Here is a 57,671-nt window from a genome sequence, read left to right on the forward strand (position 1 = left end):
TCGCCCCGCCGGCCGAAGCTCAGCCCGGCGGGGGAACCCAGCATGGCCGGCGGCACCGGACGATCGCGGACTTGCCCGAGCTGGAGCCGCCGTTGAGCACGATGACCTGCGTCGCCACCTGATCGGTTTCCCTTCGGGCAATTCCCGTCTCGCGCGAGCGGGTGATGATCGGAATCAGCCTGACCAATCCGCGGGTCGGTCGGCGGGAAAAGACGCGCGAAGCGACCCGGAGCCATCGGCGTACGACAATTGCTTGTGCCGCATCCGATTCCTTGAGCCATTGGCGTCACTCGATGTCGAGCGGGGTGGGAGTGGCCGGGAGCCCGGCGTTGACCGGCGGCGGTCGGGTGTGGCAGCATTCGCGGCCTGACGGCAGTGAAGGAAGCCGGTGCGATTCCGGCGCGGTCCCGCCACTGTCACCGGGGAGCGATCCCCCCTCGTGAGTCACGGCCGTGTGTCTGCGGTTGGAAGGCCGGGGGAGAGCGTCGATCCGGGAGCCAGGATACTTCGGCCGTCGGAGCGACCCCAGGGCGTGGACACCCGAGGAGGACCCGATGACGCACGGCGTCTCGCACATCGACGACCATCGTCGCCGCCTGCTGGCGCGCGGCAGCCTGCCCGCGCCCCGTCGCCGCACCTGAGCCCGCGCACCGCGTACCGCGCCATGCTGCGCGCCCGGCGCCCCGGCCGTCGCCGGTGAACCGGCCGCAGGCCTGCCGTACCCGCTGAACCCGCGCCCCTGCCTGCCCGCCGGCGGCCCACCCGCCGCCCGGTGTGTCACTCTCCGGAGCCTTCCGTGCGCATCCTGCTGCTCTCCACCGCCGACACCGACCTGCTCGCCGCCCGGGCCAGTGGCGCCGGCTACCGGCTGGCCAACCCCGCCCGGGTCGCCGCCGACGCCGTGCCGGCGCTGCTCGACGGCGTCGACCTCGCCGTCGTACGGCTGCTCGGCGGCCGGCAGGCGTGGCCGGACGGCCTCGCGGCCGTGCTCGGCTCCGGGGTGCCGACGGTCGTCCTCGGCGGCGAGGCGGTCCCCGACGCCGAGCTGATGGCCGCGTCCACCGTGGCCTCCGGGGTGGCCACCGGGGCCCTGGCGTACCTGGTCGAGGGCGGGCCGGGCAACCTCGCCGAGCTGGCCCGGTTCCTCTCCGACACGGTGCTGCTCACCGGCGAGGGCTTCGCCCCGCCCGCGCCCACTCCCGGGCACGGCGTCCATGGCGAGCGCCCCCACAAGCCCGAGCGGCCGACCGTCGGGATCGTCTTCTACCGGGCGCACGCCCTGGCGGGGAACACCGCCTTCGTCGATTCCCTCGCCGACGCGGTCGACGCCGCCGGGGCGAACCCCCTGCCGATCTTCTGCGGCTCGCTGCGCGGGCTCGCCCCCGGCGACGGGCCGCTGGAGCTGTTCGCCCGCTGCGACGCCCTCGTCGTCACCGTGCTCGCCGCCGGCGGGACCGTGGCCGCCGACGCCTCCGGCGGGGGCGACGACGACGCCTGGGACGTCGGCGCGCTCGCCGCCCTCGACGTGCCGATCGTGCAGGCGCTCTGCCTCACCAGCACCCGCGAGCAGTGGGCCGGCAGCGACGCCGGCCTGTCCCCACTGGACGCCGCCATGCAGGTGGCCATCCCCGAGTTCGACGGCCGGATCGTCACCGTGCCGTTCTCGTTCAAGCGGATCGACGCCGACGGGCTGTCGGTCTACGAGCCCGACCCCGAGCGCGCCGCCCGGGTCGCCGGGATCGCCGCGCGCCAGGCCCGGCTGCGGCACGTGCCCAACGCCGACAAGCGGCTGGCGATCGTGCTCAGCTCCTACCCGACGAAGCACTCCCGGGTCGGCAACGCCGTCGGGCTGGACACCCCCGCCTCGGCGGTGCGGCTGCTCGCCGCGCTGGCCGCCGCCGGCTACCACCTCGGGGACCGGCCGGTGCCCGACGACGGGGACGCGCTCATCCACGCCCTGATCGCCGCCGGCGGCCACGACGTGGAGTGGCTCACCCCCGAGCAGCTCGCCGCCGCCGACGCCCGGGTGCCGCAGGCAAGCTACCGGCGCTGGTTCGACGCGGTCCCGGCCGGGCTGCGCGACCGGATCCGCGAGCACTGGGACGAGCCGCCCGGCGAGCTGTACGTCGACGACGGCCACGTCGTGCTCGCCGGCCTGCGTTTGGGCAACGTGCTGCTGGCGATCCAGCCCCCGCGCGGCTTCGGCGAGAACCCGATCGCCATCTACCACGATCCCGACCTGCCGCCCAGCCACCACTACCTCGCCGCGTACCGCTGGCTGGCCGCGCCGGAGGCCGACGGCGGGTTCGGCGCGGACGCCGTGGTGCACCTCGGCAAGCACGGCACGCTGGAGTGGCTGCCCGGCAAGGGCCTCGGCCTGGCCGCCGACTGCGCCCCCGACGCCGTCCTCGGCGACCTGCCGCTGGTGTACCCGTTCATCGTCAACGACCCCGGCGAGGGCACCCAGGCCAAGCGCCGCGCCCACGCCGTCGTCGTCGACCACCTCGTGCCGCCGATGGCCCGCGCCGAGACGTACGGCGACCTGGCGAAGCTCGAACAGCTCCTCGACGAGTACGCCACCGTGCAGGCCCTCGACCCGGCGAAGGTGCCGACGGTGCGGGCGCAGATCTGGGACCTGGTGCGCGCCGCCGAGCTGCACCACGACCTGCACACCGCCGACATGCCCGCCGCCGACGACTTCGACGACTTCGTGCTGCACCTCGACGGGTACCTGTGCGAGGTCAAGGACGTGCAGATCCGCGACGGCCTGCACGTCCTCGGCGGCGCGCCCACCGGCGATGCCCGGGTCAACCTGGTCCTCGCCGTGCTGCGCGCCCCCCAGGTGTGGGGCGGGGTGCGCGCCCTGCCCGGCCTGCGCCAGGCGCTCGCCGCCGCGTACGGCCTCGACGAGGCCGCCCTGCTCGCCGAGCCGGGACGGCGCATCGCCGTGCCGAAGGAGCTGACCGCCGTGGCCGACGGCCCCGCCGGCACCGCCGCCGACGCCGTCGACCTGATCGAGGGCCTGGCCCGCCGCCTCGTCGTCGCCATGGAGACCCTCGGCTGGGCCGCCGCCGAGGCCAGCACCACCACCGACGCCGTCGCCAGCACCACCACCGACGCCATCGCCGACCGTGTCGATGCCGTCGTCGCGGAGGTCGCCGGCCGGGCGATCCCCGACGCCGCCGACGTGCTGCGCTTCGCCGCCCGCGAGGTGGTGCCCCGGCTGGCGCGGACCACCGACGAGGTCGACCGGGTGCTCGGCGCGCTCGACGGCCGGTTCGTGCCGCCCGGCCCGTCCGGCTCGCCCACCCGGGGCCTGGTCAACGTGCTGCCCACCGGCCGCAACTTCTACTCCGTCGACCCGAAGGCCATCCCCAGCCGCAACGCCTGGGACGTCGGCGTGGCCCTCGCGGACTCGCTGCTGGCCCGCCACCTCGCCGACACCGGCGCCTACCCCCGGTCGGTCGGGCTCACCGTCTGGGGCACCAGCGCCATGCGCACCCAGGGCGACGACGTCGCCGAGGTGCTCGCCCTGCTCGGCTGCCGCCCCACCTGGGACGACCGGTCCCGCCGGGTCACCGGCGTCGAGGTGGTGCCGCTCGCCGAGCTGGGCCGGCCCCGCGTCGACGTCACCGTCCGCATCTCCGGGTTCTTCCGCGACGCGTTCCCGCACGTCGTCGCGCTGATCGACGACGCGGTGCGCCGGGTCGCCGCCCTCGCCGAGCCGGCCGAGCAGAACTACGTCGCCGCGCACGTCGCCGCCGACCTCGCCGAGCACGGCGACGAGCGCCGGGCCACCGCCCGCGTCTTCGGCTCCAAACCGGGGGCGTACGGGGCGGGGCTGCTGCCGCTGATCGACGCCCGCAACTGGCGCAGCGACGCCGACCTCGCCGAGGTGTACGCCGTCTGGGGCGGCTACGCGTACGGCCCCGGCCTGGACGGGCGGGAGGCCCGCGCCGACATGGAACGCTCCTTCGCCCGCATCGCCGTGGCGGTGAAGAACCAGGACACCCGCGAGCACGACATCGTCGACTCCGACGACTACTTCCAGTACCACGGCGGGATGGTGGCGATGGTGCGCCACCTCACCGGCGTCGCCCCCGCCGCGTACGTGGGGGACTCGGCGATGCCGCACGACGTGCGCACCCGCACCCTCGGCGAGGAGACCCGGCGGGTGTTCCGGGCCCGGGTGGTGAACCCGAAGTGGATCGCCGCGATGCGCCGGCACGGCTACAAGGGCGCGTTCGAGCTGGCCGCCACCGTGGACTACCTGTTCGGCTACGACGCCACCGCCGGCGTCGTGGACGACTGGATGTACGAGCGTCTCGCCGCCGAGTACGTCTTCGACGACACCACCCGGGCGTTCCTGGAGCAGTCCAACCCGTGGGCGCTGCGCGGCATCACCGAGCGGCTCCTGGAGGCCGCCGACCGGGGGATGTGGGCCGCCCCGGAGCCGGCCACCCTCGACCGGCTCCGCGAGACGTACCTGGCCAGCGAGGGCGACCTGGAGGACCGGCAATGAGTGTGTTCCCCTTCTCCGCCGTGCTCGGCATGGCCGACATGCGCCTCGCGCTGCTGCTCAACGCCGTCAGCCCGGCCATCGGCGGGGTCCTCGTGCGGGGCGAGAAGGGCACCGCGAAGTCCACCGCCGTGCGGGCCCTGGCCGCCCTGCTGCCGCCCGTCGATCAGGTCGCCGGTTGCCGGTTCGCCTGCGACCCGGCGGCACCGGACCCGTCCTGCCCCGACGGCCCGCACCCGGCCGCCGTGGCGGGCCGGCACCCGGCCGCCCCCGATGGCCCATCCCCGGTGGAGGCGGCGGGCCCGGACCGCGCGGCCGCGTTCGTCGAGCGTCGCCCGGCCCGCCTGGTCGAGCTGCCCGTCGGCGCCGCCGAGGACCGGGTGGTCGGCTCGCTGGACCTGGAGCGGGCCCTCGCCGAGGGGGTACGCGCCTTCGAGCCCGGCCTGCTCGCCGCCGCCCACCGGGGCGTGCTCTATGTCGACGAGGTCAACCTGCTGCACGACCACCTCGTCGACCTGCTCCTCGACGCCGCCGCGATGGGCCGCAACCACGTCGAGCGGGAGGGCGTGTCGGTCAGCCACGCGTCCCGGTTCCTGCTGGTGGGCACGATGAACCCGGAGGAGGGCGAGCTGCGCCCGCAGCTGCTGGACCGGTTCGGCCTGACCGTGGAGGTGGCCGCCAGCCGCGACCCGGCCGTGCGGGTGGAGGTGGTGCGCCGCCGGCTCGCCGCCGACGCCGACCCGGCCGGGTTCGCCGCCCGCTGGGCCGACGCCGACGCCCAGGTGGCCCGGCGGGTCGCCACCGCCCGGGACCGGCTCGGCCGGGTGCGGCTGCCCGACGCCGCGCTGCGCCAGATCGCCGAGGTGTGCGCCGCGTTCGACGTGGACGGGATGCGCGCCGACATCGTCACCGCCCGCGCCGCGGTGGCGCACGCCGCCTGGCAGGACCGGACGGTGGTGACCGCCGAGGACGTCCGGGTCGCCGCCCGGCTTGCCCTGCCGCACCGCCGCCGCCGCGACCCGTTCGACGCCCCGGGGCTGGACGAGGACCGCCTCGACGAGGCGTTGCGGCGGGCCGCCGACGCGCACCCCGACGACGACCCGCCCGCCCCCGACGGTGACGGCCCGGGCGACGGCGGCGGCCCCGGGGGCGGCCCGGATGGCGGCGGTGGCCCCGGGTGCGGCGGCGGTCCCGACGGGAGTGGCCCGGACGGCGGTGGCCCGGCGGGCGGCGGCGGCCCCGGGAACGGTACGGCGGGTGGCGGCCCGGCGAGCGGCCGGCACGACGGCGACGGCTCCGGCTCCGGCGACGGCACTGCCGGGTCGACCGCCGACACCAGGGATCCGGGAGAGCCCGGGGACCAGCCCGCAGCCCGGCGCGGGGACCAGCCCGGCGGTCGGCCCGACGACCGGCCCGCCGATCAGCCGGTCGACCGGCCCGGGGAGCAGGGGGGCGGCGGGCGGCAGCGGGTGGCCGTGCCCCAGCGGGGGTTGACGGCCCGGCTGCTCACCGCGCCCGGCGTCGGCGACGGGGTGCCCGGCCGGCGGTCGCGGGCCCGCACCGGCCGGGGCCGCACCACCGGGGCGCGGACCCCGCGCGCCGGCCGGCCCGGCCCGCTGCACCTGCCGGCGACGATCCGCGCCGCCGCCTGGCGTCAGGCGGCCCGGGGCCGGGCGGGCGGGCCGCTGCGGTTGCGCCCGGCCGACCTGCGCGAGGCGGTCCGCGAGGGGCGCGAGGGCAACCTCGTGCTGTTCGTCGTCGACGCCAGCGGCTCGATGGGCGCGCGCGAGCGGATGTCCGCCGTGAAGGGCGCCGTGCTGGCCCTGCTCACCGACGCCTACCAGCGGCGGGACAAGGTGGCCGTGGTCGCGTTCCGGGGCGTCGGCGCGCGGACCCTGCTGCCGGCGACGTCGTCGGTGCTGGCCGCGTCCGCCCGCCTCGCCGACCTGCCCACCTGCGGGCGCACCCCGCTCGCGGAGGGCCTCGCCGCCGCCGCCGAGCTGCTGCGGGTGGAGCGGCTGCGCGACCCGAAGCGGCGTCCCCTGGTGCTGGTGCTCACCGACGGCCGGGCCACCGCCGGGCCCCGCCCGCTGGAGCGGGCCGACCGCGCGGCGGCGCTGCTCGCCGCCACCGGCGCTCCGTGCGTGGTCGTCGACTGCGAGTCCGGCCCGGTCCGCCTGCACCTGGCCCGCCGCCTGGCCACCCACCTCAACGCCCCACACCACCCCCTCACGGCCCTCACGCACAGCGATCTTGCACTTCGGGCCCGGACGAAGGGGGCGAAAGCGGTGCAAGCGGGGGCCGCAACTGCACGATCGCGGAGAGCCGGCGGGACGAGCCAGCAGGACAGGAGTGTGCGCTGATGCCGCAGGGTAGGCCGGAACGGGTGCCCGCCGACGGGCTGACCACGCGGCAGCGGCGGCACCGGCCGCTGCTGATCGTCCACACCGGGCAGATGAAGGGAAAGTCGACCGCCGCGTTCGGGCTGGCCCTGCGCGCCTGGACCGCCGGGCTGCCGATCGGGGTGTTCCAGTTCGTCAAGAGCGCCAAGTGGCGGGTCGGCGAGGAGAACGCCTTCCGCGCCCTCGGCGAGGCGCACGAGCGCACCGGCCAGGGCGCGCCGGTCGCCTGGCACAAGATGGGCGAGGGCTGGTCGTGGATCCAGCGCGGCGGCGAGGCCGATCACGCCGCCGACGCCCTGGAGGGCTGGCGGCAGATCCAGCGCGACCTGGCCGCGCAGCGCTACGGCCTGTACGTGCTCGACGAGTTCACGTACCCGATGAAGTGGGGCTGGGTCGACGTCGACGAGGTCGTGGCGACCCTGGCGGACCGGCCCGGCTTCCAGCACGTCGTGATCACCGGCCGCGACGCCGACCCGCGCCTGGTCGCCGCCGCCGACCTGGTCGCCGAGCTGACCAAGGTCAAGCACCCGATGGACGCCGGCCAGAAGGGCCAGAAGGGCATCGAATGGTGAGCACCGGGTGGGCGCTGCCCCGGGTGGTGGTCGCCGCCCCGGCCAGCGGCCACGGCAAGACGACCGTGGCGACCGGCCTGCTCGGCGCGCTGCGCCGCCGCGGCCTGACCGTCAGCCCGCACAAGGTGGGCCCCGACTACATCGACCCCGGCTACCACGGTCTCGCCGCCGGCCGGCCGGGCCGCAACCTCGACCCGTGGCTGGTCGGGCCGGAGCGCGTCGCGCCGCTGCTGCGCCACGGCGCGAGCGTCCCCACGCCCGCCGACGTCGCCGTGATCGAGGGGGTGATGGGCCTGCACGACGGCGCGGTCGGCCGCCGGGGGTACGCCTCCACGGCCCACGTCGCCACCCTCGTCGACGCCCCCGTGCTGCTGGTGCTCGACACCACCGCCCAGGGCCGCTCCGCCGCCGCCCTGGTGCTGGGCATGCGCGCGTTCGACGAGCGGGTGCGCGTCGGCGGGGTCATCCTCAACCGGGTCGGCTCGCCCCGGCACGAGACGCTGCTGCGCGACGCCCTCGCCGAGGTGGGGGTGCCGGTGCTCGGGGCGGTCAGCCGGTCCGTGGAGGTCGCCGCCCCGTCGCGCCACCTGGGTCTCGTGCCGGTCGCCGAGCGGGCGCCGGAGTCCCTGGCGGTCGTGGCCGCCCTCGCCGACCTGGTCGCCGCCACCGTCGACCTCGACGCGGTGCTCGACCTGGCCCGCAGCGCCCCGCCGCTGACCGCCCCCGCCTGGGACCCGGTCGCCGCCGTCGGTGGCCCGGCGAGCACCGCCGCCGTCGGCGGTCCGCCCGGCACCGTGGCCGTGGGTGGCCCGGCGAGCACCGGCGGACCGACGGTCGCGGTCGCCGCCGGGGCGGCCTTCACCTTCTCGTACGCCGAGACCGCCGAGCTCCTCGCGGCGGCCGGGGCGACCGTGGCCCCGTTCGACCCGCTGCGCGACCCCGGCCTGCCGGCCGGCACCCGCGCGGTGGTGATCGGCGGCGGCTTCCCGGAGGCGCACGCCGACGCGCTCGCCGGCAACGCCGCGCTGCGCGCCGAGCTGGCCGCGTTCGACGGGCCCGTCGTCGCCGAGTGCGCCGGCCTGCTCTACCTGGGCCGCTCCCTCGACGGCGCGCCGATGTGCGGGCGGCTGGACCTGACCGCCCGGATGACCGGCCGGCTCACCCTCGGCTACCGGGAGGCGGTGGCCGCCGCCGACTCCCCGGTGACCCGGGCCGGCGAGCGGGTACGCGGCCACGAGTTCCACCGCACCGTCACCGACCCCGGCCACGGAGACACCCCGGCGTGGCGCTTCGACGGCGCGGCGCACGGCTTCGTCGACGGTCGGGTGCACGCCTCCTACCTGCACGTCCACTGGGCCGGCCGGCCGCACGCCGCCCGCCGCCTCGTGCAGGCGTGCCGGTGACCGCCCCGGCGGCGCGCCCCGCCCCGGCGGCGCTCCCCGACGGGCCCGTGCTGACCGGCGTCGGGGTCGGGCCGGGCGACCCGGAGCTGCTGACCGTGAAGGCGGTGCGGGTGCTGCGCGAGGCCGACGTGGTGTTCGTCCCGGTGATGGCCGAGCGCCCCGACGACGCGCCCGGTCCCGACCCTGACGCCCCGGCCGGTCCCGACGGGACCGGGACCGACCCGGGGACGGCGGACGGCGGCGGGCGGGCCGAGGCGACCGTCCGGTCGTACGTGGACGGTGGCCGGGTGCGACGGCTGCCGTTCGCCCTCGACGACCGGGGCGGCGTCACCGCCCGCCGCCGGGCCGCCTGGGACGCCGCCGCCCGCGCCGTCACCGCCGCGTTCGACGCCGGTGCCGCCCGGGTCGCGTTCGCCACCATCGGCGACCCGAACGTCTACTCCACCTTCGGTTACCTGGCCCACGGCGTGCGCGCGCTGCGGCCGGCGGTGCGGGTCGACACGGTGCCCGGGATCACCGCCATGCAGGACCTCGCCGCCCGCAGCGGCACCGTGCTCTGCGAGGGGCGCGAGCCGCTGACCCTGCTGCCCGCCACCGCCGGGCCGGAGCTGTTCGCCGCCGCCCTGGCCGGGCCGGGGACGGTCGTCGCGTACAAGGGCTGGCGGCGGCACCCCGAGCTGGTGGCCGAGCTGCGCCGGCAGGGCCGCCTCGGCGACGCGGTGCTGGGCCGGGGGCTCGGCCTGCCCGGGGAACGGATCGGCCCGGCGGACCCCGACGACGGCGACCTGCCGTACCTGTCGACGCTGCTCGTCCCGGCCCGCCGGGACACCCGGGGAGGCAAGCTGTGACCACCGCAGGAGACACCGACGGCACGCCGGCGACCACGGGGAAGGTGTGGTTCGTCGGCGCCGGGCCGGGCGCGGCCGACCTGCTCACCCTGCGCGCCGCCCGGGTGATCGGCGCGGCCGACGTGGTGGTCTGGGCGGCGAGCCTGGTGCACGCCGACGTGCTCACCCACGCCCGCGCCGACGCCGAGATCGTCGACTCCTCGCAACTGCCGATGGAGGGCGTGCTGCCGCTCTACGAGCGGGCCGCCGCCCGGGGGCTGACGGTGGCGCGGATCCACTCGGGCGACCCGGCGCTGTGGGGGGCGGTGCAGGAGCAGCTCGACCTGTGCCGGGCCCTCGGGCTGGCCGTCGAGGTGGTGCCCGGCGTGTCCGCGTTCACCGCCGTCGCCGCGCTCGTCGGCCGGGAGCTGACCATTCCCGAGGTCGCCCAGTCGGTGATCCTCACCCGCCTCGAAGGCGGCAGGACGCCGATGCCGCCCGGCGAGCGGGTCCGCGACTTCGCCCGGCACGGCACCACCATGGCGCTGTTCCTCTCCGCCGCCCGCTCCGGGCAGGTGCAGGCCGAGCTGCTGGCCGGCGGCTACCCGGCGGACACCCCGGCCGTGGTGGCCTACCAGGCGACGTGGCCGGACGAGCTGGTGGTGCGCTGCACCGTCGGCACCCTGGAGGCCACCGTCAAGCGGCACCGGCTGTGGAAACACACCCTGTTCCTGGTCGGGCCGGCGCTGGCCGCCGCCGGCACCCGCTCGCACCTCTATCACCCCGGGCACTTCCACACCTTCCGCCGGGCCGAGCCGGCCGCCCGCGCGCAGCTGCGCCGCCGCCGCGAGGCGACCCCCGGCGACGACGGCGGGGCCGCCGGGACAGGGCGGGCCGGATGACGTACCCCGAGCCGGAGCTGCGTGAGCCGGACCTGCCGCGTACCGCGAAGGTCCGGCCCACCGCGCTGCGCACCGGCTGGACGACCGGCGCGTGCGCCACCGCGGCGGCGAAGGCGGCGGTGACCGCGCTGGTCACCGGCGTGCCGCAGCGGCAGGTGGAGATCGGCCTGCCCGCCGGCAGCCGGGTGGCCTTCCCCGTGGCCCGCTGCGACCTCGCCGACCCGCCCGGCGCGGGCGCGGAGGCCGTGGTCGTCAAGGACGCCGGGGACGACCCGGACGTCACGCACGGCGCGCACCTCACCGCCACCGTCGGCTGGCGCGACGCCCCCGGCCTCGACCTGGCCGGCGGGCCGGGCGTCGGCACCGTCACCAAGCCGGGCCTCGGGCTCGCCGTCGGCGGCCCGGCGATCAACGAGACCCCGCGCCGCATGATCGGCCAGGCCGTCGCCGAGGTGGTCGACCTCACCGAGGTCGGGGTACGGGTGGTCATCAGCGTCCCCGGCGGGGAGGTGATGGCCCGCAAGACCACCAACCGGCGGCTCGGCATCCTCGGCGGCATCTCCATCCTCGGCACCACCGGGATCGTGCGGCCCTTCTCGACGGCGTCCTGGCGGGCCAGCGTGGTGCAGGCCGTGCACGTCATGGCCGCCCAGGGGGAGCGGACGGTGGTGCTGTGCACCGGCGGGCGCACCGAACGGGCCGCCCGCGCCCTGCTGCCCGACCTGCCCGAGGTGTGCTTCGTCGAGGTCGGCGACTTCACCGGCGCGGCCGTCACCGCCGCCGTCGGCGACGGCCTGACCCGGGTGGCGTTCGTCGGGATGGCCGGCAAGCTGGCCAAGCTCGCCGCCGGGGTGCTGATGACCCACTACACGCGCTCCAAGGTGGACCTGTCGCTGCTCGGCGCGGTCACCGCCGACGCCGGCGGGGGGCCGGCCCTGGTGGCCGAGGTGGTGGTGGCGAACACCGGACGGCACGCGTACGAGCTGTGGGAGGCCGCCGGGCTGCTGCGCCCCGCCGGGGACCTGCTCTGCGCCCGGGTCCGCCAGGTGCTGCTGCGCTTCGCCGGGCACGCCGTCGACGTCGACGTGGCGATGGTCGACTTCGCCGGGGAGCGCCTCGTTGCCTCCTCGGGCCGGTGGGCGCCGTGATCCCGCGGAGGGGCCGGTGGGCGGCGTGACCGGCAGCGGGTCCCCCGGGGCCCGTCTCGCCGAGGCTCTCGTGACCGTCGTCGGCATCGACACGGGCGGCGCGTCGCCGCACCCCGCCGCCGCCGGGGCCCTCGCCGGGGCGCGGCTGGCCGTCGGCGCGGCCCGGCACCTCGCCGCCGTCGCGCTGCCCGCCGGCTGCGCCACGGTCACCCTCGGCCCGCTCGCCCCCGCGCTGGCCCGGGTGGCTGCCGCCGTCGCCGCCGGCACGCCCACGGTGGTGCTGGCCAGCGGCGACCCGGGGCTGTTCGGCATCGTCCGCCGGCTGCGCGCCCAGGGGCTGCCCCTGCGGGTGCTGCCCGCCGTGTCCAGCGTGGCCGCCGCGTTCGCCCGCGCCGGCCTGCCCTGGGACGGCGCGGCCGTGGTCAGCGCGCACGGCCGCGACCTGCGGCCCGCGCTCAACGCCGCCCGGGCGCTGCCGGCGGTCGCCGTGCTCACCGCCCCCGGCGCGGGGGCCGCCGAGATCGGCGCGGGCCTGGTCGGCTGGCCGCGCCGGCTCGTCGTCGCCGAGCACCTCGGCACCCCGGCCGAGCGGATCGTCGAGACCACCCCGCAGGCCGCCGCCGTCACCACCTGGGCCGACCCGCACGTGCTGCTCAGCCTCGCCGACCCGGCACCGGCCGACCGGCCCGGCCCCGCCGCCGATCTCGGCACCGGCCCGGCGGCGGCCGGCGCGGCGGCGATCGGGGCGGTCGCCGGGGCGCGCGCCGACAACCAGCCGGCCGCCGCGCCCGCCGGGGGCTGGGCGCTGCCCGAGGACGCCTACGTCCACCGCGACTCGATGATCACCAAGGCGGAGGTGCGGGCCCTCGCCGTGGCCCGGCTGCGGCCCCGCCTCGGCCGGCTCGTCTGGGACGTCGGCGCGGGCAGCGGCTCCGTCGGCATCGAGTGCGCCCTGCTCGGCGCGGCCGTGATCGCCGTCGAACGCGACCCGGACGCCGTCGACCTCGTCCGGCGCAACGCCGCCGCGCACCGGGTCGACGTGCGGGTCGTCACCGGGGCCGCCCCGGCGGCGCTGGCCGGGCTGCCCGACCCGGACGCCGCCTTCGTCGGCGGCGGCGGCCTGGCCGCGCTCGCCGCCGTGGCCGCCCGCCGGCCCGCCCGCGTGGTCGCCGCCCTCGCCGCCCTGGACCGGGTCGCCCCCGCCCTCGACCTGCTGCGCGGGCACGGCTACCGCGCCGAGGGCGTGCAGCTGTCCGCCGCCCGGCTGGCCGACCTGCCCGGCGGGTCGGTGCGGCTCGCCGCCACCAACCCGGTGTTCGTCCTCACGGCCGACCGCCCACCCCTCACCGCCGACCGCCCACCTTCCCCCGGGGAGCGCAGATGACCCGCATCGGACTCGTCGCGGCCACCGCCGCCGGCCGCCGGCACGCCCGCACCCTCGCCGCCGCCTGGCCGCACGCCCGGCTCGTCGAGGCCGACACCGCCGCCGACGCGCTGCGCGCCGCGTTCACCGGCCACGACGCCGTGGTCGCGTTCCTCGCCACCGGGGCGGTGGTGCGGATCCTCGCCCCGCTGCTCGGCGACAAGCGCACCGACCCGGCCGTCGTGGTCGTCGACGAGGCCGCCCGGCACGCCGTGGCGCTGCTCGGCGGGCACGCCGGGGGCGCGAACGCCCTCGCCGCCGACGTCGGCGCGCTGCTCGACGCCCGGCCGGTGGTCACCACCGCCACCGACGCGGTCGACCTCCCCGGCCTGGACACCCTCGGCTGGCCCGTCGAGGGGGCGGTCGCCGCCGTGACCCGGGCCCTGCTCGACGGCGAGCCGGTGCGGCTGGTCGCCGACGCGGCCTGGCCGCTGCCGGCCCTGCCGCCGCACGTGCGCCCCGACGCCCCCGCCGACGCGCACCGGCTGCTCGTCACCGACCGGGTGGTGCCGCCCGACGGGCGCACCGCCGTGCTCCGGCCGCCGTCGCTGGTCGTCGGCGTGGGCGGCAGCCGGGGCGTGCCCGCCGGGCAGGTGCGCGACCTGCTCGACCGGGTGCTCGCCGCCGCCGGCCTGAGCCCGGCCAGCGTCCGCTGCCTGGCCAGCGCCGACATCAAGGCCGACGAGGCGGGCATCCGGGCGACCGCCGACGCGCTCGGCGTACCCCTGGTGACGCATCCCGCGGCGGACCTGGCGGCCGTTGACGTGCCGCACCCCAGCGAGGTGGTCCGCGCGGCCGTCGGCACGCCCAGCGTCGCGGAGGCCGCCGCGCTGCTCGGCGAGCCCGGCCGGCGCGCCGACGCGGCGCTCGTCGCGCCGAAGACCGCGTCGGCGATGGCCACCGTCGCGGTGGCCCGGCACGCCCCGCGCGGCCGGCTCGCGATCGTCGGCCTCGGCCCCGGCGCGGCCGACCTGCGCACCCCCCGCGCCCTCGCCGAGCTGCGCCGCGCCGCCGTGGTCGTCGGCCTCGACCAGTACGTCGACCAGGTGCGCGACGTGCTGCGCCCCGGCACCCGGATCCTCGCCAGCGGCCTCGGCGCGGAGGAGGAACGCGCCCGCGTCGCCGTCGCCGAGGCGACCGCCGGGCACGCCGTGGCGCTGGTCGGCTCCGGCGACGCCGGGGTGTACGCGATGGCCAGCCCCGCCCTGGAGCACGCCGACGACCGCATCGACGTCGTCGGCGTCCCTGGGGTGACCGCCGCGCTCGCCGCGTCGGCGCTGCTCGGCGCGCCGCTGGGCCACGACCACGCCTACCTGAGCCTGTCCGACCTGCACACCCCGTGGGAGGTCATCGAGCGGCGCGTCGCCGCCGCCGCGGAGGGCGACTTCGTGGCGCTGCTGTACAACCCGCGCAGCCGCGCCCGGGACTGGCAGCTCGCCGCCGCGCTGAAGACGTTCGCCGCGCACCGGCCGCCGAACACCCCGGTCGGGGTGGTGCGCAACGCCAGCCGGCCCGGCGAACGGGTGCACCTGGCCACCCTCGCCACCCTCGACGCGGCCGTGGTCGACATGTACAGCGTGGTGGTGGTCGGCAGCAGCCGCACCCGGCTCGTCGCCGGCCGGATGGTCACCCCGCGCGGCTACCGGTGGCGCGCGTGACCGCCCCCGTGACCATCGACGGCTGCCAGGGATGCGGCGCGTGCCTGCTGACCTGCCCCACCCACGCGATCCGACCCACCCCCGGCGGGCTGCTGGTCCGCGCGCAGGCGTGCACCGGCTGCCTGGAGTGCCTGGAGATCTGCCCGGTCGACGCCATCCGCGTCACCGGCACCGACCCCTGTGGAGGAACCCGATGAGTTCGACCGTGGTCAGCGCCGCACCCCCGGCGGGCCGGTGGAGCCGCGCCGAGCGGGTACGCCTCGGTGGCATCGTGCTCGCCGTCGCCGTGCTGCACGTCGCCGGCTGGAGCCTCTACCTCTACTGGAACGGCCAGCCCGCGGCGGCCGGCGGGCTGGCCGGCGCCGGCACCCTCGCGTACGCCCTCGGGGTGCGGCACGCCTTCGACGCCGACCACATCGCCGCCATCGACGACACCACCCGGCTGATGCTGCTGCGCGGCCGGCGTCCCGTCGGGGTCGGCTTCTTCTTCGCCCTCGGCCACAGCGCCGTGGTGCTGCTGCTCGCCCTGATCGTCGGGCTCGCCTCGACCAGCCTCGCCGGCCCGGGCCTGGCCCAGGCCCGCGAGGTGGGCGCCACCGTCGCGATCGTCACCGCCACCCTGTTCCTGAGCCTCGTCGCCGGCCTCAACGCCGTGGTGCTCGGCGGCCTGGCCCGGCTGTGGCGGCGGCTGCGCCACGGCGACCTCGACGAGCGGGAGCTGGACCTGCACCTGCTCAACCGGGGCCTGGTGCAGCGGGTGCTGGGCTCCCGGGCACGTTCGCTGGTGCGCTCGTCGTGGCACATGGCGCCCGTCGGGTTCCTGTTCGGCCTCGGCCTGGAGACGGCCAGCGAGGTGACCCTGCTCGCCCTGTCGGCGAGCACCGCCGCCGCCGGTGGGCTGCCCGTGCTGGCCCTGCTCACCCTGCCGCTGCTCTTCGCCGCCGGGATGTCCGCCATGGACACCGCCGACAGCCTGCTGATGAGCCGGGCGTACTCGTGGGCGTACCGGCAGCCGGCCCGCCGGCTCTACTACAACCTCGCCACCACCGGCATGACCGTGCTCGTCGGTGCGCTCGTGGCCAGCGTCTACCTCGCCGGGCTGCTCGTCGACCACCTCGGGGTGTCCGCCCTGGCCGGGTACGCCACCCTCGCCGAGCACTTCGAGCAGCTCGGCTACGCCGTCGTGGCGCTGTTCGCCCTGGCGTGGGTCGCCGCCGCCGCGCTGTGGAAGCTGCGCCGTTACGACGAGCGCTACGGGGCCCCGGCCGCCGACCTTCCCGCCGAGCGGGGCGAGCGCGCCGAGCTGGGGGAGGCGGGCCGGGTCGACCGCGCCGTGCCCGGGACGGCGGACCGGTGAGCCGCGTCGTGCACCCGATCGAACGGCAGTCGTACGCGATCCTGCGCTCCCGGGTGGACCTGACCGGCCTGCCGCCGCTGACCCGGGCCGTCACCGAGCGGGTGGTGCACGCCAGCGCCGACCTGGACTACGTCACCGACCTGGTGTGCGACGAGGACGCCCTGGCCGGCGGGCTGGCCGCCCTGCGCGGTGGCGCCGCGGTCGTGACCGACGTGGCGATGGTCGCCGCCGGGATCACCCGCCCCGGCCCCGGGCCGGTCTGCCCGATCGCCGAGCCGGCCACGGCCGCCCTGGCCCGCGCGGCGGGCATCACCCGCTCGGCGGCGGCCGTGCGGGTGGCGTACGACCGGGTGGGCCCCGGCGCGGTGTGGGTGGTCGGCTGCGCGCCCACCGCGCTGTTCGAACTGCTCGACCTCGGCGCGCGGCCGGCGCTGGTGGTCGGCCTGCCGGTCGGGTTCGTCGGCGCCGCCGAGAGCAAGGCGGCGCTGCGCGCCAGCGGCCTGCCCGCCGTGTCCAACGTCGGCGAGAAGGGCGGCTCGGCGGTCGCCGCCGCCGCCCTCAACGCCCTGCTGTACCTGGAGGAGACGTGACGAACCGACCCGAAGAAGCGCGGGGGCAGGACCGCACCCCGCTGCTGATCGTCGGCCACGGCACCCGCAGCGCCGCCGGGGTTGCCCAGTTCGCTGCCCTGGTCGACCGGATCCGCCGCCGCCGCGCCGTCGACGACGTCGAGGGCGGCTTCATCGAGCTGTCCCGCCCGCCGCTGACCGACGCGGTCGGCGCCCTCGCGGGCCGGGGGCACCGCCGGCTCGTGGCGCTGCCGCTGGTCCTCGCCGCCGCCGGGCACGGCAAGGGCGACATCCCGGCCGCGCTGGCCCGGGAGAAGCAGCGCTTCCCCGGCCTGCGCTACGCCTACGGCCGCCCGTTGGGCCCGCACCCGCTGCTGCACGACACCCTCGCCGACCGGATCGACGCCGCGCTGGCCGGCGTCGACCGGGCCGGCACGTGGGTGGCCCTGATCGGCCGCGGCTCCACCGACCCGGACGCCAACGCCGAGGTCGCCAAGGTGGCCCGGCTGCTGTGGGAGGGGCGCGGCTACGCGGGCGTCGAGCCGGGCTTCGTGTCGCTGGCCGAGCCGTCGGTGCCGGCCGTGCTGGAGCGGCTGCGCCGCCTCGGCGCGCGCCGGATCGTCGTCGCCCCGTACTTCCTGTTCGCCGGGGTGCTGCCGGACCGGATCGTGGCCCGGTCGGCGGAGTTCGCCGCCGCCCACCCGGACCTCGACGTGCGGGTGGCCGAGGTGCTCGGCGACTGCGACGCCCTCGCCGACCTGGTCCTGCAACGGCACGCCGAGGCGCTGCGCGGGGACATCCGGATGAACTGCGACACCTGCGCGTACCGGGTGGCGCTGCCCGGCTTCGCCGACAAGGTTGGCCGGCCGCAGACCCCGCACGACCACCCCGACGACCCGGTCGGCGGCCACCACCACCACCATCACCACCACGTGTAAGGAAGGGCCCCTTGTTAACGCATTCGGTAGAGAGGGGTCCCCTTCTCACCCGCCGGCCTGCGTGGTGGGCCGGCGCAGCACGAACACGAACGGCCGGTCGGTGCCGCGCAGGTCCATGACGCCGAGCAGGGTGCGCTCGTCGACCCGCCGGAACACGTCGTGGATGGGGAGGCGGTCGTAGCACATCGTCGCCGACACGACCCCCCGGTATTCGGTCATCCGCAGCCGCGCCGCCGGGCGGGTCGTGGTCAGCAGCGGCAGGGCCAGCGCGAAGGCCCTCGCGGCCAGGGGCGTGCGTGCCGCGCCGGGCGGGCGGAGCAGCAGCCCCGTCGGCACCAGCGCCGGGTTGACGCTGACCAGCCTCCCGCCGGCGGCGAAGACCAGCGGGTGCACGTCCTCGGGGCCGTCGAACCGCTTGCCGTGCCATCCGTAGCGCTCCAGCAGGCCGTCGAGCGGGTGGCCCGTGGCGAAGCCGCTGCCCCGCCAGGAGCCGAGCATCTCCCCGACGGTGACCGGCGGGAGGCCGTCGAAGCAGGCCAGGGCCGTGGCCAGGTCGCCCGGGGCCGGCAGGGCGGCCGGGTGTTCCGGGGCCGGCAGGGCGGCTGCGGGAGCGGGGTCCGCCGCGCTCGACATGGTCGCATCTCCTTCGTCGCGTGGCCGGGTGGCCGAATTGCGTGGCCGGGTGGCCGACGTGGTGCCGTCGACGGTACGCCCGGATCGTGCCGGCTGCGGGCGTACCGGGCCGCCGGCCGAGCCCCGGCGGTCACGAACGCCCTTCATATTCGCCCCGATCGGGCCTACGCTCGGTGCAGTTCCGCAGTGATCACAATGGAGGTTCACATGAGGAAGATGACCGTGCGTCGCACGAGCACCCTGCGCCTGCTGTCCGGTGCCCGCCGGCTCTGGATCGAGTGGTGCTGGTAGAACCCGGCGCGGCGGGCGCCCCCGGGCGCCCGCCCCTGCGGGGCCCGGCCGCCGACCTGGGCCTCTACGACTGCCACCGCGACCACGGCCCGTACGCCGGAGTCGCCGAGTTCCTCGGCCGGATCGCCGTCGCCCACCCCCGCCTGGCGTCCCGGCACGCCGTCGAGTTGCACGCCATCGCGCCCGGCCTCGACAACGCCGCCCGACCCGCCGCCGACGAGGAGCCGATCCGGTTCCACCCCGCCCGCCGCACGGCCTGCCTCGCCTACGGCGCGACCGAGTTCGTGATCGCCTGGGCGGGCACCCTCCGCCGCCCGGTCACGGTGCGCTTCGACCACGTCGACGCCGCCGACGAGACCACCGGAGAGCTGCTGGACGCCCTGTCGCGCCGGGTCGGGCCGTACCCGCTGCGCCTGGACCTGCGCGACGGCGGCGACGCCCGGCGCGACGTCGCGGACCCGACGCCTGCGGCGCTGCGCGCGGCCGTGGGGGAGTCCCTGGCCCGCGGCTTCTACCACCACGCCGCCCGCACCGCCCGGCGCGGGCGCGCCGCCGTCACCGCGACGGGCGACCTGCGGCACTGGTGGGCGTTCACCACCTGCCTGGCCACCGCCCTGGCGGCGCTCGACCGCGCCACCGAGGCGCTCGACCTCTACGACGAGGCCCGCGCCGCCACCGACGACCCGAAGATCACCATGTCGGCCGCGTACGCCACCGCCATGCTGTACGCCCGGCACCTGCCGCCGGCCGACCAGGACCCGGAGCGGGCGCGGCACTGGCTGCACGAGGCGCTGCGCCTCGCCGCCGGCCTGGCCGACCCACGCCAGCGGGTGCTGTCCACCGTCTTCTACGAGCAGGGCGTGGCCCTGCTGGACAGCAGGGCGGGCGAGCCCGCCCGCGCGCTGCGGCTGATCGACGACGGGCTGGCCCGCCTGGCGTCGGTGCTCGCCCCCGGCGAACGCCCGCAGGACCTGGCCCGGCTGCGGCACAACCGCGCGCAGGTGCACCTGGCGCTGGGGGACGCCGACCGGGCCCTGACCGAGCTCGACACCGTGATCGCCCACGACCCCGACAACTGCGAGTACTACGTCGACCGGGCCGCCCTGCACCGGGCGGCGGGCCGCACCCGCGCCGCGATCCGGGACTACGACGCGGCGATCCGCCTCGGGCCGCACCTGCCCGAGGCCTACTACAACCGGGCGGTGCTCCAGCAGCAGCGGGGCCGCCCCGGGCGGGCGCGCGCCGACCTCGACCGGGTGCTCGCCATCGAGCCGGGACACCTCGACGCCCGCATCGCCCTGGTCAACCTGCACCTGGAGCGCGGCGCGCACGACGCGGCCGAGGCGGGCGCGCGGGCGGGGCTGGCCCTGGCCCCGCAGGAACCCGCGCTGCTGTGCACCCTCGGGCTCGTGCGCTCCGAGCGCGGCGGATCCGCCGAGGCCGACGAGCTGTTCACCCGGGCCCTGGCCGGCGACCCGGGGCTGGTCGAGGCGTGGACCAACCGGGCCGCCGTCCGGTTCGAACGCGGCGACGTCGCCGCCGCCGTGGCGGACCTGGACCGGGCGGTGGCGCTGGCCGCGTCGGCGCCGGTGCCCCACTACAACCGGGGCACGGCACTGATGCGACTCGGCCGCTGGGACGACGCCGCCCGCGACTTCGCCCACGCGCTCGCCCAGCCGGGCCTGGACCGGGCGTTGCGCCGCGACCTGCGGGCGGAACTGGCCCGCTGCCGCCGCGCCGGGGCCGGCTGAGCGGAGGACGAGGGGGCGCCGCCGCCGGGTCGACCCCGGCGACTGTCGGCTTTCGGACAGCGGCCGTCGGGGGCAGGCGGCACCGCGTCCCGGTGCCCCGGTGACCAGCGCGGTCACGGCGATCCGGCCACGGACACACCCCTATTCCACGGGCCGAGCCGGGGCCGGTCCACTATGTACCTTGACGGTTCACTCCCGCTCGCCGGTGGCAACGCGGGGGGCGGTCCGTGCCCCGTGCCGGTCCGCCGCCGCACGAAGGCCCGGCCGGCGGGGCAGCCGGACCTCATTCGAAGGACTACGAATCATGTACGACGCGATAGTCGTCGGTGGGCGCTGCGCGGGCGCCTCCACCGCCCTGCTACTCGCCCGGCAGGGCCACCGGGTGCTGGTGGTGGACCGGTCGTCCTTCCCCAGCGACGTCATCTCGACGCACTTCCTGTGGCCGCACGGCATGTCCTACCTCAACCGGTGGGGCCTGCTGGACCAGGTCACCGCCGTGACCCCCACGCACACGGTCATCGACATCGTCAACGACGGCATCCCGCTGAGCGGCTCGGTGCCCACGTCGCTGCTGCGCGAGCACTTCCGGGACCTGCACGGCGACGACTCGGGCGTCGTGCAGAGCTACGCCTCGGTGCGCCGCCGCGTGCTGGACCAGATCCTCGTCGAGGCGGCGGCCAAGGCCGGCGCCGAGGTCCGCACGCACTGCACCGTACGGGAGCTGATCACCGAAGACGGCCGGGTCGTCGGCGTGCGGGGGCGCGCCGCCGACGGGCAGGAGTTCGAGGAGCGGGCCCGCATCGTCGTCGGCGCCGACGGCCGCAACTCGTTCGTCGCGCGCACCCTCGACCTGCCCCGCTTCGACGAGCGGCCCCGCTGCACGTTCGCCTACTGGAGCTACTGGTCCGGCTTCGACCCCGGCCGGGGGCAGATCCACCGGCGCGGCCGGCTCGGCTGCGCGGTGGTGCCGACCAACTTCGGGCAGAACATGGTCCTCGTCTGGGGGCCCAGCGAGTGGGCCCGGGAGTTCCGCGCCGACGTGCCCGGCAACGTCCAGCGGGCGCTGGACTTCGTCAGCCCCGAGCTGGGCGAGCTGGTCCGCACCCAGGGCACCCGGGAGGAGCGGATCTACGGCACCCTGGACCAGTCGGGGTTCCTCCGGCCGCTGCACGGGCCCGGCTGGGTGCTCGTCGGCGACGCCGAGTCGGCCAAGGACCAGTGCACGGCGATCGGCATGACCCACGCGTTCCGCGACGCGGAGCTGGCCAGCGCCGCCCTGCACCGGTGGCTGACCGGCGAGTCGTCGCTCGACGAGGCGATGGCCGCGTACGAGGGCCGCCGGCGCAGCCAGAACTCCGCCGCCTACTACGACTACGTGTGCACCCTGAGCGAGATGCGGCCGTACCGGCACGACGAGCTGCAACTGTTCGTCGCGTTGCGCGGCAACCAGGAGGAGACCGACCGGTTCATCGCCACGCACGCCGACATCGCGCCGGTCTCCGAGTTCTTCCAGGCGTCCAACCTCTTCCTGCTCAACGACGCCGCCAAGGAGTCCTCCGCCGGCTACTCCGTCTTCGACGACTTCGCCGCGACGTCGCGCACGTACCAGCAGAACCTCTTCGCCTGATGCCGCACCAGGGAGCCGAGACCGTGACCAGCACCGACCTGCACCAGCGCGACGACGGCGAGCTGATCGAGGCCATCCTCGACGCCGCCGGGCGCGGCGACGTCGAGACCATGGCCCGCGAGGCGGCCGAGGTCTCCGAGATGACCCGCAACTGGGCCACCCACATCCCCTGGGACGACCTCGCTACCCTCGACGCCTCCGGGGCCGACGGCGAGCTGGCCCGGGTCGTGGCGGACCTGACGGAGATGTGGGAGCCGGCGCACCTGCGCAACCCCGTCGACCCCGACGAGGAGTACGCGCTGGACAAGAACGCCTACGACTTCTACCGCCCCGCCGGCCGCGACCTGCTCGCCCGCACCGAGGACTTCTACGACTGGGTGCAGGCCCGCCGCCGCACGGAGACCTGGCAGTACTCCCGGGTGCTGGAGGCGGCCCCGGACAGCGTCGCCGAGATCACCAACGACCTGGGCAAGCGGACCCGGGGCATCAACTTCAACTCGCAGGACTACCTGTCGTTCAACACCCACCCGGCCATCCGGGAGGCGGCGGTCCGGGCGATGCGCGACTACGGCCCGCACAGCGCCGGCTCGCCGATGGTGCTGGGCAACACCCGCATCTCCGACGAGCTGGAGGTGGCGCTCGGCGAGCTGGTGGGGCTGGAGCACGTCACGCTCTTCCCGACCGGCTGGTCGGCGGGCTTCGGCGCGATCGTCGGCCTGGTCCGCCAGTCCGACCACGTGGTCATCGACCGGCTCGCGCACTCCTGCCTCCAGCAGGGCGCGCGGGCGGCGACCCGCAACGTGGTCCGCTACGAGCACCTCAACGTCGAGGCCGTGCGCCAGCACCTGGCCGACATCCGGTCGCACGACAGCCGCAACGGCATCCTCGTCGTCACCGACGGCCTCTTCTCCGTCGACGCCGACTGGCCGGACCTGGTGACCCTGCAGCGGGTCTGCCGGGAACACGACGCGACCCTGCTGGTCGACGTCGCGCACGACCTCGGCTCGATGGGGCCGGGCGGCACGGGCGTGCTGGGCATGCAGAACCTGCTCGGCGAGATCGACATCGTCATGGGGGCGTTCTCGAAGACGTTCTGCTCCAACGGCGGCTTCGTGGCGTCGCGCTCCCCGGCCCTGAAGCAGTACGTGAAGATGTTCAGCAACTCGCACTTCTTCTCCAACGCGCTGTCGCCGGTGCAGACCGCCGTGGTCCGGGAGGCCGCCCGGATCATCCGGTCCCCCGAGGGCGACGAGCTGCGCGCCCGGCTGTTCACCGCCATCCACGCGCTGCGCGACGAGCTGACCGGCCGGGGGCTGACCTGCATGGGCGAGCCCTCGCCGATCGTGCCGCTGCTGATCGGCAACGAGAAGCTCGCCCGGACGGCCAACCGGCTGCTGTTCGACCGGGGGGTGCTCGCGTTCATGGTGGAGTTCCCGGTCACCCCGACCGGGTCGTCGCGGTTCCGGCTCCAGGTGCAGGCCGGCCACCGGCCCGAGGAGGCCCGGGAGGCGGCCCGCATCATCGAGGGGGCCATCGCCGACTCGCGGGCGTACCTGTCCAGCGCGTTCGGCAGCGCCGCCCGGTAGCCGCGGCGGGGCGGCGGGCCGGCACCGGCCCGCCGCCCCACCCCTGCCGGTCAGCCGCCGGCGGGGGCGGGCGAGACCGGCGCGGCCCGGCGGCGGCGTCGGGCCAGCGCCCCGAGGACGACGTCGACGACGACGAACGCGAGCAGCGGCCCGCCGAACCAGGGCAGCGCCCACCCGACGGCCACGGTGAGCGCGAGGCCGGGCAGCAACGCCCACCACGGCAGGCCCCGCAGTCCGCCCCGCGCGGGCGGGGCACCGACGGCGGCGCGCCGGTCGGCCCGGGTGGGGCGGCGCTGCCACCACATCCGGTAACCCCAGACGACGACGCAGAGCAGGCCGAGGGCGAGCGCGGCGAGCAGGACCTGGTTGACGAGGCCGAACAGCACGCCCATGTGCGCCTGGACGCCGAGGGCGCTGAGCTGGGCCAGCAGCGGCCAGTCGGCGAAGTCGCTGCGGTCGGTCACCGTGCCGGAGACCGGGTCGACGGCGATCCGGTCCCGGGCCACGGGCCAGGTGTTGTCGGTCTGGGCGACCGTCCACGCGTCGCCGGGCTCCTCGGCGGGGGAGATCCGCATCGGGCCGGCCAGCCCGGCGCCGGTGGCGGCGGCCAGCACCCGGTCGAACGTCGCGGGGTCCGCCGGCCCGGCGGTGGCGCCGCCGTGCTGGTGCTCCCCGCCACCGGAGGGCGGCGCGCCGGTGAGGCTGGTGGAGATCTCCGGGGTGCCGGCGCGCAGCGCGTCGAGCGCGCTGCCGAAGTGCCCACCGGCGTACCGCGACCAGGTCAGGCCGGTCGCGGAGAGGAAGAGCAGGCCGACGGCGAGCCAGACCCCGGTGGTCGCGTGCCAGGCCCGGGTGCGCCGCACCCCCCTGCGGGCGGACAGGTCGGGCACGAGCAGGTGCCGGACGCGGGTACGGGCGGCGCCGCGCCGACGCCACCACAGGACGACGCCGCCGCCGACGAGGAGCCACAGCCAGCTCGCGGCGATCTCGGAGTAGTGGCGGCCGAGGTCGCCGAGGTGCAGGTTGCGGTGCAGGTCGTCCAGCCAGGTGGTGACGGGCGTGGAGTCGAACCAGGTGGTCAGCTGCCCCTCGACGGTTGCGGTGTGCGGGTCGACGTAGACGGTGTGCTCCCGGTCGCCGAGGTCGGGCTGGGCGAACACGACCCGGGTGGTGGCGCCGTCCGTGCCCGGCAGCACGGCGGCGACGGTGCCCTCGGGGTGGGCGGCGCGGGCGGCGGCGACCTGCTCGGCGAGGGACTTCGGCGGCCCACCCGGTGCGGCGGTCAGCACGTCGCCGTAGACGACCCGGTCCAGTTGCGGGGTGACGGTGTACGCCAGGCCGGTCAGGGCGGCGACGAACAGGAACGGTGCCACGAGGACACCGGCGTAGAAGTGCAGGCGGAGCAGAAACGCCGCCCACGCCGGGGTACGGCGCGCCGCCGGGGCGGGCGCGTCGGCCGGGGTGAGCGGCTCCGGCGTCGAGCCGCCGTGCAGTTCGGTGATGGACATATGCTTTCGATCGGAATAGCCGGGATCGTTCCCGGTGGGACTGCCCCCGTACGACAGGGGTGGGTCCCGTCGTGCCGGTGTCGCGGGGCCCACCGGTGAGGTGGTCGGGCGCGGAGCCGGGGAAGTTCCCGGCCCCGTTGGCGTGACCGCCGTGGGCTACCGGGCGCGCCGCCGGCGCAGCACGCGCCCGGCGGCGAGCGCGCCGCCGACCAGGGCACAGGCGAGCAGGGCGACGCCGGCCGCCACGGTGAGCGGCCCGGGCCCGCCGTCCCGGCCGGCGCGTCCGGCCGCCCCGCTGGCTGGCGCGGCGGTGGGCGGGGGGCTCACCGGGGCCGCCGCGGTGGCGGCCGGGTCGGCGACGGTGAACCGGTAGGAGCCCTGCACGGGGTGCCCGTCGGTGGACACGACCCGGTAGGCCACCGTGTAGGTGCCGTCGGGCAGCGGCTCGGCGACGGTGACGGTCGCCCGCGTGCCGGCGACGACCGGCACGCCGGTGGGCACCACCCGCCGGGCGGCGTCGCTGAGCACGACGGTGGTGAGATCCGGGTTCAGCTTCTGCAGGAACCGCACCGTGATCTCGGACGGCGGCGTGGCCAGCCGGGCGTCCGCGGCGGGGGTGGCCGAGGCCAGGCTGTTGTGGGCGGCGGCCGGCGCGGCGGGCGCGACCAGGACCGCCAGGGCGGCCAGCGCGGCGGCGGCTCCCGCGACGCGGGGGTGGCGGACGGGTCTGCGCATGCTGCTCCCTTTCCTGGTGGTGCCGCTCGGGCAGCCGGTGCGCCGGTTGGCGGTCGGCAGCCGGTGCGGTGGTGCCGCTCGGGCGTTCGGTGGTGCCGGTCAGGCGAGCAGCTGCTGGCCGATCCAGCCGCCGTCCGGGCACCCGGGCGGCACGGCGAACACGGCGGAGCCGATCGGGGTGGTCCACTCGTTGAGCAGGTCCCGCTCGGCGAGGCGGCGCTGGATGGGCAGGAACTGCGTCGTGACGTCCGCCTGGTACGAGGCGAAGATCAGTCCGCTGTCGGCGGTGCCGTCGGCGGCCGGTACCCCGTCGTAGTTGTACGGGCGGCGCAGGATGCGCAGCCGGTCGTCGGTGACCCGGGCGCGGGTCAGGTGGGAGAAGTCGGGGATGACGGTGAGCCCGGCGGCGTCGACGGCGGCGAAGTCGGGCTCGTCGTGTTCTGCCGTGCCGGTCAGCGGGGCGCCGGTGTCGAGCCGACGGCCGACGGCCAGCTCCCGGTCGGCGCGGCCGAGCAGGTCTCAGGTCTCCAGGTTCATGCTGATCCGCCGCACGACCAGGGTGCTGCTGTCCCGCAGCCACGCCGGGCCGTCGGGCACCCACACGGCGGTCTCCAGCGGCCCGCCGGGACGGGGGTTGGCGGTGCCGTCGAGCTGGCCGAACAGGTTGCGCTGGGTGCGCCCCGGTTCCGCGCCGGCCGCCCGGCGGAAGCCCTGCTGCACCCACGCCACGGTCGCGAACGGCCGGCTGTCCTTGACCAGGACCCGCTGGGCGTGGGCCACCGTGACCGGATCGTCGGCGCAGATCTGCAGCAGCAGGTCCCCGCCGGACCAGCGGGGCTGGAGGCGGTCGACGCGGAAGGCCGGCAGCGCCGCCACCGACGCCGGCCGGCGCTCGTCGAGGCCGGCGGCCCGGTAGAGGCCGGGGCCGAAGCCGAACGTGACGGTCAGCCGCGCGGGCAGCAGGCCGAGCTCGGGTTCGGTGTCGGCGAGGGCCGGCCGGCCCTGGGTGAGGCGGGCGGCGTCGTCGGTGAGCAGCCGCAGCAGCCGGCCCAGGGCGGCCCGGTCGGTGGCCGGGGCGAGGTTCAGCGCGACGAACGACGCGTGCGCCTGTGGCTCGGTGTCCACCCCCGCCTGGCGCGCGCCGTGGAACGGCACCACCGCGCCGCCGACGTCGGCCACCGGGACCGCCCCGCCGGGGCGTACGTCGGCGTCGTCGGAGCGGGCGGCGGCGATCGCGGCGGCGGCGGCGAGCGTGCCCCCGGCGGCCAAAGCCCCGCCGGTGAGCAGGGCGCGCCTGCGCACCGGACGGCCGGTGGCGGTGCCGGTCATGCGGCGGGGCTCGTGGTCGCCTGCGGCGTGCCGCTCATGCCCGGCATCGGGGTCGCGCCGTGGCCGGGGGCGTAGCTCTCCTGCGCGCCGGTGAACGGCTTGGCCACGGCGGTGAAGGTCTGCGTGCGGCCGTCGGCGAAGGTGAGCGTGAAGGAGAGTTCGTCGCCGGCCCGCACCGGCTGCCGGAGGTTCATCAGCATCAGGTGCTCGCCGCCGGGCTCCAGGACGTGGCTGCTCTTCGCCCTGACCACGATGCCGCCCTGTTTGGCCTGCATGACCATCTTGCCGTCCTTCATGGTCATCTCGTGCAGCTCCATCGGGGACACGTCGGTGGCCGCGCCGGTGATGGTCACGTCCGTGTCCCCGTCGTTGACCAGGGTGCCGAAGGCCGCGGTCATGCCCTTGTCGGCGGCCTTCACCCACGGGTCGCGCACGGTCAGCACCCCGGCGGCGGCGCTCGCCGACACCGACGGTGACGGTGACGGGTTCGGCGCGGCGGTGGACGTGTCGTCCGGCGAGCCGCAGCCGGCGGCGACCGCCGCCGTGAGGGCGGCGGTGAGCAGGGCTGCCGTGCGCCGGGTGCGGCGGGGTGCGGTGAGGCTGGGCATGGGTTCCCCTTCGATGATCGATTGCAGGTGGATGGTCGGCGTCACGGGGGGTTAAGTTCCGCGGCTGTCCGTGACCCACGCCACTCGGGGATCCGGTCGGGGCGGACGCCGCGACGGGCCGCCCGGTGGACCTGCGCGCGGGCGGGGAAACTTTTGCCATCTGCGGAAAAAGTTCGCAGAGGCTTGACGGAAGTCCGGGTGCGGCGAGGATGATCCAATGCGTCGTCCCCCTCCGGTCCCCGGCCGCTGCGTCTCGGGCCTGCTCGCTGTCGTCCTCGCCGCGGCGGTCGCCGTCCTCGGGGCCGCCCCGCCCGCCGCGGCGCACGGCACCCTGGCCATGTCCACGCCGGCGACCGGCGCCACGGTCGCCGAGCCGTTGGCGACCGTGCAGCTCTACTTCACCGAGCGGGTCGCCGACAACGCGTACTTCGCGGTCACCGCGCCGGACGGCGGCCGGGTCGACGACGGCTGGACGCACGGGTCGCCCGCGCCCCTGGACAAGCCGGTGCGGGAATACCTGCTCGTCGACGGGAAGTTCGAGCCGCGCGAATACGCCACCGGCTTCCCGGCGGTGGTGAAACTGGCGCACCTGCCGGCGGCCGGGCAGTACACGGTCAGTTACCTGTCGGTGGCCTCCGACGGCGAGCCGGTGCGGGGCACGATGAGCTTCCGGTACACCGGCCGGGCCACGGCCGCCCCGCAGGGCTGGCGCCCGCCGACCACGGGACCCGACCCGTCGCTCGTCGCCGCCGCCGAACAGCACGAGACGTCCGGACACGGCTCACCCCGGTCCGCGGGCGCGTCGGCCGCGCCGGCCGTGTCCCCGGCCGCCCCCGGCGCGGCGGCCTCTCCCGCAGCGGCCCCCGCCGACGCCGGGGACGCCGGCGGGCCCGGCTGGCTCGGCTGGCTCGGCGTCGTCGTGGCGGTCGCGGCGGTGGCCGGCGTCGTCGGATGGCGGCACCGCGCCGCGCGGGCAGGTGGCCCGTCAGCCCGCTGGCCGTGGACCCGCCGCCCCGCCGCCGGTCGGGCGGTGCGCCGCGCTTCGGCTGCCCGGGCGGCGGGACGGGCGAAGTCGCCCGGGGAGAAGCCGCGCCCGGCGACCAGGGGCGGCGGCCCCCGACGCGGCCCGGCCGGGCCGGGCGAGGCACCCGAGCCCGCGCCGTCGGGCGGGCCCCGGCTCGGCGACCGGGGCCTCGCCGTGGTCGTCGGCGGGCTGGTGGTCGCCCTGCTGGCCGGGTTCGGGCTCGGCCGCGTCGGTGCCGGCGACGGGCGGGCCGCCACGGCGGCCGTCGGCGGGTCGCCCGCCGCCGGAAGCCCGGTCGCGGCGGGGGACGGCCACCAGCACGCGGCGGGGGCCGGGGCGCACACGCATCCCGGCGACGGCGACCCGGCGCAGGCGCAGGTGACCGGCACCACGGTCAGCGCCGGCGGCTACACGCTCAAGCCGGTGACGCGGTCCCAGCCGGCCGGCGTGAACGCGGACTACCGGTTCCGGATCGTGGGCGCCGACGGGCGGCCGGAGACGCGCTTCGCGGTCGTGCACGACAAGCCGCTGCACCTGGTCGTGGTGGGCCGGGACCTGGGCGGCTACCAGCACCTGCACCCGACGATGGCCGCCGACGGCACCTGGAGCGTGCCCCTGACGCTCAAGCGGGCCGGGGGCTACCGCGTCTACGCCGACTTCGCCACGACCGCCGCCGACGGCACCGCGCGGCCGCTGGTCCTCGGCGTCGACCACCAGGTTCCCGGCGCGCACACCCCGGCCACCCTCCCGGCCGCCCAGCCGAGGGCGACGGCCGGGCCGTTCGAGGTGGAGATGGTCGGCACCCCGACGATCGGGGCGACGGTGCCGCTGTCGTTCCGGGTGGGCCGGGCCGGCGCGCCCGCGCGCCTGGAACGCTACCTGGGCGCGTACGGGCACCTGGTGGTCGTCCGCGAGGGCGACCTGGGCTACGTGCACGTCCACCCGGATCAGGAACTGGTCGACGGGGCGCCCAGGTTCTGGCTGACCGCGCCGGGCCCGAGCCGCTACCGGGCGTACTTCGACTTCCAGGTCGACGGGAAGGTCCACACCGCCGAGTTCACCCTCGACCTGGGGTGAGACCCGGGGGCCGGCCCGCACCGCTGCCGATGTGGGCCGCCCCCGACGAGCCGGGCCGCGCTAGCCCTCGATCCGGACGATGTTGCGGATCTTGTTGGACGCGTCCAGCGCCGCCACCTTGTACGCCTCGGCGAGGGTCGGGTAGTTGAACACCGCGTCGATGAGGTAGTCGACGGTGCCGCCGCAACCCATGACGGTCTGCCCGATGTGCACGATCTCGGTGGCGCCGGTGCCGAACACGTGCACGCCGAGCAGCCGGCCGTCGGCCGGTGACACCAGCAGCTTCAGCATGCCGTACGAGTCGCCGACGATCTGGCCGCGGGCCAGCTCCCGGTAGCGGGCGATGCCGACCTCGAACGGCGTGGAGCTCTCCGTCAGCTGCTCCTCGGTCTTCCCGACGAAGCTGATCTCCGGAATGGTGTAGATGCCGATCGGCTGCAGCTCGTTGAGCGCGCGGACCGGTTCCCCGCAGGCGTGCTGCGCCGCGATGCGGCCCTGCTCCATCGAGGTGGACGCCAGCGCCGGGAACCCGATCACGTCGCCGACGGCGTAGATGTTCTCCACCGCCGTGCGGTAGTTCGCGTCGACCGTGATCCGGCCGCGCCGGTCGGCCTGCAACCCGGCCGCCTCCAGCGCCAGCTTGTCGGTCTGGCCCTGGCGGCCGGCCGAGTACATGACGGTGTCCGCGACGATCTTCTTCCCGCTCTTCAGGACGCACAGGGCGGCGCTCTCGTGCTTCTCGACCGCCGCCACCTCCTCGCCGAAGCGGAACGTGACCGACAGGTCGCGCAGGTGGTACTTGAGCGACTCGACGACCTCCTCGTCGCAGAAGTCGAGCATCCGGTCGCGGCGCTCCACCACGGTCACCTTGGTGCCGAGCGCGGCGAACATCGAGGCGTACTCCATGCCGATCACGCCCGCGCCGACCACCACCATGCTGCGGGGGATGGCTTCCAGGTTGATGACCCCGTCGGAGTCCACGATCGTCCGCTCGTCGAACTCGACGCTGTCCGGGCGGGCCGGCCGGGTGCCGGCGGCGATGATGGCCTTGTCGAAGGTGACCCGCGACTCCTGCCCGGACTCGCCGTCGACCCAGATCGTGTGCGGGTCGGCGAACCGCCCGGTGCCGGTGATCAGCGCGACCCGGTTGCGGGCCAGCTGATTGCGGATGACGTCGGTCTGCCGACTGATCACGTGCTGGGTGCGGGCGGCCAGGTCGCCGACCGTGATCTCCTCCTTGAGCCGGTAGCTGCTGCCGTACAGGTCCCGCTGGCTCATGCCGCTGAGATAGAGCACGGCCTCGCGTAACGTCTTGGAAGGGACGGTGCCGGTGTTGATGCACACCCCACCGATCATGTCGCGGCGGTCGACGACGCCGACCCGCCTACCGAGCTTGGCGGCGGCGATCGCGGCCTTCTGACCGCTGGGCCCGGAGCCCAGCACCAACAGGTCGTAGTCATACACGCCGTAAGCCTCGCAAGATCCCGCAACCCGCGCCACCGCACGTTCGGCGGCGGCCCCCGGCCCGTCGGCGCCGACAGGCGTACGCTCCGGCACGCCGACCGGTGGGCCGACGTGCCGGGGCGCGGGTGCGAGCCGGGTCAGGGGGTGGTGATGTTGAAGCTCCTGACGGTGGCGCTGCCGCCGAGGGCCTGGGTGGCGTAGTTGAAGACGCCGAACCGGTAGCCCATGAAGAACGGCCAGTTGTTGTCGAGGGTGAGCGCGTTGCCGAGAGAGACGAAGTTGGTGCCGTCGGTGCTGTAGGAGAAGCGGGCCTGCCGACCCGCGCCCGGTCTGATGTCGGCGTTGACGCGCAACCAGATGCGTCCGCCGCTGATCGCCGCGCCGGCTATCTCGGTGCCGGTGTTGGTGGTGTTCCAGTTGCTGTCCATGGTGATGTTGTTGGTCATGACCACCCGGTTGGCCCCGTTGTCGCGTCTGACGCCGATCCAGGCGGACGAGTTGCGCAGCATGGACAGGCCGCTGCGGTCACCGTCGCGCATCGTGGAGTAGTCGAGCTCGATGGTGGCGGTGCTGGTCGGCCCCTGGATGCGGTGCGTCAGGGTGTTGCGGGCCTTGTAGAGGTCGTTGGTGACCGTGGCGGTCTGCAACCGCAGCCCGTTGTTGACGGACCACTTGGTGTCGTCGGGGTTGTGGTTCCACTCGTACTGCGGGCCGAGCGTGGTGCCGGGGAACGTGTCGTTGCCGATCATGGGCTTGACCGGGCGGGTGGGCAGGGGGTTGGGGTAGGAGGCGCCCCAGGCGCCGTTGACGGTCTGGATCTGGGGCCAGCCGTCGGAGGTCCAGTTGATCGGGGCGAGGGCGGGCACCCGGCCGCCGGGGTACGCGTCGATGAAGCTCATGTAGTACCACTGGCCGTTCTGGGTCTGCACGAGCCCACCCTGGTGGGGGACGCCGCCGCCGGAGATCGGGCCGGGCATGTTGAGCAGGACCTGGCGCATCTCGTACGGGCCGAACGGGGAGCTGGACTTGAGCACGTACTGGCCGTTGGCGGGGCGGGTCAGCCAGATGTAGTAGCTGCCGTTGCGCTTGTAGAAGCGGGCGCCCTCGAGGGTGCCGACGCTGGACGGCGTGGAGAAGACCTGCTGCGAGCGGACCTGGGTCTTCCCGTCGGCGGAGAGCTGGGCGACGCTGATCTGGCTGTTGCCGTACGCGACGTACATGGTGTCGTTGTCGTCGACGAGCAGGCCGGCGTCGTAGTAGCAGTTGTTGATGGTGGAGATGCGGTTCCAGCCGCTCTCGACGCTCGTGGAGCTGTAGACGTGCGTCTTGGAGAAGTCGACGCAGCCGAGCCAGTAGAACGTGTTGTTGCTCTTGCGGTAGTTCATGGCCGAGGCCCAGATGCCGTCGACGTAGGCGTTCGACCCGTTGAGGTCGTACTTGGTGCCGAAGTCGAGGCGGGGCACCGAGTGGCCGGCGAACTCCCAGTTGACGAGGTCGTACGAGCGCAGGATCGGCGCGCCGGGGGAGTAGTGCATGGTGGAGGCGGAGTAGTAGTAGGCGTCACCGACGCGGAAGATGTCGATGTCGGCGAAGTCCTGCCACAACACCGGGTTCGTGAACGACCCCGAGGGCGGCGGCGTGGTCGGCGGCGGCGTGGTGGGCGGGGGCGTGGTCGTCGGCGGCGGCGTGGTCGGGTTGCCCGTGGGGGCCGAGCCGGTGCAGGTGACGCCGTTGAGGGCGAAGCTGGTCGGCGCCGGGTTGCTCGACGTCCAGGTGCCGTTGAAGCCGAAGCTGACGTTGCCCCCGGTGGGGATGGAGCCGTTGAACGAGGCGTTGGTCACCGTGACCTGGGCACCCGACTGGCTGACCGTGCCGTTCCACAGCTGGCTGATCGTCTGCCCCGCGGCGAAGGACCAGGTCAGGCGCCAGCCGTTGACCGGGTCGCCGAGGTTGTCCACCGTGACGTTGGCGCCGAAGCCGCCCTGCCACTGGCTGGACACCGCGTAGGTGACCTTGCAGCCGGCGGCGGCCTGGGCGGAGACGGCCATGGTGGCCCCGGCGGCGCTGACGGCGATGGCCGTCGTCGCGGCGAGCCAGAGCCGAAGACGCGAGCGTTTCACTGCCTTTCCTCTCCTCTGTGCGATCCTGGATCTGCTGGTCGTGGCACGTCGGGCGGGGTGCGTCGGCCTGGCGTGCGGGGCGCGACGCCGGGGAGGCGGAGAACCCCGACCGCCGCGACGCCGCACCCGCCGGCACGCGCCGGCGGACGGAGTTCGGTCGGATGGCAGCCCGGCACGGTCGCGGCTGGTGAGACTGGACGATCGTGGCTGCGGAACGTCACGGGTCTGTCGACATCAGCCCGAGGCCCGGCCGACAGAGGCTCCCGTCCCCGACCGGCACCTGGCATGGTGCAGCGCTCGGCGGACGGCCCCGGACAGCTGTCGTCGGTGCCGCTCGTGCTTGCGGCTCCGGTCCCGGATCGGAGGCCGTACTGCCGGTCGGAGCGCGCCCTTCGCTCCTGCAGCGGACACTAGCGTGTTACCGTTCACATCGGCAAGTCATCGACCTGAAACGATGTTCGGGGATCTCGCCGTCGGCGGGACCGGGCTCGTCGGCGCCCCGGGTCGGGTGCGGCGTGGGAACTCAGAAAGCGAGGCCGATCGCCAGGGCGGCGATGCCGAGCAGTGGCGGCACGAGCTGCTTGAGGGCCGCGCCGGCCTTCGACGGGGCCGAGACGAGCAGGACCACACCGGCGGCGACCATGCATCCGGCGCCGACGAAGACCAGCGTCGCCCCGACGGTCCGCGAGCCGGACGCGAAGAGGACGATGCCGAGCGCGACGGCGATCGCCAGGAACAGGTTGTAGAACCCCTGGTTGAAGGCGAGCGCCTTCGTCGTCTCCGCGTCCGCCCTGCTGGCGATGCCGAAGATCGCGCGCGCCCGGGGGCCCGTCCAGGCGATCGACTCCAGGTAGAAGATGTAGACGTGGACGAGGCCGGCGAGGCCGGCCAGCACGAGTCCGGCGATGATCATGATGCCGCTTCCTCCGATCGCGCCCCGCCGGCCGGGTGGGCCACCGGTGGGACCATTCTCCCCCCGTCCTTCGGCGGCACGGGCCCGGCCCCACCAGCCGAGGGGTCAGGACGACCGAGGCGATCACGCTGATTCCGGCCACCACGGAGCCCCAGCCGCGCGCGGCTGACGCTCCGTGGTGCCACCCGACGACGATGCGCCCGCCAGCGCCCCGCCAAATTGGGCCTTTCCGCCCGCCTCGGACTGCGGACCTGGCATCCTCGGCAACGGGGCGGCCCGCCCTGCCGGCGGCAGGGCGACGGGGACCCGCCACGGCCGCGCCACCGGGCGCGCCCGGGACGCACCACGGTGGGGCAGCATGCGAGGGCAGCAGTCGAATCCGAACGGACCCGCTCCGCGCCGGGTCGGGCCCCCGGCCGGCGGGGCCGGGTCGGCCGACGCCCGGCGCAGCCGCCGGCTCGTCGCCGGGCTGCTACTCGGCGTGGCCGGCGCCATCGACGCGTCGGTCGGCGCGGGCGCCGTCCGGGTGGACCCGTACGTGGTGATCGACGAGGGGTTCCGGCGTCTCGACGTCACGGGATGGGCGTGGCTCCAACTGGCGACGGGGCTGGCGGTGATCGCGGCGGCGCTGGCGTTGACCGTCGACCGGCGGGCCACCGCCTGCGCGGCGATCGGTGCCGGCGCGTTCGGCGTCCTGCTCACCGTGGCCCTGTTCGCGTACCAGCCGGTGGAGCGGGTGATGTCGGGGCTGCTGGCCGCCGTGGCGGTCTGGCTGCTCGCCGGGCACCTGCGGGCGACGCCCGGCCGGCGGCCCGGCCCGCCGGCCGGGCGGGAGGTCAGCTGACCGGCGCGCAGAGCTGCGACTGCAGGAACGGCTTCGTGCCCGGCGGGACCTGGCCCCGCCACGCCGGGTTGAGCGTGACCGTCAGGGGCGGCGCCTGCCAGGCCGCCCCGAGGCGCTGGAGCACGCCGTACTCGGTGCGCGGCTTGTCGAGGTTCTGGCCGGAGAGGAAGCCGATCATCTCGTCGGCGATCATCCGGCGGCCGAGGAACCCCGCGTGGAGGGCGGGGACCTCGACGACCGGGATCCTGGTGAACGGTCCCGGCGGTGCCTCCACGGAGCTGACGGTGGGCAGGAAGGCGATCATCCGCACCCCGGGGACCGGGCACATCGTCTGGTAGCGGTAGAAGGGCGCGTTGTCGATGAGGGAGCGGACGAACGGCTCGTCGGGATTGCTGGTGCCGTTGCCGAGGCGGTTGGCGAACCCGAACATGGCGCGCAGCACCCACCCCGCGCCGATCCCCCATCCGCTGCTGGCCTCCGCCGGCGGGTAGTAGGCCCGCCCGGAGCGGACCAGCGGGCTGAACATCAGCAGCGCGCGCACCGGTGAGCCCGGCCGGCCGCGCAGGTAGGTCCGCGCCACCATGGCCCCCTCGCTCTCGCCGAGCAGCGCGATCGGCCGCCCGGTGAGCCGGTGCAGCGCGTCGACCTGTGCGGCCAGGCGCTCCGAACTGGTCGCCAGCGACTGGTGGGTGTCCAACGCCTGGTAGGGCAGCGGCCGGCCACCTGCGTCCACCCCGGCGTAGGAGTAGCGCCGCACCCGGGGGTCCGCGGCCGGCCGACCGTCGTAGGTGCTGTCGTGCCCGGCGAGCAGGAGCACCGCGTACGGGACGGACGCCGCCAGGGGTTGCGAGAAGACGGGTGGGCCGAACGTGTCCCGCATGCCGCTGCGCGGCACCGCGAGGATCTGGATGACGAGGGGCACGGCCAGCGCCAGGGCCACCACCACCGGCGCCACCGGCACCCGCGGCAGCCGCACGTGGGCGGGCCGCAGCGCCGCGCGTACCGTCTGGTGCCACAGCAGCCCGTTGCACAACCCCGCCGCCAGCGCGACCAGCGGCGTCCAGCCCGGGGCGGCGCTCCACACCAGGCCGCCGGCCACCGAGAGCACCACCAGGTCCAGCAGCGACCAGCCGAACAGCTCCGCCGACGGCAGCCCCCGCCACCCGCGGGGGACGACGGCCATCCGTTGCAGGAAGGGGGCGAGCAGGATCATCGGACCGAGCGAGACGAACAGGTACCAGGACAGGGCCACCGCCGACGCGGCGACCGACAGCGCGGCGAAGGGCGTGACGATGACGGCGGTGAGCGCGGCCACCCCCAGGTTGCGCCGCACCAGCACGCCCGTGGCCGGCCGGGGCGCCCGCGCCGGCCAGGAGAGCAGGACCAGCAGCGCGGACAGGGCGCCCCGGAGCGCGACCGCCGCGACCAGACCGAGGGCGAAGGTCAGCCAGGAGTTGTGGTAGACGAAGAGCCACCGCAGGTCGTGGTAGGTGTCGTACGGCCAGACCGCGGTGACCTGCGGCGCGAGCGCCTGCGGCGAGACGAAGCCGATTCGCGTCAGGATCGTGGCCTCGACCAGCGGGACGCCCCCGGCGACGGCGAGCAGCGCCGGCAGGCGACGGGATCGTGGCACGGTCCTGCTCCTTCACCGGGTGGGGTCGGCGCCGACTGTCTCGGCATCGACTCTCTCGCGAGCGACGCCGCCCCGGGGCGATACCGCCGAATCGGGACCGGTCGGTCGGACGGCGGTCGCGGTGTCCGGTATCCGGCCGACCGGCGGGCGGATGGCGGCTCGCCGTGCCTGCCGGCGGTGGCTCACAATGGAGGGCCGGTCACGTGGCCGTGCGGCGGGGGAGGATGCAGTTGACTCAGGCAAGCGAGCCGAGCCCGGCCCGGCCGGCCACGGCGGAGACCACACCGCCGCGCGTCACGCGGGCCCGGCAGGTCCGGCTGGTGGGGCTGACGGTCACGCTGGCCGTCCTCGCGGCGGCCCTGATCCCGATCGTGCTCGCGATCGGCCCGCCGACCCGCGACGAGCTGCTGGAGCAGGCCGGGCTGAAGGGCAGGCAGCAGCTCCTGATCGGGGTGAAGGACGACCAGCCCGGCATCTCCCAGCGGTTTCCGAACAACGTCTGGAAGGGCTTCGACGTCGACATCGCCTACATGATCGCCGGCTATCTCGGGTTCGACCGGTCCCAGGTGCGGTTCCTGCCGATCGAGAGCGAGGACCGGGCCCGCCGCCAGGCCCGCGACGGGGACGGGTTCGTCACCGTCGACCTGGTGATCGCCTCCTACAGCATCACCAAGCAACGGGAGGAGGAGGGCGCGGTCTTCTCCGCCCCCTACCTCTACACCGAGCAGTCGGTGATCACGCTGGACAGCGTCGGCGAGGCGGAGCAGGTGAGCAGCCTGGAGGACCTGAGTGGGAGGACGGTCTGCACGCTGACCACCTCGACCTCCGCCCAGCGCCTGCGGGAGGCCGGCGCCAAGCCGATCGGCCGCAACCGGATCAGCGACTGCGTCCAGATGCTCTACGACGGCAAGGTGTACGCGGTCACCACCGACGCCGCGATCCTCGCCGGCTTCGTCACCGGCGACCGGCCCGACGACGACGGTCAGCGCTTCCCGGTCGAGCTGCGGGGCGTCAAGCCGCTGCGGCACTGGGACATCGGCTCCTCGGCGCAGGAGAGGTGGGGCGTCAACACCGGCTCCAACGAGGCGTTGCGGGACCTGGTCGACCTCGCCCTCTACGCCTCGGCCGAGGACGACGAGAACTCGACCTGGGAGAACGCGTACGACGCGAACCTGCGCTGGCAGCAGCGGTACAACCTCCCGCAGTCCGTCGCGGAACAGCGACAGCCGGAGCCGAGGAAGGTGGAGGTACGGCAGTGGCCGTGGGAGAGGATCGCGCTACCGGCCCCGGCGCACCCCGGATCGCCGCCGGCCCCGGCAAGACGGGCCGACCGCGCCGCATGGCGGGGGCGCGGCAGGCGCAGCAGTGGCTGCTGACGCTCCTGCCGGCGTTCCCCGTCCTGCTGCTGGTGCTGCGGCTGTGGCAGCTCAGCCGGCAGGACATGTCGACCATGCTGCTGCTGGTGCAGTACGTCAGCCCGCTCGGCCTGCTCAGCGCGCTGCTGATCGCGTTGGTCTGGGCGTTCCCCCTGGTCGTGCTCACGTTCGGCGTGCTCGGTCGGCTGCTGCGGCTCAGCGCCCCTGACCGCTTCGACCCGGAACGGTCGCTGTTGGCCTCCGGGACGGCGCGCACCCCGGGCTGGGTGCTCACCGGCGCCGTCGCGCTGGGGGCGCTGACGTGGCAGCTGCGCTTCCTGCCGACGCTGTTGATGCTGGGGCTCTGGCTGCTCGCGCTGCGCACCCGCTACCTGCACCCGGACCAGCCGACCCGGATCCTGCTGGTGAGCGTGGCGCTGCCGCTGGCGGCGGCCGTGCTGGCGTACACCGCGTTGGGCCCGGCGATCTGGGCGGCCCTGCGGCAGGACGAACTGGCCACGGCCGCGCTGCTGGCGGTGCCGCCCGCCGCCGCGGTGCTGCTCACCGGCCCGATCCCCGGCTGGAGCGCCCCGGTGCTGACGCACGGCCTGGCGTACGCGGTCGCCGCCGTGCTCCCGCTGGTGATGGGGGCGGTCTTCCTCCGGGTCCCGGTGCTGCCGACCGCCGCGGTCGAGCTGGCCCCGCCGGGGGCGGGCGCCGCCGCCGCGGACACCGACCCGGGCACGGACCCGGGCGGGGATCCGACGCCGGCCGACCGGGCGGGGCCGGAGGTGGTGCTCGGCGCGCTCATCACGGTCACCGACACGTCGACGATCGTGCTGGACCGGGCCGAGGGGGTGCGGTTCCTGCCGAACGGCCGGGTCCGGTCGCAGGTGCTGTGCCCGGAGGCGGCGCGGGTGCCGTACAGCGTGGTGACGGTGCACGGCTGGCCGGTGGAGGAGACGGTCCTGGACTGGATGATGCCCCGGCGGCCCGTCGCCGACCCGGACGTCCGCTGCGACGGCCGGCTCCCCGCCGCGCGGTGACTGCCGGCTCGACCGATTGACGGGACGGGCAGGCGTCACTAGCCTGGGCAAGCGCTTTCCTGTGACGCGTCCCGCCTGCACACCGGCCGGGCACCGGTGGCGGCATCCCCGTGCGCGGGGTCCTGCACACCTGTGAAGGAGCACCACCATGCACAGCAGAGAGCGCCGCAGGGCGCTGTGGGTCGCCACGGTCGCGGCGGCGACGCTCACCGCCACCGCCGGCGTCGTGGTCACCGCCGGAACGGCCCAGGCCGCGGTCGGCTGCCGGGTCGCGTACTCGGTCGCCTCGCAGTGGGGCGGCGGCTTCAGCGCGAACGTCAACCTCACCAACGCCGGCGACCCGCTGACCTCCTGGACGGTCACCTGGTCGTTCACCGCCGGGCAGACCGTCACCCAGGGCTGGAGCGCCAACTTCAGCCAGAGCGGCAGCACCGTGCAGGCGTCGAACGTGAGCTACAACGGCAACCTGGCGACCAACGCCACCACGTCGTTCGGGTTCAACGGCACCTGGAACGACAGCAGCAACCCCGTGCCGACGAGCTTCGCGGTCAACGGCGTGACCTGCACCGGCGGCGTCACCCCGACCACGCCGCCGGCCACCACCGCCCCGCCGACGACCCCGCCGCCCACCACCCCGCCCCCGACCACCCCACCGCCGACGACCCCGCCGCCGACGACCCCGCCCGCCAGCGGCGCGGTGTACGCCTCGCCGCAGGGCACCGACGGCGCGGCCGGCACCCAGTCCAACCCGACCACGATCACCTCGGCGATCACCCGGGTCGCGGCCGGCGGGACGATCTACCTGCGCGGCGGCACCTACAGCCTCGCCAGGACGGTCACCATCGCGCCGGGCAACAACGGCACCTCCAGCGCCCGCAAGAAGCTGATCGCCTACCCGGGTGAGACGCCGGTGCTGAACTTCTCGGCCATGAGCGAGGACCCGGCGAACCGGGGCCTGGCGCTGAACGGGTCCTACTGGCACGTCCAGGGCCTGGTCGTCGAGCGCGCCGGTGACAACGGCATCTTCGTCGGCGGCAGCAACAACATCATCGAGCGGACGATCACCCGCTTCAACCGCGACAGCGGCCTGCAGATCTCGCGGATCGCCTCCGACACGCCCCGCGACCAGTGGCCGGCCAACAACCTCGTCCTGAGCGCCGAGTCGCACGACAACCGCGACTCCGACGGCGAGGACGCCGACGGGTTCGCGGCCAAGCTGACCGTCGGAGGCGGCAACGTCTTCCGCTACGCCGTGTCCCACAACAACATCGACGACGGCTGGGACCTCTACACCAAGAGCGACACGGGGGCGATCGGCCCGGTGACCATCGAGGACTCCCTCGCCTACAACAACGGCACCCTCAGCGACGGCAGCCAGGCGGGCAACGGCGACCGCAACGGCTTCAAGCTCGGCGGCGAGGACATCGCCGTCAACCACACCGTGCGCCGCACCATCGCGTTCCGCAACGGCAAGCACGGCTTCACGTACAACCGCAACCCGGGCTCGATGTCGATCTCGAACAACATCAGCATCGACAACACCGAGCGCAACTTCTCGTTCGACGCGGGCACCTCGGTGTTCCGGAGCAACACCTCGTGCCGCAGCGGCAGCGGGTCCAACGACAAGACCGTCGGCAACGTCGACACCTCGAACCAGTTCTGGACCGGCTCGAACGGCTCGCGGTGCGCCAACTACTCCGGCGCCCTGAAGTGGTCGTTCGCCTCCGACGGCCGGCTCGTCGTGACCCTCGGCGGCCGTACCGTCACCTTCTGACCGGTCCCGTCGCCCGGTGGGCCGGGTCGGCGCGTCGCCGCACCGACCCGGCCCGCCGCGGCTCGGCCACCCGTGCCCCGGCGCGGTCCGGTCACGGGCGGCGCGGCCGCGCGGGCGAGCGCGCCCAGCGGATCGGTTAGCAGCCGCGCGAAGCCGAGTTCGGCGGCGCCGACGAGGGTGGCGTCGTCGCCGAGGGCCGACGTGCGCAGCCGTACGCGTTCCCGGGCCACCGGCAGCACGTTGCGGGCGATGCGGCCGCGGACCGGCTCCGCCGCGCCCGGATACACGTCGCGCAGCATCCCGCCGAAGATGACCACCCCGGGGTTGAACAGGTTGATCAGGTTCGCCACCCCGATGCCGAGCCAGTCGCCGACGCGGCGCAGCGCCTGCCGGGCCACGGGGTCGCCGCCGTCGGCGTCGGCCACCACGTCGCGTAGGGCGGCGCGGCCGAACAGCCCGGCGGGCCGCCCGGCGGCGTCGAGCAGGGCACGCTCGCCGACCTCCGCCTCCAGGCACCCACGGGAGCCGCACCCGCACGGCCGCCCGTCGTACGGGTTCACCACCATGTGCCCCAGCTCGCAGCCGTAGCCGCCCTCGCCGTCGAGCAGCTTCCCGCCGACGATGATCCCGCCGCCCACGCCGACGTCGCCGTGCAGGTAGACCAGGTTCCGGAAGCCGACGCCCGCCCCGCGCTGCTGCTCGGCCAGCGCCCCGAGGTGCGCCTCGTTGCCCACCGACACGGGCGGACCGAACCCGAGCCGGCGGCCGAGCTCGGCACCGAACGCCTGGTCCACCCAGCCCAGGTCCGGCCCGAACCGGACCATGCCGTCGCCCGGCCGGATCATCCCGCAGTACGACGCGCCGACGCCGACGCACGTCGAGCCCGGCGGCGCCGCCTCCCGCAGTTGCCGACCGAACCGGGCGAGCACCTCGACCACCCGGTCGAGGTCCGGGCCGGCCCGGGGCCGCGCCGCCCGCCGCCGGTCCAGGATGACCCCGCCCAGCCCGATCCGGGCGGCGAACAGCCAGTCCACGGCGACGTCGAACGCCAGCACGTACGCCCGGCTGGGCTCGGGCCGCACCAGCAGCGACGGCCGGCCTGCGCGCCCGGTCTCCGTCGGCGTCTCCTCGCGGACCAGGCCCGCGGCGACGAGTTCGGCCGTCAACGCCCCGATCGTGCTGCGGTTGAGGCCCATCCGTTCGCCCAGCGTCGCCCGGGACACGGGGCCGTCCAGGTGGACGTGGCGCAGCAGGGTGCCGAGGTTGTGTCGGCGGATGTCCTCCTGGCCCACCTTGACCTCCGGGTTCGCGGCGTCGCGGCACCCATTATCCCGGCGGGCGAGCGCGGGGCCGCCCCGCGGTCAGCCGGGGCGGACCTGCGACCAGTCGAGCGCGTCGAGGTTGACGACGATCGCCTCCTGGGTCGTCCGCGCGATCACGACCACCGCCTCGACCTCCGGGTCCGGGTTCTCCTCCCGGTGCGGCACGTACGGCGGGACGAAGATGTAGTCGCCCGGTCCGGCCTGGACGTGCCTCTCCACCGGCTCCTCGCCCTCCAGGTCGAGGAAGACGAAGGCCGGCGTCCCGGAGACCACGAAGATCGCCGTCTCGGAGGCGCCGTGGTGGTGGTTGGCCGACGCCGTCGCCCCCGGGACGTGGGTCTGCCCCATCCACAGGTTGCGGGCGCCGACGGTCTTGCCGCTGACCGCCTCCAGACGCCTCATCCCCGGCGTCTGCGTGGTCTGCCCGACCAGCCCGTCCGGCGCGATCCGGTGCAGCCGCCGGTGGAACGGGTCGATGTCGGCCGGCAGCAGGACGCCGCTCGGCGTGCGGACGAGGTCGCCGCCGGCGGAGCCGGCGGGAACGTGCACGATGCTCATCGGGCTCCTTGCGGGGCGAGGACGGGCGCGCCCGGAAGCGGACGCCCCGGGGGTGCGGACAGCAGGCGGCGCAGCGCGTCGGCGGCGCCGTCGGGCACGTCGGAGCGCAGCCCCCGGCGCGCCCACACGGACAGCTCCAGCGGTTGCGGGGTCGGCAGGTCGTCGCGGGCGACGAGGCCCTGGGGGGTCTGCCCGAGCGTGGCCATCAGGCCGACGCCCAGCCCGGCCTGCACCGCCGCCTGCACGCCGGCCAGGTACGCCGCCTCGGAGCCGACCTCGGCGGGCAGGCCGTGCGCGGCGAGGGTGTCCAACGCCCGGGTGCGCAGCGCGCAGGGGGCGTCGAAGGCCACCAGCGGGATCGGCTCGTCCCGGGGCGGCCACCGCCAGTCGGGGGACGAATACCAGGTCAGGTCCAGCTCGCCGACGATCTGCGCCGCGGGCTGCTCCACGCGGCCGAGCAGCAGCGCGAGGTCGATGCGGCCGTCGGCGAGCGCGGTGCGCAGCGGTGCGCCCCGGTCGATGCGGAAGCGCACGCGCCAGTCGGGGAACGTCTGCGACAGCGCTGCGGTCAGCTCCGGCAGCAACTGCGCGGCGGCGTGCTCGGTGGAGCCGATGACCAGGGTCTGCTCGGGCTCGACGCCGAAACCGCGCAGCGTCTCGTCGTGGGCGGCGAGGATCAGCCGCGCCTGGCGCAGCAGGACCTCCCCGTCGGGGGTGAACCGCGATCCGCGCCCCTGCCGCTGCACGAGCGGCCGCCCGATCGCGGCCTCCAGCCGCCGCACGTGCTGGCTCACCGCCCCCTGGCTCAGGTAGAGCGCGGTCGCCGCGCGCTGGAAGCCGCCACAGTCCGCGACAGCGACGAAGCTGCGCAGCGGGGCGATGTCCAGGATGCGGCTCATGGCTGGCCAGTCTAGGAGCGGGGGAGCCGCAGATTATGAACAGTGTTTCACAGAACGTGAACAACGATCAGGAATCGTGATGGGTCCCCATCACGATCCGTTGTTGGACATCCGCCCTGCTCAGGGGCCAGGCTTGAGCCCATGAGTCGGAGAGCCGTCGTGAAGCTGACACGTCGCCGCTGGCTCGACAACGCACGCAGCCGCGCAACGCTCTGTTGCTGAACCTGGCGACGTCGCTGATCGAGCGAGTCGCACCGCCGCGCCCGTCGTACGAGGCGCCCGCACCGCCTGCGCGTTGATTCTCCGGGGTGCCCCGCACCGTCGCGACCGCCCCGTTCACCCGTACCGCCCGCCGGCCCCGGCGGGCCGACGGCTCGCATCCCCACGACCGTTCCGCCCCGACGCCGGGTCCCACCCGGCGGGCGGCGGCGTGCTCCCCGCTGCACCCTCCCGACCGAGAAGGCAACCTCATGACCGACAAGACCCTCAAGCTGGGCGCCGTACTGCTCGGCGTCGGCGGCCCCGGCCAGCACCACACCTGGCTCGACCCGGAGATCCCCGGCGACGCCAGCGTCGACATCCACTGGTACATCGCCCGCGCCCGGCAGGCCGAGGCGGCCGGGTTCGACCTGGTCTTCATCGTCGACAGCCAGTTCATCACTCCGGACTCGCCGCACCACTACCTCAACCGGCTGGAGCCGCTGACCCTGCTGTCCGCCGTGGCCGTGCACACCACCCACATCGGCCTGGTCGGCACGCTCACCACCTCCTACAACGCCCCGTTCAACGTCGCCCGCCGACTGGCCTCACTGGACCTGATCAGCGGCGGCCGGGCCGGCTGGAACGTCGTGGCCACCGGCGACGGCGGCACCGCCGGCAACTACGGCCGCGCCGAACACTACGACTACGCCACCCGCTACGGCCGCGCGCTGGAGCACGTGCGCGTCGTGCAGGGCCTCTGGGACTCCTACGAGGACGACGCCTTCCCCCGCGACAAGGAGCGGGGCGTCTTCTTCGACCGGGCCCGCCAGCACGCCCTGCACCACGTGGGCGAGCACTTCTCCGTCGCCGGGCCGCTCAACATCGAACGGTCCCCGCAGGGCCAGCCGGTCATCTTCCAGGCCGGCGACTCCGACGAGGGGCGCGACCTGGGCGCCACCGTCGGCGAGGCGATCTTCACCCACGCCCAGACCGTCGAGCAGGGGCAGGCGTTCGCCCGCGACATCCGTGCCCGGGCGGCGGCGAAGGGCCGCGACCCCGAGCACGTCCTCATCTTCCCCGGCATCAGCCCTGTCGTCGCCGACACCGACGCCGAGGCCAGAGAGAAGGAACGCGCGACCCGCGACGGCAAGAGCTTCGACCGGGCGCTCGCCGAGCTGGGCCGTCCCTTCGGCTGGCACGACTTCTCCCGCTACGACCTCGACGCGCCCTTCCCCGAGGTCGGCGACGCCGGGGACCGCAGCTTCAAGACCCAGGCCGAGCGGATCAAAAAGCTCGCCCGGGACAACGGGTTCACCCTCCGGCAGACCGTGCAGCACCTGCTCGACGCCCAGCGCTCACCGTTCGTCGGGTCGCCGCTGACCGTGGCGAACGAGATCGAGCGGTGGTTCCGCGCCGGCGCCCTCGACGGGATCAACATCAGCGTCACCGTGCCCAGCGAGTTCGCCCGGTTCACCGATGCCGTCCTGCCCATCCTGCGCGAACGCGGCGTCGTGCGCAGCGGCTACGCGGCCACCACCCTGCGCGGCAACCTCGGCCTGCCGATCCCCGAGAACAGGCACACCGCCGCCCGCGGGGCCGCCGCCCAGCCCGCCCCCGCCGACCTCAGCCTCGTCCCGTGACCATCCCCGAAACCATCCGGAAAGGCACCACCATGACCATCGCACGACGTACGAGATGGGCCGCCGCGCTCGGGGCGGCGCTCGCCCTGGTGCTGGCCGGCTGCGCCACCGACGCCGGCAGCTCCGGCGGCGCGCCCACCCTGCGGTGGGCGGTGGCCCTGCCGGCCCACTGGGACCCCGTCGTCAGCGGCAGCGGCGCCCAGTTCCGCATTCTCTCCCTGGCCTACGCGTCGCTGACCGAGATCGACGAGGCGGGCAAGGCGGTGCCCGGCCTCGCTCAGGGCTGGGACTACAACGCCGCCGGCGACGAGGTGACATTCCACCTGCGACCCAACCTGACGTTCACCGACGGTGAGCCGCTCGACGCCGAGGCGGTCAAGCGCTACCTCGAACGCGCCAAGACGCAGCAGAACTCGGCCCTGTTCGGCGACCTCACCTCCATCAAGGAGGTCACCACCCGCGGCGAGCTCGACGTCGTCGTCCGGCTCACCCAGGTGGACTACCAGATCCCGCTGCTGCTGGGCCAGCGCGTCGCGCAGATCACCAGCCCCAAGGCGGCCCAGGATCCGGCCAAGCTGGACCAGTCCCCGGTCGGTGCGGGTCCGTTCGTCGTCACCGAGAACGTCCCCGGCTCGCACGTCTACCTCGCGAAGAACCCGGACTACTGGAACGCCGCCAACGTCCACATCGACCGGGTGGAGCTGCACGCCGCGCCCGACGCCGCCACCGTCGTCTCCAGTGTGCAGACCGGCGTCTACGACCTGGCGTACCTCGAGCCCACCCAGGTCAAGCCCGCCAAGGCCGCCGGGCTCGACGTGGTCTTCCAGCCCGGCTTCAACGCGTCGAACATCAGCATCAACGTCAACAAGAAGCCGTTCGACAACCCGAAGATCGTCGACGCCGTGCGGTACGCCGTCAACCGCCAGGAGTTCGTCGACAAGGTCACCTTCGGCTACGGCAAGGCCACCGACCAGCCGTTCCCCCCGGGCTACATCGCCTACGACGAGCAGTCGGCCAACCGCTACCCCTACGACCCGGAGCGGGCCCGCGCGCTGCTCGCCGAGGCCGGCTACGCCCCCGGACAGATCAAGCTCGACCTGGTCGTCCCGGCCCAGTCGACGGCGGCGGAGATCGTCGAGTCCCAGCTCGGCGCGGTCGGCATCGGGGTCGCCATCAAGGTCGACCCGAACTGGTCCACGCCGTTCTTCGCCAAGGACCTCACCCTGTCGCTGTACGGCACCACCGGCCGCGAGTCGCCGGTGCAGACCCTGACCGCCCACTTCGGCCCGAACGGACCGCTCAACCTCAGCACCCCGTACGAGCCCGACGGTTTCGCCGAGGCCGTCTCCCTGGCCCGCCGCACGCCCCTGGAGTCGCCCGACTACGCCCGTAACCTCCAGGCGGCCACCCGGGCCGGGCTGGCCAGCCGGGCGCTGGTCTTCACCTACTCGCAGCCGAACATCCTCGTCAAGAGCACCAAGCTGTCCGCACTGCCGGCCATCCCCGGGCAACTGCACTGGGCCGGCGTCAAGGTCACGCCGTGACCGCGATCCGCCTGCGCCGGGTCCTGGGCCGCACCGCGGCCGTGACCGCCCGCTCGGTCGCGATCTTCGTCCCCGTCTTCGGAGTGGCGACGTTCGTGACGTTCGCGCTGCGCGCCCTCAGCGGCCTCAGCCCGGCGCAACTGCAACTCGGCGAATCGGCCACCCCCGAGTCGATCGCCCGCATCGAGCACCAGTGGGGCCTCGACCGGCCCTTCCTCACCCAGTACCTCGACTGGTTCGGCGACGTGCTCACCGGCAACCTCGGCACCAGCTGGCACAACGGGGCCGACATCTCCCGGCTGCTCGTCGAGGGCGCGGTGATCAGCCTGTCCGTCGCCGGGCTCGCCCTGGCCATCGGCGTCGTGTTCGGGTTCGGCTTCGGCGTCCTCGCGGCGCTGCGGCGCACCACCTGGGTCGACCGGACCATCACCGGGTTCATGACCGTCGTGTCGGTGATGCCGTCGTTCGTCGTCGGCATCGTCCTGGTCGCGGTGTTCGCGGTCGGGCTCGGCTGGTTTCCGTCCGCCGGCTACGCGCCGGCGGACCGGGGGCTGAGCGTCTGGCTGGCGCACATCACCCTGCCGGCGATCGCGCTCAGCTTCGACACCGTCTCCGACGTCGCCCGGCAACTGCGGGCCGGGCTCGTGGCGGCATACCGGGAGAACTACGTCACCGGGGCCGTGGTGCGCGGCCTCGGCCCCCGCCGGATCTTCTTCCGGCACGTGCTGCGCAACGGCATCGGGCCCGCGCTCACCGTGCTCGGGATGAAGTTCCCCAACCTGCTCGGCGGCGCGGTGGTCACCGAGGCCATCTTCGGGATGCCGGGGTTCGGCCAGTTCGCCGCCAACTCGGCCCAGCGCGGCGACGTCCCCGCCGTGCAGGGCGTCCTGGTCGTCTCGATCGTCCTCGTCGTCGTGTTCAACCTGCTGGTCAACATCGTCCTGAGCCGGGTCACCCCGGCGTCGGCGAGAGGGGTCTGACGTGCTCCGCCGCATCCTCGGCCTCACCTCCGGCCGCATTGCCGTGGGCATCCTCGCCGCGGTCGCGCTGCTGGCGGTGTTCGGGCCGCTGCTGGCCCCGCAGGACCCCCTCGCCGGCAGCACCGACATCCTCGCCTCGCCGTCGGCGCGGCACCTGCTCGGCACCGACTACCTCGGCCGCGACGTGCTCAGCCGGTTGCTGGCCGGCTCCCGGCTCAGCGTCCTGGGCGCCGTGCAGGTCACCCTGATGGCGCTCGTCGTCGGCGTCGTGCCCGGCATCCTGTCGGTCTACCTCGGGCGCGGGTTCGAGTGGGTGACGCTGCGGCTGGCCGACACCCTGATCGCGCTGCCGTTCCTGGTGTTCGCCGTGGCGGTGACCGCCCTGCTCGGCAACGGCATCCCGCAGGCGATGTTCACCGTCGGCATCATGGTGTCGCCGCTGTTCTTCCGGGTGTCCCGGGCCGCGACGCTGTCGGTCGCCCGCTCCCCGTACGTCGAGGCGGCGGTCATCTCCGGCGCGTCCATCGCCTGGATCGTGCGCCGGCACCTCTGGGCCAAGGTGCTCCCGCCCATCGCGATCGCGCTGGCCAACACCGCAGGCGTCGGCTTCGTCGTGGTGTCCAGCCTGACGTTCCTCGGCATCGGCGTACGCCCACCCGCCCCCACCTGGGGCGGGGTGCTCGCCTCCGACCTCGGCTACCTCAGCTACCGGCCGTGGGCGCCGCTCGCCCCGACCGTGCTGATCATGGCCACCGTGTGGGCGTGCAACCTGCTCGCCGACGCGGTCCGCGACGTCTCCGGCGAGGCCGGTCGCGCGCTGCTGCACACCAGGACGATCCGCGGCCGGCTGGCCGCCGCGGGAAGGGACGCCTGATGGCCGACGACGTGCTGACCCTGAGCGACGTGTGCATCCACGACGCCGTGACCGACCGGGACGTCGTGCGCGGGGTCTCCTTCTCCCTGACCCCGGGCCGGGCGGTGGGCATCGTGGGGGAGTCCGGCAGCGGCAAGACCCTCACCTGCCGCGCCGTCCTCGGCATCCTGCCGGAGCACTTCACGGTGGCCGGCGGCACGATCCACCTCGCCGGCCGGGACGTCGCCGGCCTGACCCGGCGGGAGTGGACCGGCCTGCGCGGCGCGACCGTCAGCGCCGTCTTCCAGGACCCGGCCTCCTACCTCAACCCGTCGCTGCGCGTCGGCTCCCAGATCGCCGAGGTGCTGCGGGTCAAGCGAGGGCTGAGGCGGCGGGAAGCCCGGCGGCGGGCCGTCGAGCTGCTCGCCACCCTGCGGCTGCGCGACCCCGAGGGGGTCTACCAGCAGTACCCGCACGAACTGTCCGGCGGCATGCTGCAACGCGTCCTGATCGGCACGGCGATCGCGGCCGACCCGCAGGTCCTCATCGCCGACGAGGCCACCACCGCGCTCGACGTCACCGTGCAGGCCGAGATCCTCGACCTCCTCGCCGAGCTGCGGGAACGCGCCGGGCTCGCGCTCGTCGTCATCTCCCACGACCTGGCCGTCGTGGCGCAGCTCTGCGACGAGGTGCTCGTCATGCGGGCCGGCGAGGTCGTCGAGCAGGGGCCCACGGCCGACATCCTGTTCCGGCCCCGGCACGAGTACACCCGGCTGCTCATCGCCGAGCACGAGCAGTACGGCCTCGACCGCTTCCTCGACGAACGCGAGCCGGCCGGGCCCCGCGCCCCCAGCCCTCGCGCCTCCGGCCCCCGCGACGACGTCGACGCCGACCACGCGAAGGAGCTCGACCATGTCGGCTGACCCGACCCGGCCCGTTCTCGACGTGACCGGCCTCGACGTGTACTACCGCCGCCGACACGGCCGCCTGCACGCGCTGCGCGCCGCCACCCTGTCGGTCGCGCCCGGCGAGACCGTGGGTGTCATCGGGGAGACCGGCTCCGGCAAGTCGACCCTCGCCCGCGCCGTGCTCGGTCTGGTCCGCCCGTCGGCCGGTCGCATCGTCGTGGCCGGCGAGGACGTCACCGGCCACTCCGCCCGTCGGTGGCGCGCCCTGCGCCGCCGGGGCGTCCTGCAGTATGTCTTCCAGGACCCGCTGCGCAGCCTCGACCCCGACCTGAGCGTCGCGGAGTCCCTGGTCGAACCGCTGCTCATCGCCGGCCGGGCCCGCGCGGAGGCCGCCGAACGCGTCCGCGCGCAGCTCGCCCGCGTACACCTGGACGCCGCGCTGTCGTCCCGGCTGCCCGGCGAGCTGTCCGGCGGCCAGCGCCAACGCGTCGCCGTGGCGCGGGCCCTGGTCACCGACCCGGAGCTGGTCATCCTCGACGAGCCCGTCAGCGCCCTGGACTCGGCCAACCGGGTACGGGCCCTCGAACTGCTCAAGCAGCTGCGCGACGCCGGCACGGCGCTGCTGTTCATCTCGCACGACCTCGGCTCCGTCGCCGGCGTCGCCGACCGGATCGCCGTGCTCTACCAGGGCGAGATCGTCGAGGTCGGCCCCGCCCGGTCCATCGTCAACAAGCCTCGGCACCCCTACACCCGCCTGCTCGTCGGCTCCGCGCCCACGCTGCGCTCCGCCGCCGCCGACCGTGCCCGCCGCGACGCGCTGCGCGAACTCCTGCACGCCTGACCAGGGAGAGGACCCCTCACATGACCCGCCAGATCAAGCTCGCGCTGCGCGCCTACGGCGTCGGCGGCCCCGGCCAGCACAGCCTGTGGAAGGACCCCCGCGTCCCGAAGAACTCCAGCATCGACGTCAACTGGTACATCGCCCAGGCGCAGGCGGCCGAGCACGCGAAGTTCGACGCCCTGTTCGTCGTCGACAGCCAGTTCATCGACGCCACCTACCCGCCGCACTACCTCAACCGCCTCGAGCCGCTGACCCTGCTGTCCGCCGTCGCCGTGCACACCAGCCGCATCGGCCTCGTCGGCACCCTCAGCTCCACCTACAACGCGCCGTTCAACGTGGCCCGCCGGTTCGCCTCGCTGGACCTGATCAGCGGCGGCCGGGCTGGCTGGAACGTCGTCACCAGCCTCGACGCCGGCACCTCCCGCAACTACGGGCTCGCCGAGCACCTCGACTACGCCACCCGCTACGGCCGGGCCCTGGAGCACGTCCAGGTCGTGCGCGGGCTGTGGGACTCCTACGAGGACGACGCGTTCCCCGCCGACGTGGAGCGCGACGTCTTCCTCGACCCGAGCAGGCTGCACGCCCTCGACCACACCGGGGAGCACTTCACCGTCGCCGGGCCGCTGAACATCTCCCGCTCGGCGCAGGGCCAACCGGTGATCTTCCAGGCCGGCGTCTCCGAGGAGGGCCGCAACCTCGCCGCCCACGTCGCCGAGGGCATCTACGCCCCGGGCGGCACGCTCGCCGACAGCCAGGCGTACTACGCCGACATCAAGCGCCGCGCCGCCGCGCTCGGCCGGGACCCGGACCACGTGCTGATCTTTCTCGGCGCGCAGCCCGTGATCGCCGGCACCGACGCCGAGGCGCACCGTCTGTCCCGGGAGATCTTCGACGCCGACAACGACTTCGACCGCAAGCTTGCCGCCTTCGGGCGCAGCTTCGGCGCGTACGACTTCTCGCAGCACGACCTCGACGCGCCCTTCCCCGACGTCGTGGCGCTGGCCGAGCGGGGCGGCCGCACCCGTGGCACCGAGATCGCCCGGCGGGCCCGCGAGAACGGGTTGACCCTGCGCGAGACCGTCCTCGCGTTCACCGCCTACCAGCCGTCGCCGTTCACCGGCGACCCCCGCACAGCCGCCGACGCGATCGAGAGCTGGTTCGCCGCCCGCGCGTTCGACGGCCTGAACCTGGGCTTCCGCACCCCCGACGACCTGCACCGGTTCGTCGCCGACGTCGTACCGCTGCTGCAGGCGCGGGGCCTGTTCCGCACCGAGTACGCCGCGGACACCCTGCGCGGCAACCTCGGCCTGCCCGTGCCGGTCAACCGGTGGACCGCCGCGCGTGACCTCGTCACCGCCGACGCCTGAAGGAGAACCGCCATGCCCGAACAGCACTCCGTCACCGGCGGCCGCGACGTGCACACCGTCGGATTCCCGACGACCACCCCGCCGGAGCGCACCGGCGTCCTCGTCGTCGGCGCGGGACCGGTGGGCCTCGCCGCCGCCGTCGAGCTCGCCGCCCGGGGCGTGTCGGTGGCCGTCGTCGACGCCGCCCGTTCCGCCGCCCTCGTCCGCGCCGGCGCGATGGGACACTCGCCCCGCGTCGTGGAACACTTCCGCCGGTGGGGCCTGCTGCACCGCATCCGCGCCGCATGGACCTTCCCACCTGAGTGGAACCGGGGCATCCGCCTGGCCACCTCCCTCGTGGGCCACGACCTCGTGCCCCGCCCGGCCGGCGACGCCGAGCGAGCCCGGTTCTCCCTCGCCTGGCCGATCCGCCGCCCGCAGACCGCCCTCCAGCGGGTCTTCCTCGACCACCTTCGCCAGCGCGACGTGCCCGTCAGCGGCGGCTGGCGGGTCGAGGCGCTGCGCGACACCGGCGACGGCGTGGACACCACCGTCGTGTCCACGGACACCGACGAGACCCGCACGATCCGGTCCGCGTACGTCGTCGGCGCCGACGGCGGCCCCAGCACCGTGCGCCGCCTCGCCGGCATCGCCCGCGCGGGGGAGTACGCCGCCGAGAAGATGTTCCGCCTGGTCGTGCGCACCGGCGCCGGCACCGACCGCCTCGGCCCCGCCCCCAGCGGCACGAACATCGTGTTCAACCAGCGGGCGTCGGGGTTCCTCGCCGCGATCAGCACCCGTGAGTGGCGGGTGTACGCCGGCCCGTACCCGCTGGACGCCCAGCCCGCCGACGCCGAGCTGCTGGCCACCGCCCGCGCGGCGTTCGGCGTCGACCTCGACCTGGAACTGGCCTCGGTCACGTCCTTCTACCAGGCCACCCGCATCGCCGAGACGTTCCGCGCCGGCCGGGTGCTGCTCGCCGGCGACGCCGCCCACGTGCGCACCCCCGGCGGCAACCTCGGCGAGGGGTTCGGCGACGTGGTCAACCTCGGCTGGAAGCTCGCCGCCGTCCTCGCCGGCCACGGCGGCGACGCCCTGCTGGACTCCTACGACCACGAGCGACGCCCGCACAACTGGCGCGTCGCCGACCACGCCCTCGACCGGGCCCGCCGCGCCCGCGACACCCTGCGCGCGATCCGCGACATCGGCGTACCCGACGACGCGGACACGAGCGCCGACGCGGCCGGCCGCCGCGCCGAGATCGGCGCGCTGCTGGGCGACGGCCGGGGCGGCGACGCGCCCGGCGTCACCTACGACGAACGCTACGACGCCTCCGGCGTCATCTGGTACGAGCCGGACCAGCTCGCCTCGGAGACGCCCTGGGCGGCCGACAGCTACGCCGACGACCCGCGCCCCGGGCACCGGGCCCCCGACGCGTACGTCGACCCGTGGGGCGACACCCTCTACGACCGGCTCGGTGACGACCTCGGCCTGCTGGTCGGCGACGGGGGCGAGGGGGTCGCGCCCGCGTTCGCGGCCGAGGCCGCCGCGCGGGGCCTGCGGCTGTCCGTCGTGCACCTCACCCACGGCGCGGTCCGCGACCTCTACTCCGGTGGTGCCGTGCTCGTCCGCCCCGACCAGCACGTGGCCTGGCGGGGGCACACGCTGCCGGCCGGCGCCGCCGCCGTGCTCGACCGCGTCCTCGGCCGGTCGACCGCCGCGCCGGACGCCGCCGGAGCCCTCGTCGCCGCCGCCCCCGCCACCTGAGCCCGTACCCGGAGAAAGGGCCCGTCATGGCCGACTACCTCGACTTCACCGCCCCCGCCGAGCTGCGGACCCGAGGCACCGTCCTCGTCGTCCCCGGACGCGGCGAGAGCCAGGCCAGCTACGCGCGCCTCGGCCGCCGGCTCGCCGCAGACTCCTACCGGGTACGCGTCCTGCCCAGCCCCATCGTCGACGACACCGACGTCGCCGGCTCCCTGGACCGGTTCGCGTCCGTGCTCGCCGACGCGGTCAAGGGCACCGGCGGCGACGCGGCCGAGGCAATCGGCGCCGACCCGGTGCACCCGCTGGTGCTCGTCGGCGCCGACACGGGCGCCGCCGTCGTGGCCGCCCTCGTCACGCGCGCCGCCCCCGACGCGGTGTGGTGGCCGGCCGCCGTCGTGCTGGCCGGGCTGCCCGGCCAGGCCGCCCACCGCGCCAGCGACTGGGACGACGAGCTGGACACCCGCACGCACTGCGCGGTGCACCGGGGCGTGCTCAGCAACGACCCGTCGGTGCATCCGGGCGCCCTCGCCGAGCCGGTCGCCGCGCCGTTGCTCGACGCCGCGTACGCCGGCCGGGCCGGGGTGCCGCACCTGCTGCTGACGGGGGACGCCGACCCGTACGCCGACCCGGACCGGCTGAACCGACTGGCGCGCGCCCTGCCGCTGGCGCGGCTGTCGGTGATCCGGGGTGCCCACCACGACGTCCTCAACGACCTGCACCACCGCTCCGTGGCCGCGGAGATCGTCGGCTTCCTCGAACGCCTGCGCCTCGGCGCGCCGCCGGTGCCGATCGTCGCGGTGCAACCGATCGTCGCGGTGCAACACAGCGCCTGGTGACCAACCGCCCCCTCGCACCGGAGGCCACTTCATGACCACACCCCTGGACGCCCCGCCGACCGACGCCGACACCGCCGCGCTGCGTACGCTGCTGCGCCATCAGGCCAGCACCGTCGTCGTGGTCACCGCGCCCGGCCCGTCGCCGGCCGGCTTCACCGCCACCTCGTTCACCTCGGTCTCGCTGGCGCCGCCTATCGTCTCGTTCTGCCTGAACCTGCGCTCGTCCAGCTGGCCCGCCGTCGCCGAGGCCCGGCACGTGGGGGTGCACCTGCTCGCCCGCCAGCAGCAGGAGCTCGCCCGGACCTTCGCCACCAGCGGTATCGACCGGTTCGCCGCGCCGACCCGCTGGCGTGCCGGGCCGCAGGGGGTGCCCATCCTCGACGACGCCCTGGCCTGGCTGCTGTGCCGGGTGGTCGACCGGGTGACCGTCGGCGACCACGCCATCGTGCTGGCCGAGCCGGAGCTGCTCCGGCACGCCGACGTCGGCTCGCCGCTGCTCTACCACCAGGGCCGCTACACCGGGCTGACCGGCGGGGGAGAACCGGTGGCCACCCGTGCCGCTGGACTGTCGAAGTCCCCGCCGACCGGCTATATTGACGTCACTCGCTGACTGTTTTGGAGGTTTTGTCGTGAGAGTCCGGTCGATGATGGTGGCGGCGGTCGTGGCGGGACTCGCGGTGGGCGGCGCCGGTGCTGCAGCCCTGGCCGACCCGCCGGCCGGCAACCCCCGTCCGGCGGCCGGTGCCGCCGCCCTGGCCACCGGTGACTTCGACCTCAGCCGCCCGCAGGTCGCCGCCAGCGGCCTGACGGTGCCCTGGGGGATGGGCTTCCTGCCCGACGGCAGCGCCCTGGTGACGCTGCGCAACTCCGCGCAGGTGCTGCGGGTGCGGCCGGGGCAGCCGCCCGAGACGGTGGCCCAGATCTCCGGCGTCACCCCGGTCGGCGAGGGCGGCCTGCTCGGCCTCGCCGTCTCGCCGACGTACGCCCAGGACGGCTACGTCTACGTCTACCTCACCACCGCCACGGACAACCGGATCGTCCGGTTCCGGCTCACCGCCCCGCAGACCCAGACGCCGATCCTCACCGGCCTGGCCCGGGCCAGCAACCACGACGGCGGACGCATCGCCTTCGGGCCGGACGGCCTGCTCTACGCCGGCGTCGGCGACGCGGGGCAGACCGCCAACGCGCAGAACCCGCAGAGCCGCAACGGCAAGATCCTGCGGATGCGGCCGGACGGGTCGGTCCCGCCGGACAACCCGTTCCCCGGGTCGCTGGTCTACAGCCTCGGCCACCGCAACGTGCAGGGCCTGGCCTGGGACGCCCAGGGCAGGCTCTACGCCACCGAGTTCGGGCAGAACACCTGGGACGAGGTCAACCTTGTCGTCGCCGGTGGCAACTACGGCTGGCCGACGGTGGAGGGCCGGGGCAACGACCCCCGCTTCCGCGACCCGCTGCTGGTGTGGACGACCGCCGAGGCGTCCCCGAGCGGCGCGACGATCGCCGGCAACCGGCTCTTCGTCGCCGCGCTGCGCGGGACCCGACTGTGGAACGTGCCGCTCGTCGGCGCGGGCGGCGCGGGCACCCCGGTCGCCGAGCTGGTCGGCGCGTACGGGCGGCTGCGCACGGTCGAGTACGGCCCGGACGGCTGGCTCTGGGTCGCCACCAGCAACCGCGACGGGCGCGGCTCGCCGGCGGCGACCGACGACCGGATCCTGCGCTTCCCGCCGCGCGACACCACGCCCCCGCCCACCACCACGCCTCCGCCGACGACCGCCCCGCCGACCACCCAGCCCACCACGCCCCCGCCGACCGGTGCGCCAGCCACCTGCCTGGTCACCTGGACGCCCAACCAGTGGACCGGCGGGTTCACGGCGGAGGTGCGGCTCACCAACCGCGGGCCGGCCCTCAACGGGTGGGCGCTGACCTGGTCGTTCGCCGCCGGGCAGCGGGTCACCAACGCCTGGAACGCACAGGTCACCCAGTCCGGGGCCGGTGTCACCGCCCGCAACGTCGACTGGAACGCCGGTCTGCCGCAGGGTGGCACGGCGAGCTTCGGCTTCCAGGCCAGCTACGGCACGAGCAACCCGCGCCCCGACGACTTCGCCCTCAACGGGGCCGCGTGCCAGGTCGACCCGTAGCCGGCGGCACCGGGATTCCCCACTGGACGGTGGGGCCGGAATGATGCGGGGGTGACCAACCCCGGATCGATCCGGCACCCTGGGTGGCGGTGGTCGGCGGCCGCGGCCACGGCGATCACGGTCGTCGCCCTCGCCCTCGCCCCCGGCGTCGCGGCGGCGGGACCCGTCACCGCGCCCGCGCCGCCGGCGGGCCGGCCGGTGTGCGACATCCGCGACGACCGGCTGGCCGAGATCTCCGGCCTCGTCGCCACCGACGACGGGTTCGTCGTGGTCAACGACGGCGCCGACGAGGAGTCCCGCCGCCGGATCTTCTTCCTCGACGACCGCTGCCGCGTGGTGCGGACGGTGCGTTACCCCTCGCGGCCCCGCGATACCGAGGACCTGGCCGTGGGCGCGGACGGCACGATCTGGGTCGCCGACACCGGCGACAACGACCGGGCCCGCCGGACGGTCGCCCTGTGGCGGCTGTCGCCCGGCGCGGGCCGCCCGGTGCTGCACCGGCTGACGTACCCGGACGGGGCCCACGACGCGGAGGCCCTCCTGGTCGACGCGGGCGGGCGGCCCGTGATCGTGACGAAACAGGGCGGCAGCGCGGGCCTGTACCGCCCGGCCGCGCCGCTGCGGGCGGGCGGTACGGTGCCGCTGGCCCGGGTCGGGCAGGTGCGGTTGCCGTCCACCACGACCGGCAACCCGTACTCCTTCCTGGGCCGCAGGGTGGTCACCGGCGGGGCGAGCGCGCCCGACGGGCGGCGGGTGGTGCTGCGCACCTACGCCGACGCCTTCGAGTTCGACGTCGCCGACG

Annotated in this window: 42 protein-coding genes, 4 pseudogenes and 1 riboswitch (2 of these 47 running past the window's edge); of the genes and pseudogenes, 33 read left to right on the plus strand and 13 right to left on the minus strand. The window is 75.4% G+C overall.

Annotated elements, in window-relative coordinates; all coding sequences use genetic code 11:
• Positions 1-118 (minus strand): annotated as a pseudogene (locus GA0070558_RS09185) (phosphotransferase-like protein) (its annotated part extends 229 nt beyond the left edge of the window); the annotation flags it as partial.
• 260 nt (positions 119-378) lie between these two features.
• Positions 379-508, plus strand: a riboswitch (cobalamin riboswitch).
• Between the two features lie 288 nt (positions 509-796).
• On the opposite strand from GA0070558_RS09185, the gene cobN reads away from it, so the two are divergent.
• The 13 genes and pseudogenes from cobN to GA0070558_RS09250 all read left to right on the plus strand — a co-directional run.
• Positions 797-4,522: a cobaltochelatase subunit CobN gene (gene cobN / locus GA0070558_RS09190; protein ID WP_091277667.1), complete on the plus strand. Its 3,726-nt coding sequence runs from the start codon at positions 797-799 to the stop codon at positions 4,520-4,522.
• Positions 4,519-6,882 carry a VWA domain-containing protein gene (locus tag GA0070558_RS09195; RefSeq protein ID WP_091277670.1) on the plus strand — a complete coding sequence of 788 codons (2,364 nt, stop codon included), beginning with the start codon at positions 4,519-4,521 and terminating at the stop codon, positions 6,880-6,882. Before cobN ends, GA0070558_RS09195 begins: the two co-directional genes overlap by 4 nt.
• Positions 6,882-7,493: a cob(I)yrinic acid a,c-diamide adenosyltransferase gene (gene cobO / locus GA0070558_RS09200; RefSeq protein WP_091277672.1), complete on the plus strand. Its 612-nt coding sequence runs from the start codon at positions 6,882-6,884 to the stop codon at positions 7,491-7,493. The genes GA0070558_RS09195 and cobO overlap by 1 nt, the downstream gene beginning before the upstream one ends.
• A complete protein-coding gene (locus tag GA0070558_RS09205) occupies positions 7,487-8,896 on the plus strand; it encodes a cobyrinic acid a,c-diamide synthase CobB (protein ID WP_091277674.1) in 1,410 nt (469 codons plus the stop codon). Before cobO ends, GA0070558_RS09205 begins: the two co-directional genes overlap by 7 nt.
• Positions 8,897-8,943: 47 nt before the next feature.
• Positions 8,944-9,744, plus strand: coding sequence for a precorrin-2 C(20)-methyltransferase (locus GA0070558_RS09210; protein ID WP_091277833.1), 801 nt, complete (start codon positions 8,944-8,946; stop codon positions 9,742-9,744).
• Positions 9,741-10,625, plus strand: coding sequence for a precorrin-4 C(11)-methyltransferase (gene cobM / locus GA0070558_RS09215; protein ID WP_091277676.1), 885 nt, complete (start codon positions 9,741-9,743; stop codon positions 10,623-10,625). Before GA0070558_RS09210 ends, cobM begins: the two co-directional genes overlap by 4 nt.
• Positions 10,622-11,773 carry a cobalt-precorrin-5B (C(1))-methyltransferase gene (locus tag GA0070558_RS09220; protein ID WP_091277678.1) on the plus strand — a complete coding sequence of 384 codons (1,152 nt, stop codon included), beginning with the start codon at positions 10,622-10,624 and terminating at the stop codon, positions 11,771-11,773. The genes cobM and GA0070558_RS09220 overlap by 4 nt, the downstream gene beginning before the upstream one ends.
• On the plus strand, positions 11,745-13,157 hold the full coding sequence (gene cbiE / locus GA0070558_RS09225) for a precorrin-6y C5,15-methyltransferase (decarboxylating) subunit CbiE (protein ID WP_439709582.1): 1,413 nt from the start codon (positions 11,745-11,747) through the stop codon (positions 13,155-13,157). Before GA0070558_RS09220 ends, cbiE begins: the two co-directional genes overlap by 29 nt.
• Positions 13,154-14,854, plus strand: coding sequence for a precorrin-3B C(17)-methyltransferase (gene cobJ, locus GA0070558_RS09230; RefSeq protein WP_091277681.1), 1,701 nt, complete (start codon positions 13,154-13,156; stop codon positions 14,852-14,854). Before cbiE ends, cobJ begins: the two co-directional genes overlap by 4 nt.
• On the plus strand, positions 14,842-15,051 hold the full coding sequence (locus GA0070558_RS09235) for a 4Fe-4S binding protein (protein WP_077937808.1): 210 nt from the start codon (positions 14,842-14,844) through the stop codon (positions 15,049-15,051). The genes cobJ and GA0070558_RS09235 overlap by 13 nt, the downstream gene beginning before the upstream one ends.
• A complete protein-coding gene (locus tag GA0070558_RS09240; RefSeq protein ID WP_256091836.1) occupies positions 15,048-16,211 on the plus strand; it encodes a HoxN/HupN/NixA family nickel/cobalt transporter in 1,164 nt (387 codons plus the stop codon). Before GA0070558_RS09235 ends, GA0070558_RS09240 begins: the two co-directional genes overlap by 4 nt.
• A complete protein-coding gene (locus tag GA0070558_RS09245) occupies positions 16,208-16,801 on the plus strand; it encodes a precorrin-8X methylmutase (RefSeq protein ID WP_077937809.1) in 594 nt (197 codons plus the stop codon). The genes GA0070558_RS09240 and GA0070558_RS09245 overlap by 4 nt, the downstream gene beginning before the upstream one ends.
• Positions 16,798-17,712 (plus strand): annotated as a pseudogene (locus tag GA0070558_RS09250) (sirohydrochlorin chelatase); the annotation flags it as partial. The gene GA0070558_RS09245 and the pseudogene GA0070558_RS09250, both read left to right, overlap by 4 nt.
• Positions 17,713-17,763: 51 nt before the next feature.
• Here GA0070558_RS09250 and GA0070558_RS09255 read toward each other — a convergent pair.
• The gene (locus GA0070558_RS09255) at positions 17,764-18,351 is read right to left on the minus strand and encodes a DUF4334 domain-containing protein (RefSeq protein WP_176734153.1); all 588 of its coding nucleotides are present in this window, start codon (positions 18,349-18,351) and stop codon (positions 17,764-17,766) included.
• 281 nt (positions 18,352-18,632) lie between these two features.
• Here GA0070558_RS09255 and GA0070558_RS34845 point away from each other — a divergent pair, with 281 nt between their 5' ends.
• The 3 genes from GA0070558_RS34845 to GA0070558_RS09270 all read left to right on the plus strand — a co-directional run bounded on the left by GA0070558_RS34845 (position 18,633) and on the right by GA0070558_RS09270 (position 23,606).
• Entirely contained in the window at positions 18,633-20,393 is a 1,761-nt protein-coding gene (locus GA0070558_RS34845; protein ID WP_305119934.1) for a tetratricopeptide repeat protein, read from the plus strand.
• Positions 20,394-20,697: 304 nt separating this feature from the next.
• Entirely contained in the window at positions 20,698-22,020 is a 1,323-nt protein-coding gene (locus GA0070558_RS09265) for an NAD(P)/FAD-dependent oxidoreductase (RefSeq protein ID WP_091277685.1), read from the plus strand.
• 23 nt (positions 22,021-22,043) lie between these two features.
• The gene (locus tag GA0070558_RS09270) at positions 22,044-23,606 is read left to right on the plus strand and encodes an aminotransferase class I/II-fold pyridoxal phosphate-dependent enzyme (protein ID WP_091277839.1); all 1,563 of its coding nucleotides are present in this window, start codon (positions 22,044-22,046) and stop codon (positions 23,604-23,606) included.
• Between the two features lie 50 nt (positions 23,607-23,656).
• On the opposite strand, the gene GA0070558_RS09275 is transcribed toward GA0070558_RS09270, so the two are convergent.
• The 4 genes and pseudogenes from GA0070558_RS09275 to GA0070558_RS09290 form a co-directional block, all read right to left on the minus strand.
• On the minus strand, positions 23,657-25,114 hold the full coding sequence (locus GA0070558_RS09275; RefSeq protein WP_091277687.1) for a PepSY-associated TM helix domain-containing protein: 1,458 nt from the start codon (positions 25,112-25,114) through the stop codon (positions 23,657-23,659).
• A gap of 156 nt (positions 25,115-25,270) precedes the next feature.
• Positions 25,271-25,849 (minus strand): copper resistance CopC family protein, encoded by a 579-nt coding sequence (locus GA0070558_RS09280; RefSeq protein ID WP_091277689.1) that lies wholly within the window; start codon positions 25,847-25,849, stop codon positions 25,271-25,273.
• 99 nt (positions 25,850-25,948) lie between these two features.
• Positions 25,949-27,178, minus strand: a pseudogene (locus tag GA0070558_RS09285) (Dyp-type peroxidase).
• Positions 27,175-27,786, minus strand: a complete 612-nt coding sequence (locus GA0070558_RS09290) for a copper chaperone PCu(A)C (protein ID WP_091277690.1) — start codon at positions 27,784-27,786, stop codon at positions 27,175-27,177. The pseudogene GA0070558_RS09285 and the gene GA0070558_RS09290 overlap by 4 nt, the downstream one beginning before the upstream one ends.
• Before the next feature lie 217 nt (positions 27,787-28,003).
• On the opposite strand from GA0070558_RS09290, the gene GA0070558_RS34850 reads away from it, so the two are divergent.
• Complete coding sequence (locus tag GA0070558_RS34850; protein ID WP_091277692.1) at positions 28,004-29,887, plus strand: copper resistance CopC family protein; 1,884 nt, start codon at positions 28,004-28,006, stop codon at positions 29,885-29,887.
• Positions 29,888-29,947: 60 nt separating this feature from the next.
• On the opposite strand, the gene sthA is transcribed toward GA0070558_RS34850, so the two are convergent.
• The 3 genes from sthA to GA0070558_RS09310 form a co-directional block, all read right to left on the minus strand.
• Complete coding sequence (gene sthA, locus GA0070558_RS09300; RefSeq protein WP_077937816.1) at positions 29,948-31,351, minus strand: Si-specific NAD(P)(+) transhydrogenase; 1,404 nt, start codon at positions 31,349-31,351, stop codon at positions 29,948-29,950.
• Between the two features lie 137 nt (positions 31,352-31,488).
• The gene (locus tag GA0070558_RS09305; protein WP_091277695.1) at positions 31,489-33,471 is read right to left on the minus strand and encodes a family 43 glycosylhydrolase; all 1,983 of its coding nucleotides are present in this window, start codon (positions 33,469-33,471) and stop codon (positions 31,489-31,491) included.
• A 523-nt stretch (positions 33,472-33,994) separates the two neighbouring features.
• Positions 33,995-34,384 (minus strand): DUF1304 domain-containing protein, encoded by a 390-nt coding sequence (locus tag GA0070558_RS09310; protein WP_091277697.1) that lies wholly within the window; start codon positions 34,382-34,384, stop codon positions 33,995-33,997.
• Between the two features lie 358 nt (positions 34,385-34,742).
• Between GA0070558_RS09310 and GA0070558_RS09315 the strand changes: the two genes are divergently transcribed.
• Positions 34,743-35,228: a DUF7144 family membrane protein gene (locus GA0070558_RS09315; protein ID WP_091277699.1), complete on the plus strand. Its 486-nt coding sequence runs from the start codon at positions 34,743-34,745 to the stop codon at positions 35,226-35,228.
• Here the strand turns inward: GA0070558_RS09315 and GA0070558_RS09320 are convergent.
• Positions 35,221-36,861: an alpha/beta fold hydrolase gene (locus GA0070558_RS09320; RefSeq protein WP_256091837.1), complete on the minus strand. Its 1,641-nt coding sequence runs from the start codon at positions 36,859-36,861 to the stop codon at positions 35,221-35,223. The genes GA0070558_RS09315 and GA0070558_RS09320 overlap by 8 nt on opposite strands.
• Positions 36,862-37,085: 224 nt before the next feature.
• Between GA0070558_RS09320 and GA0070558_RS09325 the strand changes: the two genes are divergently transcribed.
• From GA0070558_RS09325 to GA0070558_RS09335, 3 genes are all read left to right on the plus strand, one after another.
• Positions 37,086-38,237: a transporter substrate-binding domain-containing protein gene (locus GA0070558_RS09325; protein ID WP_256091838.1), complete on the plus strand. Its 1,152-nt coding sequence runs from the start codon at positions 37,086-37,088 to the stop codon at positions 38,235-38,237.
• Complete coding sequence (locus GA0070558_RS09330; RefSeq protein ID WP_091277704.1) at positions 38,201-39,262, plus strand: hypothetical protein; 1,062 nt, start codon at positions 38,201-38,203, stop codon at positions 39,260-39,262. The genes GA0070558_RS09325 and GA0070558_RS09330 overlap by 37 nt, the downstream gene beginning before the upstream one ends.
• Before the next feature lie 148 nt (positions 39,263-39,410).
• Entirely contained in the window at positions 39,411-41,036 is a 1,626-nt protein-coding gene (locus tag GA0070558_RS09335; protein ID WP_091277706.1) for a cellulose-binding domain-containing protein, read from the plus strand.
• 125 nt (positions 41,037-41,161) lie between these two features.
• Here the strand turns inward: GA0070558_RS09335 and GA0070558_RS09340 are convergent.
• From GA0070558_RS09340 to GA0070558_RS09350, 3 genes and pseudogenes are all read right to left on the minus strand, one after another.
• Positions 41,162-42,328: pseudogene (locus tag GA0070558_RS09340) on the minus strand (ROK family transcriptional regulator); the annotation flags it as partial.
• Between the two features lie 69 nt (positions 42,329-42,397).
• A complete protein-coding gene (locus tag GA0070558_RS09345) occupies positions 42,398-42,916 on the minus strand; it encodes a cupin domain-containing protein (RefSeq protein WP_091277709.1) in 519 nt (172 codons plus the stop codon).
• Positions 42,913-43,815, minus strand: a complete 903-nt coding sequence (locus GA0070558_RS09350) for a LysR family transcriptional regulator (protein WP_091277712.1) — start codon at positions 43,813-43,815, stop codon at positions 42,913-42,915. The genes GA0070558_RS09345 and GA0070558_RS09350 overlap by 4 nt, the downstream gene beginning before the upstream one ends.
• A 470-nt stretch (positions 43,816-44,285) precedes the next feature.
• On the opposite strand from GA0070558_RS09350, the gene GA0070558_RS09355 reads away from it, so the two are divergent.
• The 12 genes in view from GA0070558_RS09355 to GA0070558_RS09410 are tightly spaced (at most 51 nt apart) and all read left to right on the plus strand, a layout consistent with a single transcriptional unit that may run on beyond the window.
• Positions 44,286-45,656 carry an NtaA/DmoA family FMN-dependent monooxygenase gene (locus GA0070558_RS09355; protein WP_091277841.1) on the plus strand — a complete coding sequence of 457 codons (1,371 nt, stop codon included), beginning with the start codon at positions 44,286-44,288 and terminating at the stop codon, positions 45,654-45,656.
• Complete coding sequence (locus tag GA0070558_RS09360) at positions 45,653-47,200, plus strand: ABC transporter substrate-binding protein (protein WP_218106972.1); 1,548 nt, start codon at positions 45,653-45,655, stop codon at positions 47,198-47,200. The genes GA0070558_RS09355 and GA0070558_RS09360 overlap by 4 nt, the downstream gene beginning before the upstream one ends.
• A complete protein-coding gene (locus GA0070558_RS09365; protein ID WP_218106973.1) occupies positions 47,197-48,180 on the plus strand; it encodes an ABC transporter permease in 984 nt (327 codons plus the stop codon). The genes GA0070558_RS09360 and GA0070558_RS09365 overlap by 4 nt, the downstream gene beginning before the upstream one ends.
• A gap of 1 nt (position 48,181) precedes the next feature.
• A complete protein-coding gene (locus GA0070558_RS09370; protein ID WP_091277715.1) occupies positions 48,182-49,054 on the plus strand; it encodes an ABC transporter permease in 873 nt (290 codons plus the stop codon).
• On the plus strand, positions 49,054-49,956 hold the full coding sequence (locus GA0070558_RS09375; protein WP_091277718.1) for an ABC transporter ATP-binding protein: 903 nt from the start codon (positions 49,054-49,056) through the stop codon (positions 49,954-49,956). The genes GA0070558_RS09370 and GA0070558_RS09375 overlap by 1 nt, the downstream gene beginning before the upstream one ends.
• Positions 49,946-50,782, plus strand: a complete 837-nt coding sequence (locus tag GA0070558_RS09380; protein ID WP_091277720.1) for an ABC transporter ATP-binding protein — start codon at positions 49,946-49,948, stop codon at positions 50,780-50,782. Before GA0070558_RS09375 ends, GA0070558_RS09380 begins: the two co-directional genes overlap by 11 nt.
• Positions 50,783-50,802: 20 nt before the next feature.
• Positions 50,803-52,149 carry an NtaA/DmoA family FMN-dependent monooxygenase gene (locus tag GA0070558_RS09385; protein WP_091277722.1) on the plus strand — a complete coding sequence of 449 codons (1,347 nt, stop codon included), beginning with the start codon at positions 50,803-50,805 and terminating at the stop codon, positions 52,147-52,149.
• 12 nt (positions 52,150-52,161) lie between these two features.
• A complete protein-coding gene (locus GA0070558_RS09390; RefSeq protein WP_091277724.1) occupies positions 52,162-53,895 on the plus strand; it encodes an FAD-dependent monooxygenase in 1,734 nt (577 codons plus the stop codon).
• Between the two features lie 26 nt (positions 53,896-53,921).
• Positions 53,922-54,731 (plus strand): alpha/beta hydrolase, encoded by an 810-nt coding sequence (locus tag GA0070558_RS09395; protein ID WP_091277726.1) that lies wholly within the window; start codon positions 53,922-53,924, stop codon positions 54,729-54,731.
• 31 nt (positions 54,732-54,762) lie between these two features.
• On the plus strand, positions 54,763-55,341 hold the full coding sequence (locus GA0070558_RS09400) for a flavin reductase family protein (protein WP_091277728.1): 579 nt from the start codon (positions 54,763-54,765) through the stop codon (positions 55,339-55,341).
• Positions 55,342-55,360: 19 nt separating this feature from the next.
• A complete protein-coding gene (locus GA0070558_RS09405; protein ID WP_256091839.1) occupies positions 55,361-56,869 on the plus strand; it encodes a PQQ-dependent sugar dehydrogenase in 1,509 nt (502 codons plus the stop codon).
• A 51-nt stretch (positions 56,870-56,920) separates the two neighbouring features.
• Positions 56,921-57,671, plus strand: the 5' portion of a protein-coding gene (locus tag GA0070558_RS09410) for a hypothetical protein (RefSeq protein WP_176734154.1). It continues 398 nt past the right edge of the window; only the first 751 of its 1,149 coding nucleotides appear in the window; it begins with the start codon at positions 56,921-56,923; its stop codon lies beyond the right edge, outside the window.

Origin of the sequence: Micromonospora haikouensis, assembly GCF_900091595.1 — a bacterium.
GTDB lineage: Bacteria > Actinomycetota > Actinomycetes > Mycobacteriales > Micromonosporaceae > Micromonospora > Micromonospora haikouensis.

What these genes read in the sequence shown, in the direction of transcription:
- GA0070558_RS09335 (WP_091277706.1), top strand. Translation starts at nt 39,411, where the DNA reads ATGCACAGCAGAGAGCGCCGCAGGGCGCTGTGGGTCGCCACGGTCGCG.
- GA0070558_RS09380 (WP_091277720.1), top strand. Translation starts at nt 49,946, where the DNA reads ATGTCGGCTGACCCGACCCGGCCCGTTCTCGACGTGACCGGCCTCGAC.
- cobJ (WP_091277681.1), top strand. Translation starts at nt 13,154, where the DNA reads ATGACCCGCATCGGACTCGTCGCGGCCACCGCCGCCGGCCGCCGGCAC.
- GA0070558_RS09385 (WP_091277722.1), top strand. Translation starts at nt 50,803, where the DNA reads ATGACCCGCCAGATCAAGCTCGCGCTGCGCGCCTACGGCGTCGGCGGC.
- GA0070558_RS09255 (WP_176734153.1), bottom strand. Translation starts at nt 18,351, where the DNA reads ATGTCGAGCGCGGCGGACCCCGCTCCCGCAGCCGCCCTGCCGGCCCCG.
- GA0070558_RS34850 (WP_091277692.1), top strand. Translation starts at nt 28,004, where the DNA reads ATGCGTCGTCCCCCTCCGGTCCCCGGCCGCTGCGTCTCGGGCCTGCTC.
- GA0070558_RS09325 (WP_256091838.1), top strand. Translation starts at nt 37,086, where the DNA reads ATGCAGTTGACTCAGGCAAGCGAGCCGAGCCCGGCCCGGCCGGCCACG.
- GA0070558_RS09240 (WP_256091836.1), top strand. Translation starts at nt 15,048, where the DNA reads ATGAGTTCGACCGTGGTCAGCGCCGCACCCCCGGCGGGCCGGTGGAGC.
- GA0070558_RS09280 (WP_091277689.1), bottom strand. Translation starts at nt 25,849, where the DNA reads ATGCGCAGACCCGTCCGCCACCCCCGCGTCGCGGGAGCCGCCGCCGCG.
- GA0070558_RS09400 (WP_091277728.1), top strand. Translation starts at nt 54,763, where the DNA reads ATGACCACACCCCTGGACGCCCCGCCGACCGACGCCGACACCGCCGCG.
- GA0070558_RS09310 (WP_091277697.1), bottom strand. Translation starts at nt 34,384, where the DNA reads ATGATCATCGCCGGACTCGTGCTGGCCGGCCTCGCCGGCCTCGTCCAC.
- GA0070558_RS09330 (WP_091277704.1), top strand. Translation starts at nt 38,201, where the DNA reads ATGGCGGGGGCGCGGCAGGCGCAGCAGTGGCTGCTGACGCTCCTGCCG.
- GA0070558_RS09355 (WP_091277841.1), top strand. Translation starts at nt 44,286, where the DNA reads ATGACCGACAAGACCCTCAAGCTGGGCGCCGTACTGCTCGGCGTCGGC.
- GA0070558_RS09315 (WP_091277699.1), top strand. Translation starts at nt 34,743, where the DNA reads ATGCGAGGGCAGCAGTCGAATCCGAACGGACCCGCTCCGCGCCGGGTC.
- GA0070558_RS09275 (WP_091277687.1), bottom strand. Translation starts at nt 25,114, where the DNA reads ATGTCCATCACCGAACTGCACGGCGGCTCGACGCCGGAGCCGCTCACC.
- GA0070558_RS09345 (WP_091277709.1), bottom strand. Translation starts at nt 42,916, where the DNA reads ATGAGCATCGTGCACGTTCCCGCCGGCTCCGCCGGCGGCGACCTCGTC.
- cobO (WP_091277672.1), top strand. Translation starts at nt 6,882, where the DNA reads ATGCCGCAGGGTAGGCCGGAACGGGTGCCCGCCGACGGGCTGACCACG.
- GA0070558_RS09290 (WP_091277690.1), bottom strand. Translation starts at nt 27,786, where the DNA reads ATGCCCAGCCTCACCGCACCCCGCCGCACCCGGCGCACGGCAGCCCTG.
- GA0070558_RS09395 (WP_091277726.1), top strand. Translation starts at nt 53,922, where the DNA reads ATGGCCGACTACCTCGACTTCACCGCCCCCGCCGAGCTGCGGACCCGA.
- GA0070558_RS09350 (WP_091277712.1), bottom strand. Translation starts at nt 43,815, where the DNA reads ATGAGCCGCATCCTGGACATCGCCCCGCTGCGCAGCTTCGTCGCTGTC.
- GA0070558_RS09375 (WP_091277718.1), top strand. Translation starts at nt 49,054, where the DNA reads ATGGCCGACGACGTGCTGACCCTGAGCGACGTGTGCATCCACGACGCC.
- GA0070558_RS09390 (WP_091277724.1), top strand. Translation starts at nt 52,162, where the DNA reads ATGCCCGAACAGCACTCCGTCACCGGCGGCCGCGACGTGCACACCGTC.
- GA0070558_RS09220 (WP_091277678.1), top strand. Translation starts at nt 10,622, where the DNA reads ATGACGTACCCCGAGCCGGAGCTGCGTGAGCCGGACCTGCCGCGTACC.
- GA0070558_RS09205 (WP_091277674.1), top strand. Translation starts at nt 7,487, where the DNA reads ATGGTGAGCACCGGGTGGGCGCTGCCCCGGGTGGTGGTCGCCGCCCCG.
- GA0070558_RS09265 (WP_091277685.1), top strand. Translation starts at nt 20,698, where the DNA reads ATGTACGACGCGATAGTCGTCGGTGGGCGCTGCGCGGGCGCCTCCACC.
- GA0070558_RS09195 (WP_091277670.1), top strand. Translation starts at nt 4,519, where the DNA reads ATGAGTGTGTTCCCCTTCTCCGCCGTGCTCGGCATGGCCGACATGCGC.